This window comes from Bradyrhizobium sp. SZCCHNRI3052, from assembly GCF_032484895.1.
Taxonomy (GTDB): domain Bacteria; phylum Pseudomonadota; class Alphaproteobacteria; order Rhizobiales; family Xanthobacteraceae; genus Bradyrhizobium.
The window spans coordinates 282,652-340,322 of record NZ_JAUETW010000005.1; the positions used below are offsets into that span (position 1 = coordinate 282,652).

The window sequence follows — 57,671 nt, forward strand, 5'->3', positions numbered from 1 at the left end:
TATTTTACTTATCTCAGTCCGGCACGCAAGGATGCGCCCGATGTCGGCAATGAAGGAGAAGATCGATGCGCGTCCACCACCTCAACACCGGCACGATGTGTCCACGCGGCGGTCGGCTGGTGAGCGGCAGCGGCGGCCTGTTCGCGCGCGCCCGCCTCGTCTGCCACTGCCTGCTGATCGAAAGCGATGACGGCCTGGTCCTGGTCGACACCGGCATCGGCACCGGTGACATCGCCGCGCCCGCACGATTGGGGGCACGCTGGGTGAGGCAGGCCGCGCCGCTTCTCGATGCGTCGGAGACGGCGCTGCAGCAGGTAAAGGCATTGGGCTTCTCGCCCGACGACGTCAGGCACATCCTGCTCACGCATCTCGACCGGGACCACGCCGGCGGCATCGGCGATTTCCCGAAGGCCAAGGTGCACGTTCATCGCGGGGAGCATGCGATGGCCGTCGAGGGGTCTCCGGCGCCGCCGCGCGGTCGCTATATCGCCGGCCAATGGCGGCATCGTCCCGACTGGCAGTTCTACGGCGACGACGGCGAGGACTGGTTCGGCTTTCGCGGTGTCCGCGCTGCCGTGGATCGCAGCGGCGACATCCTGATCGTTCCGCTGCCGGGCCATACCCGCGGCCATTGCGGCGTCGCCGTGCGACGCGGCGACAAATGGCTGCTGCACGCCGGCGATGCCTATTTCTTCCACGGCCAGCTCGACGCCCGCCCACGCATGCCGCTGCTGCTCGGGCTGTTCCAGCGCAAGGGCGATCAGGATCGCACGATGCGTGTCGCCAACCAGGAGCGGCTGCGGCGCTTGAAATGCGACCATGGCGACCGGGTCACGATCGTGAACAGCCACGATCCCGTCGCCTACGAGGCGTGCCGCTGCGGTGATCGGGCCGCAGCGCTCATTCCGGCCTGAGCAGGCGGAACGCCTCCTCGAGCAGATGCGGCGTGTGCTTGCCGGTCGAATCGCGGCAGGCGCGTTCGAAATAATCCGCCAGCGCCGGCCGGAATTTTGGATGCGCCGCCTGATCGATGATGGTGCGGGCGCGCTGTTTGGGCGACAGGCCGCGCAGATCGGCGAGGCCGCGCTCGGTCACCAGAACCTGCACGTCGTGCTCGGTGTGGTCGACATGGGTGACCATCGGCACGATGCAGGAGATCGTCCCATTCTTCGCCGTCGAGGGCGTCATGAAGATCGACAGATAGGCGTTGCGGGCGAAGTCCCCGGAGCCGCCGATGCCGTTCATGATGCTGCTGCCGCGCACGTGGGTCGAGTTGACGTTGCCGTAGATGTCGGCCTCGATCATGCCGTTCATGGCGATGACGCCGAGCCGGCGGATCACCTCGGGGTGGTTGGAGATCTCCTGCGGCCGCAGCACGATGCGGTCGCGCAGGAACTCGATCTCGCGGTTGAATTCGATCGCCGCTTCCGAGCTCAGCGACAATGCCGTCGCGGAGGCGAGATCCATCCGCCCCGAGCGGATCAGGTTCAGCATGCCGTCCTGCAGCACCTCGGTGTAGGCGGTGAGATGCGGGAACGGCCCGTCGTCGAGCCCGGCCATCACGGCGTTCGCGACGTTGCCGACGCCCGATTGCAGCGGCAGCAGATTGCGCGGCAGGCGGCCCTGCTTCACCTCGTGCGCGAAGAACTCCAGGATGTGCCCGGCGATCGCGCCGGAGACGTCGTCGGGGGCGGCGAAGCTCGTGTTGCGGTCGGGCGCGTGGGTCTCGACGACCGCGATGACCTTGTCCGGATTGCAGCGATAGGTGGTCTCGCCGATGCGGTCGCCGGGCGCCACGATCGGGATCGGCTTGCGATGCGGTGGCAGGCGGGTGCCGTAATAGACGTCGTGCATGCCGAGCAGCGCCGGGTTCATCCACGAATTGACCTCGATGATGACGCGGTCCGCCAGATCGAGCCAGGTCTTGTTGTTGCCGATCGAGGTCGATGGGATCAGCCGCCCGTCGGGCAGGATGCCGGCGCATTCGATCACGGCGACGTCGAGATGGCCGAGAAAACCGAACCACACGAACTGTGCGACATGGCTGAGATGCAGATCGATATAGTCGATGCTGCCGGCGTTGATGCGCTGTCGTGTCGCCGGATCGGACTGATAGGGCAGGCGCAGGTCGATGCCATCAGCCCGGGCGAGCGCGCCGTCGAGCTCGGGCGCCGTGCTCGCCCCGGTCCACACGCCGACGCGGAACGGCTCGCCGCGCGCATGCGCGGCTTCGATCCGGCGCGCCAGCGCGAGCGGCACCGCCTTCGGGTAGCCCGACCCGGTGAAGCCGCTCATGCCGACATGGTTGCCGGGCTCGACCAGCGCGGCCGCCGCGTCGGCCGACATGATCTTGGCGCGCAGCGCCTGTGACATCACCTGCGATGAACTCATCGTGCAAACTCCATGCGCGATCGTTCAGACCGCCAAGTCCGCGCTGTTTAAGGTGTGCCCTCGACGGGTAATTTGACAGGGGTCAAGCCGCAACGGCCCGTACGTGCATCACAGCCCTGCAAGGCGCGCGCGCCGCAGCTCCCGGACTTTCGCCGCCCGCGAGCGCTCCGTCAGCATGTTGGCCTTGCTGTAGCGCGGATCGCCGGTGACCTCGTCGCCGACCCAGTCGGGAAGGGTCACGACGGTCGTTTCGGTCGGCAGCTCGATCTCGGCGATGACGACGCCTTCGAGCGCGTCGTGGTAGACGTCGACTTCCCAGACGCCGCTTTCGGCCGGCACATAGTGACGCGTCTTCTCGAGGATGCGTCCGTTGCAATGCGCGAACAGCATCGCGGCGTGGTCCGCGGGAATATCGTACTCGAATTCATCTCGGGTCAGGCCGCGGCGGCCGCTCTTCACGCACAGCGTCGTCCGGTTGCCATAGCAGCGAACGCGGACCTTGAGGCCGTCCTGACGCGCGACGAGGCCGTCGCGAAGGCGTTCACTGTGCGTCGCCTGATCCCGCCAAGCATCGGACTTGACGAGAAACTTCCGTTCGATTTCGAGAGGCATGACCTGATGTTGAGCGAAGCGCCGCCGTCCTCATACGTCATAGCAGCGGCGCGCGACAACGACTATGCCACCAAGGATGAAGAGAGTGTTGTCGAATTCATCCAGGACGTCGTATTGACTTATCGTTTGCCGCGCGGCTTCTCGGCCTTGGCCGGTGCCTCGGTCTGTACGCCGCAGCTTGCCGCTGCAAGGGAGGCCTGCGCCTGCGGCATGAGGCCCGGCTCGGCGGCAAGGGCCTTCAGCACGATCAACCCGGTCGTGGTCGGCGAATCGATGATCAGCCGGTCGGCGGCCGTGATCTCCTCGTCCTCGGGCAGGTCTTCGTGCTGAGCCTCGGTCATCAGGTTGAGCTCGATCACGCGCTTGCCGGCGGAGCGGTCGTTGATGGCGTAGTAGGCGATCTCGTTGCGCGTGTAGAACGACACGGACGTATAGGCCTGGCTCACCGGGACCGTGAGCTTCAGCGGTCCGTCGGACAGATCGTAGCGGCAGATCGCCATGGCGAACGCCGGATCCATGAACGGCATCGGTGAATTGCCGGGATCGGCCAATGGCAACTGCGTCACGGCGTTCAGCTTGGTCATCGGCGTCAGCCGGGAGTAGGCGTCCTGGGTCGAGATCCGCGGCAGCGCCAGCACGCTGACGAGATGGACCACGCCGCCGAGCAGCACGCCGACCACGACCGTGAACAGCAGCCGGATCATGATGGGCAACCTACTGTCGTGATCGACGGCATCGGTGCGTCGCGCTGCGTGCGGGTCGCGACGCCGACCGGCGTGTCGTAGAGCCGCAGCATCAGCGCGTAGCGCTCGATGCCGCCGGTCGGCAGCCAGTTGCCGGAGCGCGAGCGCGCGGCGACACGAATCTCGAAGGAGCCATCGGCACCTCGTACCAGCTCCTGGCTGGTGAAGCCGTAGCGCTGCAGCGTGTTGGCGACGAGGTGGCCCTTGCGGTCGTAGAGCGTGAGCGTCCAGAACCGGGCGGGTGGCGTGACGCCGCTGACCAGGATGTCGCAGCGCCCGTCGAGCGGCTTCCTCTTGTCGTCCGTGGTGGCGGTGAAGGCCACGCCGTCGCCGGTGCCGATCGGCAATTCGCCATTGCGGGTGATGGTCGCGCGCGCATAGGGGTCGACATCGGCCGTGCCTGTTTTCGGACGCGCCGTCCAGGCGCCGATCGTCAGCGTACCAAACTCGGTGCCGCGGGTCGTCGTCATCCACGTCGCGCCGATGCCGACGCCGGTGGCGATCAGGAGCGTAACCAAGGTGATGAAGAGCAGCCGCACGGGGATCGCTGACGTCAGTTCTTGCGCAGGGCAGGGATGGTCACGCCGTCGGCCGTTGCCGCGGCGTAGTTCTCAGGGAAGGCCAGCGCGCTCGATGAGACCGGCTTGCCGGGCTTGCGCGGATCGGCAGGCGCGGCCTTCTCAGCGAGGCGCGCCGCATCGTCCAGCATCTTCTCGACCTGAACCAGCACCTCGGCGCCGCGGCGGGTCAGGATCGGCGGCGGACCGGGCTTGATCTCCAGGGTCTTCGGCTGGCCGGCCTGTGCCATCGCGGCGGACGCCGACTGCGGCAGCTTTTCGCCCATGCCGACGCCGGGCAGCTCCTTGACCTCGACGCCCTGATGCGCGGCGACCATGATGTCATGCCACGTCTGCGCCGGCAGCGAGCCGCCGGTCATACGGTTGGTCGGCGAATAGTCGTCATTGCCGTACCAGACCGCGCAGGTGAAGTTGCCGGTGTAGCCGACGAACCAGGCGTCCCGATAGGCGTTGGTGGTGCCGGTCTTGCCGGCGGTCGGAATGCCGTCGAGTGCGGCGCGGCGTGCGGTGCCTTCGCTGACCACGTGGCTCATCATGCCCGCCATGTCGGCAGCAACCGAGGCCGGGATTGCCTGCTTCGGCTTCGGCCCGTCACGGTCCCAGCGCCAGACCAGGTCGCCGGCGCCGGTGCGGACCTCCAGCACGGAATGCGGCGTCACCGCCTTGCCCTTGTTCGGGAAGGTCGCATAGGCGACCGCATGCTCCAGCACCGTGACCTCGTCGGAGCCGATCGGCATCGACGGCGTGTCGGGCAGCGGCGCCTTGAGCCCGAAGCGCCGCGCGACCTCGATGATCTTGGCACGGCCGGCCTTCGGACCCTCCTTGCCGCCGAGCGCGATCGACAGCTTGACCGGGACGACGTTGATCGAGCGGGTGATCGCCTGCGTCAGCGTCACCGAGCCGGAATAGGAATGGCCATAATTCTGCGGGCACCAGTTGCCGATGCAGACCGGGCCGTCGACCACGATCGAGGTCGGCTTGAAGCCGTTCAGCAGCGCGGTGGTGTAGACGTAAGGCTTGAACGACGATCCCGGCTGCCGGTAGGCGTCGACTGCGCGGTTGAACTGGCTGGCACCATAGTCGCGGCCGCCGACCATGGCGCGGATGCCGCCGTCGAGGTCGGAGACGACGGTTGCCGCCTGGGTCGCGTGATAGTCGCGGCCGAACTGGCGCAACTGGTTCTCGATCGCCTCGTCGGCCGCATGCTGCACCGTCATGTCGATCGAGGTCCGCACCACGAAGACGCGCTCGGTGTAGGACTTCGGGAACGTGTCGACCAGCTTGCGCATCTCGTCGAAGGCGTAGTCGAGGAAGTAGTTCGGCGAGCTTTCGTCGCGGCGGTCGACCGCGAAGGCCGGGTTGCGGCGGGCGCCGAACACCTGGCCTTCGGTCATGAACCCGGCATCGACCAGATTGTCGAGCACGACGTTGGCGCGGGCGCGGGCGGCCGGCAGGTTGATGTGGGGGGCGAACTTGGTCGGCGCCTTGAACAGCCCGGCCAGCATCGCGGCTTCGGCGAGGTTGATGTCGCGCACCGACTTGTTGAAATAGAAGTGTGCCGCGCCGTCGACGCCGAAGGTGCCGCCGCCCATATAGGCGCGGTCGAGATAGAGCTTGAGGATCTCGTTCTTGGTCAGCCGGGTTTCCAGCCAGATCGCCAGGAACGCCTCATTGACCTTGCGCTCGATGGTGCGCTCGTTGGACAGGAACAGGTTCTTGGCGAGCTGCTGGCTGATCGAGGAGCCGCCCTGGCGGACGCCGCCGGCCTGGGCGTTGGTGACGAGGGCGCGCGCCGTGCCGGCAATGTCGATGCCGAAATGGTCGTAGAAGCGGCGGTCCTCGGTGGCGAGCGTCGCCTTGATCAGATTGTCCGGGAAGTCCTCCAGCGGAATCGAATCGTTGTGCTTGATGCCGCGGCTGCCGATCGGGTTGCCGTAGCGGTCGAGGAAGGTGACGGCGAGGTCGGACTTCTTCAGCCAGTCCTCATCGGCAGTTTCGCGGAAGGCGGGGATCGCGAGCGCCAGCATCAGCACCAAACCGCCGAGCCCGATCGTGGCCGCCTCCGAGAACGGCTCGACGAACACCCAGCGCTTCCAGCCGCCGACATAGAAGCGGTCCATGAACGCCGAATAGCGCTCATACAGCTCGCGGGTGCCGCGCAGGGAGGAGAACAGCGCCGAATCGAAGCGGGCGTCGAGATCCAGGCGGAAATTGTTGATCCGCTTCTTCCAATCGTCTGGAATGATCTGCCGCACGGGAACCCTGGTCGTTTCGAAAGCGTGTCAGCTGGCTTCGAAAGCACTCAGCAAGTGGGGCTGGGGGCCATCGAAGGGTCTTGCGCGATTGTTGCGGCAAACCCATGGCACTGCATAGTCAGCCGCCCGAACCCGAGCACCTGACCCCAAGCCGCGTTGCCGGCGCCGCCGCCGGAGTGACTCAATCATCTATCTAGCCGAGCGGGGGTCACAAACCAATGGTTCCGCTCACAATTTGATACACAAAGCTAACGTGCCGCCGTAATCGGCAAAGCCCCTTGCGCGGCTTGGGGCCGGGCAACTAGATGGCGACCACCTCACGCCCTCTTTGAGAATCGCCCGATGACCGCACCGCTCAAACGTCCCTCGGGCCAGGAGGGAATGTTCTGGAAAACCAAGATCTTGGAAGAGATGTCCGAGGTGGAATGGGAGAGCCTCTGCGATGGCTGCGGGCGCTGCTGCCTGGAGAAGCTGGAAGACGAGGATACCGGCGACATCTACTTCACCCACATTTCCTGCAAGCTCTTGGATGCCGGGCTATGTGCCTGCAAGGACTACCCGAATCGTTCCGAACAGGTGTCGGATTGCGTTCGCCTGACACCTGAGAACGTCCGCACGCTGACCTGGCTGCCACCGAGCTGCGGCTACCGCCTCGTGGCTGAGGGGCGCGATCTCTACTGGTGGCATCCCCTGATCTCGGGCGATCCTCAGACGGTCCATGAAGCCGGCGTCTCGGTGCGCGGCCGGGTCGAGGGCACCGAGGACGACGTTCCGGACGACCAGCTCGAGAACCACATCGTGCAGTGGCCGGTGCTGCTGCCGAAGCGGGCCAAGTTGAAGCGACGGCCGAAATAGCGCGATCACCTCGCACCCGCAGCAAGTCACGATGATGCGACCGTTCCCGTGCTGTCGGAATGCACCCATGCACCCGACCCGCTGCCGCACGGGAAAATTATGCCTTAAGTAGTTCGCCAGTCAGCGAATCCGCGCGGCGTCGTCGCGCCCGGGCACGGCATTCATCCCATGAACAAGTTTGATCGGCAGACGCATTACCCTGCCGCGTCCCAATCCCTGCCCGAAGAGATCGCCGCCGAGCTGCCGGCCATTCCGCCGCAGGTTCAGGCGATCGAGGATGCGCCGTCGCTTGCGCCGCCGGTACCGCTGACCCAGGCCGAGGTGCGCACCATCCTGATGAGCCTGCTGCTGACGATGTTCCTGGCCGCGCTCGACCAGACCATCGTGGCGACCGCGCTGCCGACCATCGGCCGCGAGTTTCAGGACGTCACCAATCTCTCCTGGGTGATCACCGCCTACCTGCTGGCGTCGACCGCGGTGGCGCCGGTGTTCGGCACGCTCTGCGACATCTATGGCCGCCGCTCGATGATCATCACCGCGCTCAGCCTGTTCGTGGTCGGCTCGGTGGTCTGCGCGCTGGCGCCGAACATGCCGGTGCTGATCCTCGCCCGCGGCCTGCAGGGGCTGGGTGGCGGCGGCATCATGCCGGTGGTCCAGACCGTGATCTCCGACGTCGTCAGCCCGCGCGAGCGCGGCCAGTATCAGGCCTATTTCAGCGGGGTCTGGCTGCTCGCCGGCCTGCTCGGGCCGGTGATCGGCGGCTTCTTCGCCGACCATCTGCACTGGTCGATGATCTTCTGGATCAATGTCCCGCTCGCGATCGCGGCGCTCGCATTGCTGCTGCCCAAGATGGGCCGGCTGCCGGTCTATCACCGGCTGCGCAAGGTCGACTGGGCCGGCGGCCTGCTGCTGATGGCCTCGGCCGTCGTGTTCATGCTCGTGCTGACCTGGGGTGGCCACAAGCTGGCCTGGCTGTCGCCGACCCTGCTGGCGATGATCGGCAGCGCGGTGGCGCTCGGCTTGGCCTTCGTCTGGCACGCCAAGCGGGCCGATGAGCCGTTCCTGCCGCTGTCGCTGATGGGCGGAACGGTGGTGCCCTACGGCATGCTGGCGAGCGGCTGCGCACTCGGCGCCCTGATCGGGCTCACGGTCCATCTGCCGCTCTATTACGAGCTGGTCTATCATTTGACCCCGAGCCAGGCCGGTCTCGGCCTGATTCCGATCGCGGCGATCTCGACCCTCGGCGCCGCGGTTGCCGGCCGCACCATGGCCCGGGTCAAGCACTACAAGCGCGTCGCCATCGTGGGCACGATCATCGGCACCATTGCCGCCGCGGTCATGACGGTGACGACGCCGTCGCTGTGGGGGCTGATGGTGCTGCTGTCGATCTACGGCATCGGGCTCGGCACCGCGTTCCCGATCTCGGTGGTGTCGCTGCAGAACGCGGTGGACCGCTCCCAGATCGGCACCATCACCGGCGCGATGAACTTCTTCCGTTCGATGATGTCCTCGTTCACGGTTGCGGCCTTCAGCGCCATCCTGCTGATGGCGCTGGGCGCCGACATTTCGCTGGCCGAGGGCGCCCATGGCGCGGTCAGCGGCATCGCGGAAGCCGACATGATCCATGCCTTCCGCTTCGTCTATGCCGCGGCCACCGCGATGCTGGCCTGCGCCTCCGTTTGCATGATGCTGATGGAGGAACGGCCGCTGGCCGGCCCGTCACGCAGCGAGGCCGTCGAACTCGCCGAGTAGGAAAGCAGGGTGGGCACGGCGCCATCACCATCGCGCGTGACGAGAGGGCAAGTCAGCGCCTTTGCACACCCGACGATTCGCTTAGATCATGATGCGATTCCACGGAATCGCATCATGATCCACTTTTCCGGATCATGCTCCAGTTGGCGCCGCTACTCGCGTGGTTGCACGATCTCGACGTTGTCCTGCCCGCGGGAGCCGTCGTCGGCGGATGACTTGACCAGACCAGCCTCGACGCGGCGGGCGAATTCCGTGGTCCCGCCGCTTGCGAGCTCCTTGGCCTGCGCGACCCATTGCTCGCGCTCGATCCGTCCTGCGAACGCCAGATACGAGCCGACCCATTTGGCGTGCTCGGCGGTCCAGGCCGCGATCTGCGCGAAATGCCAGATGCCGAGGCCGTGCAGCCGCGCCTCGTTCTGCTTGCCGATGCCCTTGATCAGCTTGAGATCGTCGGCCTGGCCGCCGCGCGGCGCGACGAGCCCGAGCGGGCGGGCGCCGCCATGGACGTCCTCGTTCTCGACGGGCGGCCTCAGCGCCGGCAGGTGGGCCAGGAGGTAGCTCGCCTCGTCCTCGCTCAGCGGCGCGTCGGCATGTTCGTCGATGGTGATCGCGCCGGACTTCACCGCGCTGGAATGCGCGGTGTCGAGGCCGGCCGCGAGCAGCTTGGCCTGCGCGATCCAGTGCTCGCGCTCGATCCGGCCGGGAAAGGCCATGTGATGGCCGACCCAGCTCGCATGGTCAGGCGACCACGCCGCGATCTGGCTGAAATGATGCACGCCGATGTCATTGAGGACGCGCTCGTTCTTGGGCCCGATGCCCTTGATCAGCTTGAGATCGTCAGCGGCGCCCTCGGGGGCGGGCAGGGCCGGCGGTCTGTCGTCGGCCGAGGCCGGGCTCTCCGGGGCCGATGATGCGGCGACCTCGGCGGCAAGCCGTTCCGCCTCGGCGTCGGCGGCAAGGCGATCGGCTTCCGCGCGTGCGGCCGCTTCGGCGGCGAGGCGATCGGCCTCGGCTTTCGCGGTCGCTTCGGCCGCGAGACGCCAGGCTTCCGCCTCGGCTTTCGCAACGGCCTCTGCCGCAAGACGGTCTGCTTCGGCTTTCGCCGCTGCTTCGGCGGCCAAGCGTTCGGCTTCGGCCTTTTCAGCCGCTTCCGCCGCAACACGATCGGCCTCTGCTTTCGCGGCTGCTTCCGCAGCGAGGCGGTCGGCTTCGGCTTTCGCGGCGGCCTCCGCAGCACGGCGCTCGGACTCGGCGTTCGCCGCCGCCTCGGCAGCGAGACGTTCGGCTTCGGCCTTCGCTGCGGCTTCGGCCGCCAGGCGATCAGCCTCGGCCCTTGCCGCGGCTTCCGCGGCGAGCCGCTCAGCCTCGGCCTTTGCGGCCGTTTCGGCGGCGAGACGCTCGGCCTCCGCCCGTGCAGCGGCTTCGGCCGCAACACGTTCGGCTTCAGCTTTCGCGGCAGCTTCAGTGGCAAGGCGATCGGCCTCGACGCTGGCTGCGGCTTGCGCAGCCGGCGATGGGCTGTCCGCCCAAGGACGAGCCGCCGCGGTTGCGCCAGCGAACGCGACGCTGCTTCCAGGCCCGCCCGGCGACATCGCACTGGTGTCACCCAACCCGACATATTCCCTGAGCTGTCCGCCGATCAGGCAGCCGAGCAGATAGGCGCCGACCATCAGCAGGCCGACCTCGAGCCACAGGCCGGCACGTCCGGGCAGCACGGTCAGCAGCGCCATCAGGATCCCGATGACGAGAGCGAGCGTCGCCGGCAGCAGCCAGCTTCTCAGCCAGTCCGGCCGTGGCTCGTCCGACCAGGTGCGCCAGCCGACAAAGCCGCCGATGCCGACGGCGAGGATGATCCAGAACGGAAATGTCGCAAGGTCGTACATCATGATGTCAGCGCCTCACTTGACGACGAATTCGATGCGGCGGTTCTGCGCGCGGCCTTCGGCCGTGTCGTTGGAGGCGACCGGCTTGGTCTGGCCGTAGCCCTCCGAGGTCATGCGCGAGGTGTCGATGCCGGCGTCGCCGATATAGCCGACCACCGCCGCCGCCCGGCGCTTGGAGAGGTCCATGTTGTCAGCTTCGTCGCCGACATTGTCGGTGTGGCCTTCGATCGCGATCTCGGCATCCTTGCAGCGCTGCGCAACCTCGATCAGGTGATCGAGCAGCGCCAGCGAGGCGCGGCTCAGCTCGGCGCTGCCGGTGCTGAAGCGGATGCGGCCCTTGGCGAGCAGCCCGTTGAACGCCGGCTGGCACTCCGCGACCGCGAGTGGCGGGCTTTCCGGCTTGACGCCGATCTTGACGTCGTCGAGCTTGAAGCCGCTGCCGACCGCCTCGGCGAGCTCCTTGCGGACCTGCTCGGCCGACTTGTCGTAGATGGCGAGCCCGTCGACCGTGATCGCCGCGTCCTTTGCCGTCAGCGCGCCGGACCACAGCCGCGCCAGCGCCGGGAACGTCGCCTTCAGCGACTGCACGTAATCCTTTGGCGCACCGTCGCCGATCTTCAGACCGTCCTCGACCGTCTCGGTGATGAAGGTCGTTGTGGCGGCGTCGACGAGATCGCGGCGCGCGGCGTCATCAGGGACATAGCCGCTCAGCCTGACACGGCCGTCCTGCTTCTGCAGTCCGAACGCGTAAGGCGAGACCGGGCCGTCGCGGACGTCGATGGACGCGAGCGCAAACGGCGCGGGCAGGGCGGCGGCCAGTTGCTCGCGCACGGCTGCGCCGGTGACGTTGGCGAGTCCGACGCCCCTGAGCGAGACCTGGGTGTCGTTGATCTCGGCGCGCCCCTGCGACAGCCCGGCGAGCTGCTGCAGCAGGCTCGCGCTCGCTTTGGCAAGGTCGCCATCCGGGGCGCCGCGGGCGATGCCGATCTGGCTCTTGATCGGCTTGCCGTCGAACTGTCCACTGGCGGAGCCCAGCATCGCATCGCGGGCCGCTCCGCTCGGCGCGAGACCTGTGAGGCTCAAGCTGGTGCCGTCGAACTCCGCCGACCAGCGATAGGGCTTGATTTCCGGCGGCAGAATCTCGGCTTTCGCCAAGCTCAGCCCGGTCGGCAGCTTGCCGATCCCGGCCATCGTTTCATCGTAGGCGGCGGTGGAGGGGGCCTCGCCCGAAATCGCGTAGGTGGCGTCGGAGATGACGACGCGGCCCGTGCTCAGCCTGGTAAGCTCCGCCAGCGCATAGGACGTGTAGGCGCCAAAATCGCCAGCAGGCGCGCCACGCGCGATCTGCATGTGATGCATCACCGACGCGCCGGGCCAGGCCTTGATCGCGGCGGCCTCGAGCGCGCGCCTGATATCGTCATTCGGAACGACGCCGGACATCACCAGCGTGTTGTCCTCGCGAACCGCGCTCCAGATGAACGGCTTTGCCTCCGGCGGCAGGATCGCCACCTTGTCGAGCACGGCGCCGCCCGGCAGCTGCCGCGTCGCCGCGACGGCAGCCTCATAGACGTCCGATGAGGCGGCGGCACCTGCGATCGAATAAGCCTTGTCCGCGAGCGCGAACGTGCCGCCATTGAGCTTGGCGGCCTGGACCGATCCATGGCTCGCGATGGCCGCGAAGTCGGCCGGAGCTCCCAGCGCATAGGAGAGGCGATCGACCACTTCACCACCGGACGAACGGACGGCATTGAGCACGGCATTCCGAACGGCGGGCGTCGGCACCGCGCCTTCGAGCACGAGCTGGCCGCCGTTTCGCGTGGCGCGGAGGGCATAGGGCTTCGGTGTCGGCAGCTTGTCGTAGGTGCCTTCGACGAGCCGGACGCCGCTGACCGATGCGGCGTCCTCCAGTTTCGTCGACTGATCGGGACTGAACTCCGGCCCTGCGATGCGAACGTCGCGGCCCGCGACCGTGACCTTGAGGGCCGCGGCTGTGTCGGGGACGGCGGCCGCGACGGCGGCGCGTGCCCGCGGCCCAATGTCGTCCTCGACATCAGCCGTCTTGAAGCTCACGGCCGCGAGCCAGAGCACGGCAACAGCGATCAGTCCCGCCCACCATTTCGATGGTTGATGCATGTGAGAGCCCCTCGTTTCCCCACCTGCGCCCGGTTCACCCGGATCGTTCCGTTGTCATGAACCACGTGTCGAGCCTATCAGAACAGCACTCGGAGACCAGCCGTCGGCACGTTGTGTGTTTCAATATGCACAAGCTGCGAGAGCGTCGCCGTCTGCGAGCTTCGCACCGCACCTGATGGTCCCTCAAGGTGCGATCAAAGTGTGACCGTTCGACGACGAACATCGCAGGCGCGCGGCCTTCGCGGCTACGCCGCTCGCATCACTCTTCCAGCGCCCGGCGCAGGCGGCGGATGATGACGCCGCGGGCACGATCGTCGGCGGCTTGCTCGATCCGCTCGTGGATGTCGAGCAGCAGGCCCGACATGTCGTTGTGCCAGTCCAGCCGGGTGACCGCCTCCGGCGCCAGCCGCCGCCGGCGCGCGACGTCGAGCGGCGTCGGCACCGCGCTCGTCAGCTCGTAGACGTCGTCGAGCAGGGGGGAGAACACTTTCGCGGTCGGCACGATCCGCTCGGCGACGCGCGCTGCCAGCGCCGCGATCGCGGCATCCTCGCCGTGGGACAGAAAAAGGCCGCGCGCGATCGGGCGGCGGGCCGCGATCCAGCGGGCGATCTCGGCGCCGTCGGCGTGGCCGGAATAGTCGTCGATCATGCGGATGCGGGCCGCGACCTTGATCTCCTCGCCCTGGATGCGCACCGCCTTGACGCCGTCCTGCAGGAAGCGCCCCAGCGTGCCGGTGGCCTGATAGCCGACCAGCAGCACGGTGGCGCGGTTGTTCCACAGCCAGCGCTTGAGATGATGGCGGATGCGACCGGCATCGCACATGCCGCTGGCGGCGATGACGATGTGAAATCCGGTCAGCTTGGCGATCGCCTTGCTTTCATCGACCGTCTCGGTGAAGCGCAGATGCGGCGACGACAACAGACGGCCGACATCGCTGCCGCCGTCGAGGCTCTCGGTGTGCGCGCGAAACACCTCGGTGGCGTGGATCGCCAGCGGCGAGTCCAGGAACACCGGCGCGGCCGGAATCTCGCCGCGCTCCATCAGGCCGACCAGATCGACGATCAGCTCCTGCGTCCGCTCGACCGCGAAGGCCGGGATCAATAGCGCGCCCTTGGCCGCCGCCGCGTCGCGCACCTCGCCGGCCAGACGGCCGCGGCGCAGCTCCGGCGTGGTCGGCTCGCGAATCCGGTCGCCATAGGTCGCCTCCGAGATCACGTAGTCGAATCCCTCGGGCGCTTTCGGATCGGGCTGCAAGAGCTTGGCGTCGGGCCCGACATCGCCGGAGGCAAGCAACCGCAGCGGTCCGCCATCGGCGCCTTGTCCTGCGAATTCGATCTCGATCGAGGCGGAGCCCAGCAGATGCCCGGCATTCCAGTAGCGGGCGCGAATGCCTGGAATGATCTCGGTCCAGGTCTCGTAGGGGACGGCTTGGAAGTATTGCAGGGCGGCGATGGCGTCGTCCTGGGTGTAGATCGGGCTGACCTCGCCGCGGCCGCGCGCGATGTTGCGGCGGTTCAGCGCCAGCACCTCCTGCTCCTGGATGTTGCCGGCATCGGGCAGCATCCATGAGCAGAGATCGATGGTGCCGCGCGTGGCGAAGATCTTGCCGTCGAAGCCCATGCGCACCAGCTTCGGCAGCAGGCCGCTATGGTCGATATGCGCATGCGTCAGCAGCACGGCGTCGATGTCGGCGGGACGGAATGGGAAGTCGCCGTAGTTGAGCTCCTTCAGCGTCTTCTGGCCCTGGAACAGGCCGCAATCGATCAGGAACTGGCTCTTGCCGCTCCGCACCAGATAGCAGGACCCGGTGACGGTATGCGCGGCACCGCAGAAGCGAACGGTCACACTCATGCGGCGGTCTCCCGAGGACGATGGATCGATGCTCGACGACGGTTCATCACGAACGACCATTCGCGCCGTCGGCGAAGCCATAGCCGTGGTTGGCGGCGGCTGCGGCTGCGGCCAGATCATGCTCCGACGGATCGCAGGTGAACACGCGATAGAGTGGCTCACCCTGGTCGACACGATCGCCGATCTTCTTGAACAGCATGATCCCGGAGCCCTTGTTCACCGGCGCGCCGGCGGTACGCGCCAGGCGATTGAGCCGCAGGCAATCGATCGCGGACACGACACCGTCGCGCTCCGCCTTGACGTCGAAGGCGAGATCGCCGAGCTCGCTGCGGCATTCCGGCGGGCCCTGCGCATCGATGATCTTCAGCATCTGCTTGAGCGCCGCGCCGCTGTCGAGCAGCTCGCGCGCCCTGTTATAGCCGGCGCCGCCGCGCAGCTTCGGATCATATTCGAGCAGATGCGCGGCGAGCCGCAGCGACTTCTCGCGCAGGTCCGCAGGCGCCGACGGCTCGTTGCCCAGCACCGCCATCACGTCGCGCGCCTCCAGCACCGGACCGATGCCGTTGCCGATCGGCTGGCGGCCGTCGGTCGTGATCACCTCGACCTTGAGCCCGAAACGGTCGCCGACGAATTCGAACAGCTTGCGCAGGCGCATCGCCTCCGCGCCGCTGGTGAGCTTGGCGGTCGGCCCGACCGGCAGGTCGAGCAGCAGATGCGTCGAGCCGGCGGCCAGCTTCTTCGACAGGATCGAGGCGACCATCTGCTCGCGGGTGTCGAGGCTGAGCGGGCGCTCGACCGAGATCAGGACGTCGTCGGCCGGCGACAGATTGACGTGGCCGCCCCAGATCACGCAGCCATTGCAGGCCGCGACGATCGACTTCATCTCGTCGGCGCCGACATTCACCCGCGCCAGCACCTCCATCGTATCGGCGGTGCCGGCTGGCGAGGTGATCGCGCGCGAGGAGGTTTTTGGAATGGTCAGTCCGTGGGCGGCGACGATCGGCACCACCACCATCGAGGTGCGGTTGCCGGGTATGCCGCCGATGCAGTGCTTGTCGACCACCACCGGCTCGGGCCATTTCAATTGCGTGCCGGCATTGGCCATCGCGCGCGTCAGCGCCAGCAGCTCGCCGGAGCTCATGAAGCTGGCTGAGCCGATCAGGAAAGCCGCGATCTCCATGTCGGAGTAGCGGTAGTGGGTGAGGTCCTCGATCACGGCAGCGATCGCCTGGTCGCTCAAGGTCTCGCCCCGGATCTTGGCGCGCACCGCTTCCATGCTCTCGGGCGGGGTCGCTGGCGACACCGTCGCCCGCGTGCCGGCCGGCTCGGCGAAGCGCCGCATCGCCGGCTCCGACAGGCCGATCTCGTCGGGGCCGACCAGTGCGTCGTCGTCCGTGATCAGAAGGGTCGCCAGCAGCGTCCGCGAGTTGCAGCGCAGCTCGACGCGGCTGAAGCCGCGGAACACCTCGGGCCGCAACGCCTTCGAGCGGCGGGAGATCACGACCACGTTCTCGCGGCCGGTGTCGAGCGCGACGCTGCGGATCTTGAGCTGGGGACGGGCGGAATCTGTTGTGCTCATGGCGATCAGGATAACCTTTAAGGCGGTCCACGCCATCGCCGTTGACCCAGATCATGACGTGGCATCTGGCGGATAAGCCGAATTTTTTCTGAATGTGTCGGACGAGGATTCAGCGGCTCGGCTTTGCCGCCAACCGGCCGGGGGCCGCGGACTGAGAATAAAGCGAAGCAAGTTCAGTTGCTTGCACTCCGGTTCGGATCTCGGAGGTCGGGCGAGGGCGGGCCTGCGATGGAATGCCGGCTCCGAATCTGGGCCGCGCAGGTACCTCATCGGGTTAACCGATTGTTCAAGCCGATGACGGAGGGTTTCCGGCGGGGCGTCCATCCCGGCCTCGGCGCGCCCTTCCGGCGCGTCAGATGATCGAGCCCGACCGGAGAGGTAGATGCGGCAGTTGATTGCGAGCTTCCTGAAGAATCAGGCTGGCGCGACCTCGATCGAATACGCCATCATTGCCGGCGGATTGAGCATCGTGATCCTGGCGGCCGTCAACGGCCTGGGCTCGGGACTGAGCAGCAAGTTCACCGCGATCAACACCTCGATCAAGTAGCCGGCCGGTCACGCCGCTGCGCGATCATCGCCGTCAGACAAGTCACAGGCGTCGTGATCCGCACGACGCCTGCCGCATTTCGCCCCATCCCTCGCGACGCGCCGCCTGTCTCCACGAACGAAGCTTCCGGCGGGGGCATCGCCGGAAGCTCGTCGAGCAGTCAGAGGTTCAACAGCCCAGCTTCAAAAGTTGCGCTGGGCGCGCAGCAGCATGCTCACCGTGTCCTGGTCCTTGAGCTGGTAGATCGCGGCCGGCTTTGCCGTGCTCGTGACGGCCGGAGCAATCGCCGTGCCCGAATATTTCTGGTCGAGGTGGCTGTAGGTCACGTCGGCCGAGAAGGTGAGGCCCTTGACCGGCGTCCATCGGGTGATGAGGCCGATCTGTCCGAGATTGAAGTCGGGATTGCAGGTCGAGCCCGCGGTCAGCATCCCGGTGGCGGCGATGCCGGCACAGATGAGGCTCGATCCCGTCTGGCCATAGCGCACCTGGGCATAGGCGCCATACAGCGCCGTATTCCAGCGCGGATCCCAATTGTGGGTGAAGGCGCCGCGCATGCCCCAGGTCTGCACGGTCGACAGGCCCGTGCCGGTGCCGAACACCGCGTCGCCGACGCCGGCGAAGCCGATGCTCTGATAGGCGCCGGCTACGCCCGTGCTGCCATACATCGAATAGGTCGTGTTGGCGAGGCTCTGGAAGTTGTAGCGGCTCGCGCCGTCGGTGTAGACCGCCTGCAGGTTGACGACGTCGCCTGGACCGGTCGGGATGTTCTTGATCGACAGCGCCAGTTGCGCGGCCCAGCCCCACTTGTCGGAGGGATGACCCGAGGTCTCGGACGCGCCGTAATAGGCGGCATGATTGTCATGCGCGGCGAACGACGCCTGGAAGATGCCCCACGCCTGGTCGACGCGAACCATGCCGATGATGTCGGGAGACACCGTCCCGCCGAAGCTGCTCGAGCCATAATTGCCGCCGAGCACGCCGGCCGCGGTGATGCCCGAGGTGTTCCAGATGTTGGTGGTGAAGAACTGCGTCTGGTCTTCCAGCGAGACCGCGGCGGTGATGCCCTGGCCGAAATCGGCGGTGTAGGTGAACTGGTTGACGCCGTTGTTGGAGCCGCTGCCGCCGACCAGGCCGTCGAAATTGTTGCCAGGATAGTTGGTCCAGGGCGCGTCGAAGGTCGACACGGCCTTGCCCATCGTGAATCCGGCGAACTGGATGAAGGCGTAGTAGACGCCGACGATGCCGCCCGAGATGGCGTCGCCGGTGTAGGACGTCGCGCCGGCGCCCGCACCGCCATAGGAGCCCGAGGTCCAGTTCAGCACGGTCTCGAAATAGGTACGCACCACGCCATATTCGGTCGCGGTGCGCGTATCGATGTTCAGATCCTGGCGCGAACGGGTCTGATAGCGGTTGCTCAGGCGGTTATCGGCGCCGGCCTGGCCTGAATAGGCGCCACCATAGTTGCTGTTGGTCCACAGCGCGGTCTCGGCGCGCAGATAGCCGCCGAGCTTGATGCAGGTGTCGGTACCGGGAATGTAGTAGAAGCCCGTGCCGTACAGCGAGCACACCTTCACATATTCGACGGCTTTGGCCTTCAGTGGAAGATCCGCAGCCTGCGCCGCCGCGGCGGACAATATCACTGCTCCCGTTCCGAGTAGCAGGCCCCTCAACGTCTTCATTTCCCGTTTCTCCGGTTGATGGCGATGCACACGGCCCCCCGCGTGTCGCCCCTGGCTTCGCCAGATTGCCGCTCCCACACCTCTGATTCCGACGACGGCTCGATCAGCGCGGCCGGCGGAATGGTTGAATGAAGTGTGCATGAGCCAATTTCAATTTGATGAATGCGCTCTGCTTTGTTCGAAGCCCACTCGATCGTCGTTAACACGCTGCTCGCACGCACCAGCATCGACGCAGTCACGCCGCGGTTTTGGCCTCGCGGTGTCGATTTGTTAATGGTGATAATCGTGAATAGGTTAGATGGGAATCCCGAACAATCCCGGTGCACATCGCAAGCTGCGTACATCATGGCGCGTTCGCAGCGCCGCTGCCGACGCGCGATTGACCTCTCCAGCCTCGCAACGCGATCTCAGCGACGGTTGGGCTCGACGTGAATCGACGTTCGATGTGACGTCGCTGCTACCAACCCGCGTGCGTCGTAATCCGCCGCGCGCGACATTGCGTCCAGCGTGACGCCGCTGCGCCAGCGCTTGACGAAGTCGAGAAAGACCTGCAGCGGCATCGGCGGTTGCCGGCGGCTCGGATGGTACAGGAACAGTCCGGGCGTCGCGTAGCGCCAGCCGGGCAGCAGCCGCATTAGCCGTCCGTCGGCCAGATGCGTCTCGATCATCGGCTCGACGAGATACGCGACGCCGATGCCGTCGAGCGCGGCATTCAGCGCCAGATCGAAGTCGTTGACGATAAGGGAGCCGTCCACGGCAATCTCGGTGCGCTCGCCGCCCTTTTCGAAGATCCAGGGCTGCAGCGTATCGTCGGCAGGGACCCGATGTCGGATGCAATTATGGGCCTGGAGATCCTCGGGCACGGCCGGCGCGGGATGCGCCGCGAGATAGCCGGGGGCGGCAACCGCAACGAAGCTGCACTCGTCGAAGACGCGGATGACCTTCATGTCGCGCTCCACCCGGTGGCCGGATCTGATGCCGGCATCAAAGCGATTGCGCACGATGTCACTGTTGGTGTCGTCGACAGCCAGTTCGATATGGATGTCCGGGTATTCGGCCAGGAATGACCTGATCAGCGGCCCGAGCCCTCTCACGGCGAACACACGGGATACGGTCAGGCGCAGGGTACCCATCGGCTTGTCGCGGAACGCGTTGATGCTCTCGATGGCCTGGTCGACCCGTTCGAGAATCGGCTGGATCTCCGCCAGCAGGCGCTCGCCGGCCTCGGTGAGGGCCACGCTGCGCGTCGTCCGGTTGAACAGCCTGACGTCCAGCCGCTCCTCGAGGCTCTTGATGGTCTGGCTGATGGTCGGCAAGGAGCAGCCGAGATGAGCGGCCGCCTTGGTGAAGCTCAACGAATCCGCGACGGCTGCGAAAGCGGAGAGCTCGGACAGCTGAACCCGTGCCATCGCTAGGCGTACTGCGCCCGGCGTTGGTCCGCATCGTGCTGAAACATCCACATCCCCCTGATACGCCGCGTCGTGCGGCTGAGACGACTTCGCCAGCGTCGTCCCGACCGATCAGGCACATCAATCTTCCATCAGGAAGCCTACGCCCGGATCACCATCCCGCGCCGCAGAGCTAGGTGCGACGTGATCATTCCGCAAGCATCGAAGTGATGTCGAAACGATCACAAATCCGCGCCTGATCGCCGGACCACCATCGCAGGATCGACTTACCTGACCTAGGCAGATATTTTTTCCACCAATTGGGGGGGGATCGATGCAGTGTCCTTGGTGGATGACCCGCAACACCACGCGCGATGGCGTGCCCACGGCAACAGCTGGAACTCGCGAGAGTCGCGGTCGAGCGACCATTATGCACAGGACCCGTGCGCCGCGCGAAGGTTCGGAGGTCGTTCGCCGTATCGAGGCCTCAACTGGCCTTGCGTGAGCGTGCGGTGGTTCGTGCCGGCTTCTCCGACTTCTTCGGCTCCTCGGCCTTCTTCGGCTCGTCCTTGGCCTTCTTGCCGCTGATCGGCAGCAGCATCTCGCGCTGGCCTTCGACGCGCTTCTTCGGCTTCTTGGCCTTGGCCTTCGGCGCGGGGGCGCCAGCGGCGGGCGCCTTGTCACCCTCGCTGGCAAGGCTGCGCTTCAGGGCGTCCATCAGGTTGATGACGTTGCCGCTCGACTTCGGTGCAGCCTTGGCGGCGATGGTCACGCCGCTGCGCTTCTTGTTGATGAGCTCGATCAGCGCGGCCTCGTAGTGATCCTCGAAGTTCTCCGGCTGGAAGTCGGCCGATTTCTTCTCGACGATGTGCTTGGCGAGATCCAGCATGTCGCTGGTGATCTTCACATCCTGGATGTCGTCGAAATATTCTTCCTCGTTGCGCACCTCGTAAGGGTAGCGCAGCAGCGTTCCCATCAGGCCCTTGCCGAGCGGCTCCAGCGCGATGATGTGCTCGCGATTGGTGAGCACGACCCGGCCGATCGCGACCTTGTCCATGCTGCGGATGGTCTCGCGAATGACCGCGAAGGCGTCGTGGCCGACCTTGCCGTCGGGGACGAGATAATAGGGACGGATCAGATAGCGGCTGTCGATGTCGGTGCGCGGCACGAACTCGTCGATCTCGATCGTGTGCGTCGATTCCAGCGCGATGTCCTCGAGCTCGTCCTTGGTGACCTCGATGTAGGTGTCGGTGTCGACCTTGTAGCCCTTGACGATGTCGTCATTGGCGACTTCCTCGCCGGTCTCGGCATCGACCCTGCTGTATTTGATGCGGTGGCCGGTCTTGCGGTTGATCTGGTTGAAGGAGACCTTCTCGGACTCCGACGTCGCCGGATAGAGCGCGACCGGACAGGTCACGAGCGACAGGCGCAGAAAACCCTTCCAATTGGCGCGCGGGGCCATGACCTACTCCACTTAACTCCGAACTAACGGCTTGCTCCGAACCGGACTGCTGCGGGCGTCGTTCTCGCGGCAGCCGCGAGGATAACACCCGAGGCTGCGGATTCAACAAGCTGGCCGGCAGATTCTCGGATCGGCGTTAACCCGTCGCAGGGGGCGCCGCCCGGAACATCATCTGGCTGCCGACGTTGCCAACGGGAGTGCGTGACAGAGCGCTTCACCGCTCGGAATGCGAATAACGAATAACAGTGAGCTGAGGGCACCATGGCAGCCAGACGACCGACGCAGATCGTCGAGACCCCCACCGAAGCGCGGCAGGGCGAGCCTGGACCGTCCGTCCTGGCGATCCTGGCCATCTCCACCGGACTGGCGCTGCTCGTCCTTGGCCTGATCTGGTTCGTGTTCTTCCGCACCTGACGCGAGGACCGTTCGATCCGCTCCATTGCGTGGCCGGGTAACGTCCGTCCGCGTCCCTCAGATCCGCGTTCGAGCCCCGCCATCCGTGCGGCGGGTCTTCTCATGCCCGTCTTTCAGAGCTTATATCCGCCCCAATTCTGTCGGCCCCTGCCGGCGGTCCCGATCGAGATGACCAAAAAGTAACCTGGTCGCTCGGGTTCCGTTCATGCACGGTTCACGGCCTTCCGGTTCATCTTGAGGGCGGAAATCGTGCAGTTCAGCTTTGGAGGCAAGCGTGCGTCTGCTCGTTGTCGAGGACGATCCGGATCTCAACCGTCAGCTCACCACGGCCCTGAGCGACGCCGGCTACGTCGTGGACCGTGCGTTCGATGGGGAGGAAGGGCACTATCTGGGCGACAGCGAGCCCTACGACGCTGTCGTGCTGGACATCGGCCTGCCCAAGATGGACGGCATTTCGGTGCTGGAGGCGTGGCGGCGCAATGGCCGGGCGATGCCGGTCTTGATTCTCACCGCGCGCGACCGCTGGAGCGACAAGGTCCAGGGCTTCGACGCCGGTGCCGACGACTACGTGGCCAAGCCCTTCCACCTGGAAGAGGTTCTGGCGCGCATCCGCGCGCTGCTGCGCCGCTCGGCCGGCCACGCCCAGAGCGAGCTGACCTGCGGGCCGGTCACCCTCGACACCCGCACTGGCAAGGTCAGCGTGTCGGGCAACCCCGTCAAGATGACCTCACACGAATACCGCCTGCTGTCCTATCTGATGCATCATTCCGGCCGCGTCGTCTCGCGCAGCGAGCTGGTCGAGCATCTCTACGACCAGGACTTCGACCGCGACTCGAACACGATCGAGGTGTTCGTCGGCCGCATCAGGAAGAAGCTCGACTGCGACGTCATCCAGACCGTGCGCGGCCTCGGCTACCTGCTGACCCCGCCGCCCGCCGCAGGCGCCTGATCCGTTTCCTGAGCCAGCCATTCGAGGTGGCCGGGCGCCGGCCGTTTCGCTAGTTTGCGGTCATGCGCCAGAGTTCACTTGCCACCCGGTTGTTCCTGTCCGCGACCGCGTGGCTCGTGGTCATTCTCGCCATTACCGGCATCGTGCTGTCCTCGGTGTATCGCAACGCGACCGAGCGCGCCTTCGACCGACGGCTCAACCTCTATCTGCGCACCCTGATCGCCGAGGTCGCCACCCCCGACGATCCACCGGACCGCCAATTCCAGTCCTTGGGCGAGCCGCTGTTCGAGCTGCCGCTGTCCGGCTGGTACTGGCAGATCACCCGTACCGACGCCGAGAAGCCGGAGGTACGGGCCTCGCGCTCGCTGTGGGACAAGAAGCTGCCCAAGCTGGAGGAGCAGGGGGTCGAGCTCACGGCGGCCGGGATCCGGATCGGCTATGTCGAGGGGCCGGAGAACCAGGACCTGCGCATGGTCGAGCGCCCGGTGGATCTCGGCTCCGACGGCAAGTTCCTGGTCAGCGTCGCCGGCGATGCCTCGGAGATCTTCGACGAGACCCGCAGCTTCGACTACTACCTCGGCGGCACCTTCACCGCGCTCGGGATCGTGCTGCTGCTCACGACCATCTTCCAGGTCCGCTATGGCCTCGCGCCGCTGAAACGCATCTCCGAATCGATCGCCGACATCCGGTCCGGGCGCGCCGAGCGGCTGGAAGGGGAGTTTCCGGTGGAGATCGCGCCGCTGGCCCGCGAGACCAATGCCCTCATCGACGCCAATCGCGAGATCGTCGAGCGGGCGCGCACGCATGTCGGCAATCTCGCCCATGCCATCAAGACGCCGCTCTCGGTCATCGTGAACGAAGCGGCGACCCATGCGGCGGACCCCTTCGCGGCCAAGGTGATGGAGCAGGCGGACGTCATGCGCGACCAGGTCGCCCACCACCTCGAGCGGGCGCGGATCGCCGCGCGCGTCACCATCGTGTCCACCGTGACGGAGGTGACGCCGGCCATCGAGGCGCTGCGCCGCACCATGGAAAAGATCTACCGCGACCGCAGCATCGTGGTCGAGGCGACCGCCGATCCCGCCGCGCGGTTTCGCGGCGAGCGCCAGGATCTCGAGGAGATGGTCGGCAATCTGGTCGACAATGCCTGCAAATGGGCGGCTTCGCGGGTCTCGGTCGAGCTCACCGTGGAGCCGCCGGCCCAGTCCGGGGCCTCGCCGATGCTGCGGATCGTGGTCGATGACGATGGCCGCGGCCTTTCGGCGGCCGAGCGCGCCCAGGTGCTGCGGCGCGGCCAGCGGCTGGACGAATCCAAGCCGGGGTCGGGGCTCGGGCTGTCGATCGTCACCGATCTGGCCGCGCTCTATGGCGGCCGCCTGACCCTGGGCGATGCCCCGACCGGGGGACTGCGGGCGGAGCTGAGACTTCCCGGCGTTTGACGGGGCGGCGAATTTCGCCATCCTAAAGGTGTTCTTAATACCGCGGACGCTATGGTTCGGGCAGGGGTGCGCGATGTGCGCTCTCGCCGTGGAAATTTGCACGCCGGCGCATGGGTCAGACAGCTCACGAGCGGTTAAGGGAATATCTCGGGCAGCTGCCGCCGAACGCGCAGTCGCTCCTGATGCGCGAATTCGAGCGCGCCATCGAGCGCGGCCAGGACGTCGCCGTGGCGACCCTGGTGCTCGAACAGCTGCGCAAGGTGGTGCGGCCCGTCGCGCCGCCGGCTCCCGCTCCAGCAGCCGACCCGGCGCGGCCCCAACCCGCCATCGAGGTCGCCCGTCCGCAAGGCCGCGACGAGCGCCGCCAGAGCGGCGATGGCCCGCGTCGGCTGTTCCGGCCGCTCGACCCGTTCCTCACCGATTCCACCGGTCCTCTCCGTCCCGGCCAGATCCGCCGTGCCTCGCTGCTGCCGGTCTGGCAGTGGCTCGGTCGCGAAGGCGCGCCGGAGCGCTACGCCGAATTCGAGGCCGCGATGTCGGTCTCCGGCGACAGTTCGCGCGAGGTCGAGATGGCCGCACGCAAGCTGCAGCGCGCCGCCGCCGAGGCGCTGATGAACCTCGTCGGCCCCAACGCGACCGGCGACCGCCAGCGCGCGCTGGCCCGCATCGGCGCCCCCAGCGTGATCGAGGATCTGCTGCCGATCGCGCTGGTGCTGCAGAACCGCGAGGCGCTCGACGGCCTCAACGGCCGGCTGCCCGGCATCATCCGCGTGCTCGGCGATTCGCAGATCGCCTCCGTCACCGAAGCCATCAACGTGCCGTCGCTGCAGACGCCCTCGATGCTGCCGTTCGCACTGTCGCTGGTGATGCAGCGGCTCGCCGCGCCCTGGCAGATCATCCGTCTCGCCACCAAGATCGCCGCCTCCGACGACGAGATCAGGGTCGCCGCGACCCCGTTCGGCGTCGCCGTCACCATCGCGCTCAACGATCTCGCCGGTCTCGCCTCGGTGCTGCGCGCCGACATCCGGCGCGGTCATTTCTCCGATCTCGGCGATACGCTGAAGACGCTGCATGACGGCGTTCGCGGCCTGCGCACCGAGCTCGACCTGCGCTCGGAATCGAACTGGGGCAAGCAGCTCACCGCGATCCGCGCCGACATCTCCAATGCCCTGCAATCGGAGATCGACAGCGTGCCTGGCCGCGTCCGCCGCATCCTGCGCCAGCGCGCCGACAAGGACATTCCGGCCGGCGCCGGCGTCGATGGCAGCGAGGTCGAGGAGGTGGCTGCACTGATCGAGTTCGTCGCCGTCTGCCGCAACTATGCCAGCGAGCTCGCGATCAACGAGGTGACGCTGCGGACCTATTCCGATCTGCAGCAATATGTCGAGAAGGCCACCGAAGCGCTGGTGCAGTCGCTGCGCTCGGGCGACGCGCGGGCGCGCGCCTATCGGCAGTCGCAGGTGTCGGCGGCGATCCGCTTCTGTCACGTCCTGTTCGGCAACGACTACGCCCAATTGATGAGCAGGTCGGCCGAGAACGCGATGAACGGCGAGCGAAAATCCTCGCGCGCCGGTTGAGATTTTCTGCTAGTCTGTCGACGTTTTTGATTTTGCAATTTCAGGTTGACCTCGCCCCGGGGCCACGCATAGGTTCCGCCAAGTTCCATCCATTTTCATCAAGACCATGATTTCCGTCATCAACTTCGTCGAGGTCGAGAACCGCGTCGTCCGCGCGACCTATCGCAACCTCATGATCAAGGCCAAGGTCGTGCTCGTCGACAAGACGAGCGGGGCGCCACTTCCCGATCCCGTCACCACCATCGCCTCTCCGGTCCCGGTCGGGTCGCTGCGGATCAGGCTCACCGACCATGTCCGGCCGGGCACCTATTTCCTTATGGCCCTGAACGGGCACGGCAGCTATCTCGCCAAGAGCGCTGAGTTCGAGGTCCCCTAATTACGTAATCCTCCTGAGTTTTTTGGCGCGGACGGCTGCGCTACCACGGCGGCAAATGTGAATTGCCGCCGGGAACGGTGCTGGTTAAAAGCGGCGCGAGGCGCGCCTGCCGGTGGGCGCTGACTGGAACTCTGTCTGATGACTCTCTGGTTCGTGTTCGCCGTGATGACGGCCGCGGCGATCTTCGCCGTCCTGCTGCCGCTCGGCCTGGGCGCGCGGGCCGCGTCTGGCGGTCGCGAGGTCGTCGTCTACAAGGATCAGCTGGCCGAGATCGAGCGCGATGTCGAAACCGGGCTGATCGGCAAGGTCGAGGCGGAAGCCGCGCGGGTCGAGATCGGCCGCCGCCTGCTGGCTGCCGCCGACCAGGAGGGCGAGGCTGCGGGGAAGCCGAGCCTCGGCCTGCGCCGCGCGGCGGCCGTGCTGGCGCTGATCGGGGTGCCGATCGTGGCGCTCGCGGTCTACCTGCCGCTCGGCTCGCCGCAACTGCCGGATTTCCCGCTCACCGCACGCGCGGCGCCGCCCAACGGGACGCAGCCGCTGGAAACGCTGGTGGCGCAGGTCGAGCACCACCTGCAGAAGAACCCGACCGACGGCCGCGGCTGGACCGTGCTCGCCCCGGTGCTGGCGCGGCTCGGCCGCACCGATGACGCGATTCGGGCCTATCGCAACATGATCACCTATGCCGGCGACGGCGCGGCCAAGCGCGCCGATCTCGGCGAGATGATCACGGCCGCCGCTGGCGGCGTCGTCACTGCCGAGGCCAAGGCGGAGTTCGAGCGGGCTCACGCGCTCGAGGCCGACGAGCCGAAGTCGAACTACTATCTCGGTCTCGCCGCCGAGCAGGACGGCCGCAAGGACGATGCGGCCAACATCTGGCGGGCGATGCTGGGCAAGGCGCCGGCGGATGCGCCGTGGCGGCCGCTGGTGACGGCGGCGCTCGGCCGGGTCGGCGGCGGCGAGGTGCCGGCGCTGCCGAGCGAGGCGATGGCCGCGGCCAAGAGCATGAGCGACGGTGACCGCGAGACGATGATCCGCGGCATGGTCGACCGGCTGGCGGCGCGGCTGAAGCAGAATGGCGACGACGTCGAGGGCTGGTTGCGCCTGGTGCGCGCCTATGTCGTGATGGGCGATCTCGACAAGGCCAAGGGGGCGTTGTCGGATGCGCGGCAGGCGGTGTCCGGCGATGCCGAGCGGTTGCGGCAGCTCAACGAGGGCGTGAAGACTTTCGGCTTGGATGGATGAGCGGCGCTTCCGCCGCCAACGGGATCAAGGGATGACACGCAAGCAGAGGCGTTTGACGATCATCGGCGGGGCGCTGTTCGTGCTCGCGGTCGCCGCAGGGCTGGTGCTCAACGCGCTGCGCGACTCCATCGTGTTCTTCTCGACCCCGACCATGGTCGCAGAGAAGCATATCGGCCCGGGCAAGCGCTTCCGGCTCGGCGGCCTGGTGCAGCCGGGCTCGCTGAAGCGCGGCGACGATCTCGCCGTCAGCTTCGAGGTCGCCGATGGCGGCGCCAAGCTGCCGGTCGCCTACAAGGGCATCCTGCCGGATCTGTTCCGCGAAGGGCAGGGCGTCGTCGCCGAGGGCGCGCTCGATGCCGACGGCGTGTTCAAGGCCGATACCGTGCTCGCCAAGCACGACGAGACCTACATGCCGAAGGAAGTGGCCGATGCCCTGAAGAAGCAGGGCCATTGGAAGGACGATTACGGCAAGCCGAAAGGCGGCGCCAAACCGGGCCCGGTGTCGATGCGCGAGGGCACTGACAAGAGCGCGGCAGGAGCGACGCAGTGATTGCAGAGAGCGGACATTACGCCCTGGTGCTGGCGCTTGCGCTGGCGCTGATTCAGTCCACCGTGCCGATGCTCGGCGCGTATCAGCGTGACGTCGCCCTGATGAATGTCGGCCGCTCGGCCGCGCTGGCGCAATTGCTGTTCGCCGGTCTCTCCTTCATCGCGCTGATCACGTTGCACGTGACCTCGGATTTCTCCGTCGCCAACGTGTTCGAGAACTCGCACTCGATGAAGCCGCTGCTCTACAAGATCACCGGCGTGTGGGGCAACCACGAAGGCTCGATGCTGCTGTGGGTGTCGATCCTGGCGCTGTTCGGCGCCATGGTCGCGGCCTTCGGCAACAACCTGCCGCTGTCCTTGCGCGCCCGCGTGCTCGCGGTGCAGGCCTGGGTGGCGACCGCGTTCTATCTGTTCATCCTGACCACATCGAATCCGTTCGCGCGCCTCGCCAACCCGCCGATCGAGGGCCGCGATCTCAATCCGGTGCTGCAGGACATCGGCCTCGCCGTGCATCCGCCGATGCTCTATCTCGGCTATGTCGGCTTCTCGATCTCGTTCTCGTTCGCAATCGCAGCCCTGCTCGAAGGCCGCATCGATGCCGCCTGGGCGCGCTGGGTGCGGCCGTGGACCCTGATGGCCTGGATCTTCCTGACGCTCGGCATCGCCATGGGCTCGTACTGGGCCTATTACGAGCTCGGCTGGGGCGGCTGGTGGTTCTGGGACCCGGTCGAGAACGCCTCGCTGATGCCCTGGCTCGCCGGCACCGCGCTGCTGCACTCCGCTGTCGTCATGGAGAAGCGCAACGCGCTCAAGGTCTGGACCATCCTGCTGTCGATCCTGACCTTCTCGCTGTCCCTGCTCGGCACCTTCCTGGTGCGCTCCGGCGTCATCACCTCGGTGCACGCCTTCGCCAGCGATCCGACGCGCGGCGTGTTCATCCTCGGCATCCTCGTGCTGTTCATCGGCGGCAGCCTGACGCTGTTCGCCGGCCGCGCCACCGCGCTGAAGCAGGGCGGGCTGTTCGCGCCGATCTCGCGCGAAGGCGCGCTGGTCTTGAACAATCTGCTGCTCACCGTGTCCTGCGCCACCGTGCTGTTCGGCACGCTATACCCGGTGATCATGGAGGCGCTCGACTTCAAGCTCTCGGTCGGCGCGCCGTTCTACAACATCACCTTCGGCCCCTTGTTCGCGCTGTTGCTGCTGATGGTGCCGTTCGGCCCGATGCTGGCGTGGAAGCGCGGCGACCTCGTCGCGGCGGCCCAACGGCTGCTCGCGGCCGGCGTCACGGCGCTGGTGACGATCGCGATCGTCTGGGCCTGGGCGCGCGGCGGCAGCGCGCTGGCGCCGCTCGGCATCGGTCTCGGCGTGTTCGTCATCACCGGCTCGGTCGTCGATCTGGTCGAGCGCAGCGGCGTGGCCCGCGTGCCGTTCAAGACCGCGCTGCACCGGACGGCCGGCCTGCCGCGCTCGGTGTGGGGCACGGCGTTCGCGCATGCCGGCCTTGGCGTCGCGCTGCTCGGCATCGTCTGCGAGACCACCTGGAACAGCGAGCTGATCAGCACGCTGCGTCCGGGCGACGTCCGCAATCTCGCCGGCTACCAGATCAAGTTCGACGGCATGAGCCAGCGCCAGGGCCCGAATTTCAGCGAGGTCGTCAGCACCTTCGTCATCAGCGAGGACGGCAGGCAGCTCAGCGTCCTGACGCCTAGCAAGCGCAGCTTCGCCACCCGCGGCATGTCGACGACGGAAGCCGCGCTGATGACCCGCGGCGTCAGCCAGCTCTACGTCTCGCTCGGCGATGCCACCGCCGACGGCGGGCTGGCCGTGCGCATCTATCACAAGCCGCTGGTGCTCTTGATCTGGTTCGGTCCGGTGCTGATGGCGTTCGGCGGCCTGCTGTCGCTGTCCGACCGGCGCCTGCGCGTCGGCGCGCCGCGGCCGGCGCGCGCCGCGCGCGCTGCAGCCGGCGGAGTAGGGCGGATGCGACGCAGTCTCGGCTTCCTCGCGCTCGCGCTGCTGCTGCTTGCCGCACCGGTCGCGCATGCCGTGCAGCCCGACGAGGTCATGTCGGACACCGCCAAGGAGCAGCGCGCCCGCGCGCTGTCGCGCGAGCTGCGCTGCATGGTCTGCCAGAACCAGTCGATCGACGATTCCGATGCGCCGCTGGCGCGCGACCTGCGCCTGCTGGTGCGCGAGCGTCTCGCCGCCGGTGATAGTGACAATCAGGTGCTGGATTTCCTGGTCGCGCGCTACGGCCAGTTCGTGCTGCTGAAGCCGCGGTTCGAGCGCCAGACCCTCCTGCTGTGGCTGCTGCCGCCGGTGCTGCTGCTCGGCGGTGGCCTGGCGCTGTGGTGGCAGGTCCGCCGCCGCGGCCAGCACGGCGCGGAGGCCACGCCGAAGCTGACGGCCGAGGAGGAGGCGCGCCTCGCCGCGCTGATGGCCGCCGAGCAGCCGCCGGCGACGTGATGATCCGCTAACGTCACGATCCCCTGCCAGTTAGTTACTCCGTCATGCCCGGGCTTGACCCGGGCATCCACGTGGATCCCAGAGTGCCGGACGACGTGGATGGCCGGGTCAAGCCCGGCCATGACGACGGAGAGAGGCGGGCTGAAAGCGCGCGTGGTGCGAAGGCCGGCTGTCGCGAGTAAGAAGCGTGCGCAGCAAATGAGAACGCGCCGTCGATCCGCAAAACCCCCGTGCTTTCCCGTGCTCCGCACCTACCCGCGCTTTCAGCTTATTTTACCTTTGTCTGGAAGTGTGCGTTGACATTCCGTCTGACGTACCCGGGCAAAGCCGATGTTCTCCAACAGCAATCTGACGATCCGCTTCCTCGTGGGAGGCGTCGTCGCCTCTCTCCTCATGCTGTTGGCGATCGGCGGCGGCACCGGCTTCATCGCGGTGCTCTATCTCAACAACCAGATCACCAGCCTGTCGTCGGACTTCGCCAATCTCAGCGGTCCCGCCCGTGATCATGCGATGCTGATCTATCAGCAGGCGCAGTCGGCGTTCTCCTACTTCCTGATGGCCTGCGCGGCCATCGCCGTGTTCGCCAGCGCCGTCTGCCTGATGACCTATGCCGCCGTGCAGAACGGCATCCTGCGCCCGCTCGCCGCGATGGTCTCGGCCATGCGCGACGTCGCCGACCAGAAATACGACACGTCGATTCCCGGCCTCGGCCTCAGCAACGAGATCGGCCAGCTCGCGGGCGCGCTCGAGGTGTTCAAGACCAACGGCATCGAGCGCCAGCGCCTCACCGCGCGCGAATTGCAGGAGGCGCAGCGCCAGGGCGAGCGCTCGCGCTTTCTCGACGGCCGCATCCATTCCTTCAACGACCTCGTCGCAAGCGTCGTCAGCAGCGTGGCGTCCTCGGCCATCCGGCTGAAGAGCAATGCCGAGACCCTGTCGCGCGCCGCCAACGACACCTCGGCCAAGGCGAATGCGGTCGAGGCCGCCGCCAACCACGCCAATCGCAGCGTCCAGACCGTGGCCGGCTCGACCGAGGAGATGACGAGCTCGATCGGCACCATCAGCCGCCGCGTCTCCGACGCCACCCAGCGCGCCGAGGGCGCGGCCTCGCAGGCCGAGAAGAGCAAGAACACCATCCACGCGCTGTCGGACGCCGCCGAGAAGATCGGCGCCGTCGTCCAGCTCGTGCAGGCGATCGCCTCGCAGACCAATTTGCTGGCGCTGAACGCCACCATCGAGGCCGCCCGCGCCGGCGAGGCCGGCCGGGGCTTCTCGGTCGTCGCCTCGGAGGTGAAGAACCTTGCCAACCAGACCAGCAAGGCGACCGACGAGATCTCGGCCCACGTCGCCAGCATCCAGGGCATCACCGCCGAGACCCGCGGCGCCATCGACGGCATCTCGACCACGCTCAGCGAGATCAGCGCCATCATGTCCGGCATCGAGGTCGACACCTCGCAGCAGCGCAACGCCACCCAGGACATCTCCCGCAGCGTCCAGGAAGCCGCCCGCGGCACCCTCGACGTCTCCAACCACATCGCCCAGATCAGCTCCACCTCCGCCGAAACCGGCCGCCTCGCCACCGACGCCCGCGACGCCGCCGGCGAGCTGTCGCAACAGGCCGAGACGCTGAAGCGCGAGGTCGATGCGTTCATCGTGAGCGTGAAGGCAAGTTGATCGGGCGGCTAGCGCCGCGCGACAACAGCCAGCCATCATCTCCGCCGTCATTCCGGGGCATTCGCGGCACGCGAATGAGCCCGGAATCCATAACCACGAGCGGTTGTGGTGGCGACGGGCCGTTTCGGCGTATTGCTCCACCAACTGCGAGTCGTGGCTATGGATTCCGGGCTCGCGCTCACGCGCGCCCCGGAATGACGGCGGCGAGAGCGTCGTCCCCGCCATGACGCGAAGCCGTCGCCCAGCCCTCCGCTGTCGTCCCTGCGAACGCAGGGACCCATAGCCACAGGGAGATGCTGTTGTGCGGGATGTCGGACCAGTCTTGTTTCACGACAACCGCCGCGGAGTGCGTTCATCGTGAGCGTCAAGGCGAGCTGATCAGCCGGCCAGCGCCGCACGACAACAGCCAGCCATCGTCTCCGCCGTCATTCCGGGGCATTCGCGGCACGCGAATGAGCCCGGAATCCATAACCACGAGCGGTCAAGATGGCGACGGGCTGTCGCTACATCTCGCTCCAACATCGACAGCCGTGGTTATGGATTCCGGGCTCGCGCTGTCGCGCGCCCCGGAATGACGGCGGAGAGAGCGTCGTCTCCCACCATCACGCGAAGCCGTCACCCAGTTCTCCGCTGTCGTCCCTGCGAACGCAGGGACCCATAACCACAGGGAGATGCTGTTGTGCGGGATGTCGGACCAGTCTTGTTTCACGACAACCGCCGCGGAGTATGGGTCCCTGCGTTCGCAGGGACGACATCGGAGTTGGTGGAGGCCGCTCGCGTCACACCGGCAGCTGCGAGCCGCGGCCGTCTAACCCGCTATTAGTAAATATCCCCCATCGTGCATACAGCACAGCTATGAGTCGCCGGACAGGCGGCCGATGCTGCGGGGCAGGCGCGTAGCGACGTCAGTTCGCCCGCCTGCCGCTCTTGGGGGAGCGGACGAGGACATGATGAGCTTGAAGATCAGGGGGCGTCTCTACGCCGGCTTTGCGGCGCTCATCGTCGCCGGCGCTGTGATGGCGGCCGTGGCGGTGTGGAATCTGTGGGCGGTGCGCGACCAGGTCGCGAGCATGTCGGCGCTGTCGGACGCGACCGCGCGCATCCTGCAGATCTCCAACCATTTGCAGGCGATCCAGCGCGCCAACCTGCGCTACATCCACGACGCCAACGAGCCGGCGCTCAAGGAGGCCGCCGAGCGCGAGGCGGCGGCGACCGCGCTGCTGCAGGCGGCCACCGCCGGTTGGCTGTCGGCGGAGCAGCGCAAGCTCTATGGCGATCTCACCGGCGAGATCGCGCAGATGAAGACCCAGCGCGATCAGTTGCAGGATGCGGTCAAGCAGATGAAGACCGGCCGCGCCGCGCTGCTGCCGGGCGGCGAGGACCTCGCCGCCAAGGCCGCCAAGCTGTCGATCGCCGCGCGCATCAGCAAGGAGCCGGAGGTCATGACCGCGGTCGCGGACATCGACGCCCGCCTGCAGCTCGTCCGCATCGCGACCTGGCGCTTCCTGGCGCTGCGCGACACCAAGTCCGCCTCCGCCTTCCGCGCCGGCGTCGACAATGTCGAGCAGCGGCTCGCCACGCTGGAGGGCGCGTCGCCGCCGGCGGGCGTGCTGGCCGCGATCGCGCCGGTGAGGGCCTCGCTGGAGCTGAACAAGACCGCGTTCGAGGCCACCGCCGCCGCCGCGCTGAAGTCCGAGGACATCTACGCCACCGCGATCGAGCCGCTGATCGCCCGGAGCATCGACACGCTCAAGGCCGCCGAGGCCGGCGTGAATGCCGACTATCACGCTTCTCGCGCGCGCGCCGAGGGCGCCATCGACAGCACCATCTCGCTGCAGATGCTGGTCGGCGCCGCCGCCATCCTGTTCGGCTGCCTCGTCGCGGTCCTGATCGCGCGCAGCATCGTCGGCCCGCTGGCGTCGATGACGCGGGCGATGGGGCGGCTCGCGAGCGGCGACGTCGCCGTCGAAATTCCCGGCCGCGGCGCCAGCGACGAGATCGGCGCCATGGCGACGGCGATCCAGGTGTTCAAGGACAACATGGCCGAGACCGAGCGGCTGCGCGCCGAGCATGCGGACGCCGAGGCGCGCCGCGAGCACGAGCGCCGGGACGACATGGCGAAGCTCGCCCGCCAGTTCGAGCAGGCGGTCGGCGAGATCGTCGATGCGGTGTCGCACGCCTCTAGCGAGCTCGAAGCCTCTGCCGGGACGCTGACCAGCACGGCCGCGCGCGGCCAGGACCTGTCGGCCGACGTCGCCGCCGCCTCGCAGGAGGCCTCGTCCAACGTGCAGACGGTGGCCTCCGCCGCCGAGCAGCTGTCGTCCTCGGTCAGCGAGATCTCCCGCCAAGTGCAGGAATCCGCGCGCATCGCCAGCGAGGCCGTGGCGCAGGCCAACCGCACCAATGAGCGCGTCGGCACCCTGTCGAAGGCCGCGACCCGCATCGGCGACGTGCTCGAGCTGATCAGTAGCATCGCCGGCCAGACCAATTTGCTGGCGCTCAACGCCACCATCGAGGCGGCGCGCGCGGGCGAAGCCGGCCGCGGCTTCGCGGTCGTCGCGGCCGAAGTCAAGGCGCTGGCCGAGCAGACCGCCAAGGCCACCGGCGAGATCGCCCAGCAGGTCTCCGGCATCCAGGCCGCCACCGCGGAGTCGGTCGGCTCGATCAAGGAGATCGGCAGCACCATCGGCCGCCTGTCGGAGATCGCAGCGGCCGTCTCCGCCGCCGTCGAAGAGCAGGGCGCCGCGACGCAAGAAATCTCCCGCAACGTCCAGCACGCCGCCAACGGCACCCAGCGCGTCTCCCGCAACATCGACGACGTGCAGCGGGGAGCGTCGGAGACGGGGTCTGCGTCGTCGCAGGTGCTGTCGGCGGCACGGTCGCTGTCGGCGGAGAGCGGGCGGCTGAAGCGCGAGGTGAGCAGGTTCCTTGGGTCGTTGCAGGTGGCGTGATGGGAGCACGGTGTGTAGCTCCGGCGTCGGACGAGTAGGGCGGATTAGCGCAGCGTAATCCGCCATCGCCACCCGACCACTAACGCGGCGGCTTACGTCTTCGGCTAAGCCGCCCTTCGGATCGTCGATGGGCGAGCCGTCACCAAGCGCTCCGCTGTCGTCCCGGACAAGCGTGCGCAGCACGCGCCGATCCGGGACCCATAACCACAGGAAGATGTCGTTGGCGAGATGTGGGACCAGTCGTTCTAAGCAAGGACCGCCGCGGATTATGGGTCCCCGCGTTCGCGGGGACGACGGTGGAGTTTGTGGCGGCTGCTCGCGTCACACCTGCGGCTGAAAATACATGGCGCGATCCGGGAACACACGAGCTTCAGAGATAAACCTTGGTGTCGCAACGTTCGTCCGGCTGTGCTTGCTCCTGATCATGCTGGCCAAGCCGATCGGAGAAGCGACAAAATAAACCGGACGTCGATGAAGTAAACGTGCTGATTTCCACCGCGTATCATTATTCCAGCAAGTCCTACGAAGTAGGAATTCCTGTCTCGTGCGATATGATAGATGGGGCCGCCACTCAAGCCGTCTTGAGAAAAAGGCGTCTTGCCTGTGATCTTTATACGATGCACATGCCGGGCATGGCTCGCTCCGATGTAGTTTCCGGTGGTGACTACCTGTTTTAGATGTACATGCGGGATCTCGTAGTCAACGCTTCGGTACTCCGTAGGATAACCAAACAGGTAGAATTGAGTGTCGGAATTTCCGTTCCACGCATCGCTCTCCTGGATTGGAAAGAATGCCGATTCAAGATTTGGAGATTGATAGTTTTCAGGCACGAACTCCATTGCCTGTAGATCGTTGAAATCTTCGTCAATACTGCTGCTATCGGTGCTTACGAAAAGAAGGCGCGATCCCGACACAAGTATCTTTCCGTCCTCGATTGGGATCGTGACATCATCAGGTGCGTAATCTTTCGTTTGGTGGCGACACCATAAAAGAAAGTACTTGTCGTGCCATCGAACTGCCGTTGCGGAGCCTAGAAAACAATATGGGAACTGCTCGTGGCCAGTGAGACAGAAAGTTTGCTTGGTGTACCTCGCCAGCACCGTTTCAGTGTTGCGAGCAGGCACCCATAGTCTTCCCACACGTACAGCAGAAGCTCCGACCCATAATGTGAGATTGCGTATCACTGTTGGGGCGCTCGCTTCGCGGCGTCGTCAAGCTGATTGGAGATGCCTGACAGCAATGCAATGACTGGCGAATTGAATCGCAAGCTAGAGTATCAGAGTTCATTCGGAGCGGGGTGTTGCCTGAAGTTGCAATCCCGAAAATTTATAGGGATTACGGCTGATCGTTTCCCGAATTTCGTTGCGGCCCTTCCTATTAGCCAAATCGTGGGGTCGTAAAATGGGTGGCTTTATTCCGAAAATCAAAAATCCTCTTGCGTTCTCCCCCAAATCACCCGTATCTTCCACCGCGTTCCGTACCGCTGATGGAGCGTATCGCGATCGTCACGGACGCGGGTTGCGGAATGCGATGGACGCGGGCTGCCGCAGCGGGGCTTTGGCCTCGCCGACGAACGGCGGATCACGGATGTGAAATCGTGTGGTCCTGGTCGCCCGATGCTGCGGCCAAGCCGGTGGTGATGATCCGCCGGTGACGGGGGCAAGACAGCCGGTCCCCGGGGAGATCACGTATAACCGTTAACACCATCGCACAGGGAGGGCCGGGCGTGTTCGGCCAGACCTGTGGTACCTGCCGCCTGCATTTTTTTCCGCAGGCGGGCCACGGGCGCGGCCAGCGCCCGGCCTTCCCTGTGCCCCTCGCTGCGAGGGTGCGAGTTCAAGGGCATGACTCGGGCGCGGGATGCGTCGCGAGGATGAAGATGCGTATCTCCAAGGGCTGTTTGATCGTGTGGATCGAGATCTCTCCGCGTCATTGCGAGCGCAGTGTTCAGCCCGGGGACATAGCTGACGGGTGTTCGGGGAGATGGTTGACACTTCAAAATCGGCTCGATTCGTCAAGCAGAGAGGCGAGCGATGCCGTGGCGAGAGGTGTCTGTCATGGACCAGCGACGAGAGTTTGTGATGCTTGCCAAGCAGGAAGGGGCGAACCGGCGGGAGCTGTGTCGGCGGTTCGGCATCAGCCCTCAGACGGGCTACAAATGGATCCAGCGGCATGACGCTGGGGACACGGCGCTGGCGGATCGGTCGCGGCGGCCTCATCGAAGTCCGGAGCGCACCGCGGCTGCGACCGAGCAGCAGATTGTCGCATTGCGCGATGCTCACCCGGCCTGGGGCGCGCGCAAGCTCGCACGGTGTCTTGAGCGTGATGGTCAAGCTGTCCCGGCGATATCTACCGTGCACACCATCCTGCGCCGCTACGATCGAGTGGTCGAGCCTGCAGGCGCGCCCGGACAGCCCTACACGCGGTTCGAGAAGGATGCGCCCAATCAGCTGTGGCAGATGGACTTCAAGGGGCACAGTGCGCTGGAGAACGGTGTGTCCTGTGATCCGCTGACAGCGTTGGACGATCACTCCCGCTTCTCGTTGTGCCTGGCGGCTTGTGACAACGAGCGCGGCTCTACGGTCAAAGGACATTTGGAGACGACGTTCCGCCGTTATGGACTGCCGGATGCGATGTTCGTCGACAATGGTGGCCCCTGGGGATTTACCCTCGAAGACCCCTGGACCGCGTTGACGGTCTGGCTTCTGAAGCTCGGCGTTCGAACGATCCACAGCCGGCCCTACCATCCTCAGAGCCGCGGCAAGAACGAACGCTTCCACCGTAGTCTGAAGGCCGAGGTGTTTGCCTTCAGGCGCTACCGTGATCTTCCCGATGTCCAGCGGGCACTCGACGGATGGCGCTCCATCTACAATCTCGACCGGCCGCACGAGGCCTTGAACTTCGACGTGCCGGCAAGCCGCTATCAACCGAGCCAACGTGCGATGCCAGACCGGCTTCCGATCGTCGAATACGACGAGGGTGAGAGCATCCGTTCCGTGTCGAGCACGAAGGCCTACGTCAGTTTCGAGGGGCGGCTCTGGAAAGTCCCGCAAGCCTTCCGAGGTGAGCGGCTGGCTATCCGGCCACTCAGTGCCGACGGAAAGTTCGGAATTTTCTTTGCCGCACATCAGATCGCAGCGATTGATCTGCGCGACCCCAAAACTGTCAACTATGTCCCCGAACAGGTGTAATCTATGTCTCCGGGCTGAACAGCAGCGAAGCAATCCAGAGTCGGGTTCGCAGCCCTGGATTGCTTCGCTGCGCTCGCAATGACGGAGATTGGGGTGGGAGCTTGCGCGACATTGAATGCGCGGGTGATCCCGCATGTCGCTTCGCTCATGCGGGCTACGGGCGGTCGCAGTCGGAAATGGGATGGGCGGATGAGCGCAAGCGTCATCCGCTGACGTCGCCGGGCCGGTGGGCGGGGTGGCGGGTTACGCCTGCGGCCAACCCGCCCCACGGGGGTTACGACTTTGGTTGGAACGGCCAAAATGATGGCCGCTACGGGGCGGCCGGGACGCTGGCAAGCCCCTGGTCTCGCAAGGCTTTTCCGCCTCGCTCCACCATCTGCGCCATTCCGCCGCAGTGTTCGTGTCCATCCATTACAGAAGTTTAACGCCGCAGCCAGCACGCCGTAAGGCGGCAGCCCCCATCTTCACTGGCGAACGGGGCGCACAGCCCGGGACCCAAGTTTTAGACCTTGACCAAAATCGCTTGCGGAGAAAACCGTATGACTGACCGTCCGACCGACCTGTCCTCCCTTCCGTCCTATCGCCAGCCCCGGCGCGGGCTGTTCTCGGCGCGCAAGTTCGCGCTGATGGCCTCCGTGGTCGCGGGCCTCGGCGTCGCCGCCTATGGCCTGTCGCCGCAGGGGGCGCCGGTCGATCTGTTCTCGACCTCGGCGCACGCGCAGGTCGCCAACGAGGTCAGCAAGGTCGCGCGCCCGGTCGGCTTCGCCGACATCGTGGAGCGGGTGAAGCCGTCGGTGATTTCGGTCAAGGTCAACATCGCCGAGAAGGTCGCCAAGGACGACAGCGACGACGATACGCCGTTCCAGCCGGGCTCGCCGATGGAGCGCTTCTTCCGCCGCTTCGGTGGTGAGAACGGCATTCCCGGCATGCCGGGCCGCGGCGGCCGCGGTGGCGGTCGCGCCGTGACCGGGCAGGGCTCCGGCTTCTTCATCTCCGCCGACGGCTATGCCGTGACGAACAACCACGTGGTCGACGGCGCCAACAAGGTCGAGGTGACGACCGACGACGGCAAGACCTACAGCGCCAAGGTGATCGGCACCGACCCGCGCACGGATCTGGCGCTGATCAAGGTCGAGGGCAGCACGAACTTCCCGTTCGCCAAGCTCGCCGACGGCAAGCCGCGCATCGGCGACTGGGTGCTGGCGGTCGGCAACCCGTTCGGCCTCGGCGGCACGGTGACGGCCGGCATCGTCTCGGCGGTCGGCCGCGACATCGGCAACGGCCCGTATGACGATTTCATCCAGATCGACGCGCCCGTGAACAAGGGCAACTCCGGCGGTCCGGCGTTCGATGTCGACGGCAATGTCGTCGGCGTCAACACCGCGATCTACTCGCCCTCCGGCGGCAGCGTCGGCATCGCGTTCTCGATCCCCGCCTCGACGGTGAAGAGCGTGGTGGCGCAGCTCAAGGACAACGGCTCGGTCAGCCGCGGCTGGATCGGCGTGCAGATCCAGCCGGTGACGCAGGACATCGCCGACAGCCTCGGCATGAAGAAGGCCGAGGGCGCGCTGGTCGCCGAGCCCCAGGCCAACGGTCCGGCGGCGAAGGCGGGCATCCAGTCCGGCGACGTCATCACCGCGGTCAACGGCGAGCCGGTGAAGGACGCGCGTGAGCTCGCCCGCACCATCGGCGGCATCGCGCCGGGCGCCTCGGTCAAGCTCAACGTCCTGCACAAGGGCGAGGACAAGACCATCAACCTGACGCTCGGCAAGCTGCCGAACACGATCGAGGCCAAGGCCGACACCGGCGGCGACAATGCGAGCCCGACCCGCGGCGCCGACGTGCCGAAGCTCGGCATGACCGTGGCGCCCGCGTCGAGCGTCGCCGGTGCCGGCAAGGACGGCGTCGTCGTCACCGAGGTCGACCCGAAGAGCGCGGCGGCCGATCGCGGCTTCAAGGAAGGCGACGTCATCCTGGAGGTCGCGGGCAAGTCGGTGACCTCCGCCGGTGACGTGCGCGAAGCGATCAACGCCGCCAAGGCCGACAACAAGAACAGCGTGCTGATGCGTGTGAAGAGCGGCGGGCAGTCGCGCTTCGTCGCGGTGCCGCTGGCCAAGGGCTGAGCGAGGGCCAAGGCCCTTACGAGATTAGGCCCTTACGAGATGGGAGACCGCCGGCATGTGCCCCCGCGCCGGTGGCTCTTCCTGGGGGCGGGCTTAAAGTTCCGCTCCCGCAAACCTTCCGTTGGACAACGCCCCCCTCCGTCGGAAGGAACTCGGGCGGTGAGGTCCCCCAGCCTCACCGCCCACTTTGCTGCCGATCAACCCCGGGCCCATGCCGCCTTGCACGGAAACGGCGGCCGGTCCATGTAGATGGACATCGAACCGTGACCGCCGCCCCCGTTTCCGCAATGCGCCTCCTGATCATCGAAGACGACCGCGAGTCCGCCGACTATCTGGTCAAGGCGTTCCGCGAGGTCGGACATGTCGCAGACCTCGCCAGCGACGGCGAGGAGGGGCTCGCCATGGCCGACGGCGGGGATTACGACGTGCTGGTGGTCGACCGCATGCTGCCCAAGCGCGACGGCCTGTCGCTGATCGGCGCGCTGCGCGACAAGGGCAACCGGACGCCCGTGCTCATTCTGTCGGCGCTCGGCCAGGTCGATGACCGCATCAAGGGCCTGCGCGCCGGCGGCGACGATTATCTGCCGAAGCCCTATGCCTTCGCCGAGCTGCTCGCCCGCGTCGAGGTGCTGTCGCGCCGCCATGGCGGCCCGGCCGAGGAGACGACCTACAAGGTCGGCGATCTCGAGCTCGACCGGCTGTCGCACCGGGTCGCGCGTGGCAAGGACGAGCTGACGCTGCAGCCGCGCGAGTTCCGCCTGCTCGAATATCTCATGAAGCATGCCGGGCAGGTGGTGACGCGCACGATGCTCCTGGAGAACGTCTGGGATTATCATTTCGATCCGCAGACCAACGTGATCGACGTCCACATCTCGCGGCTGCGCTCCAAGATCGACAAGGGGTTCGACCGCCCGCTGCTCCACACCATCCGCGGCGCGGGGTACATGATCCGTGACGGCCTTCGGTAAGCTGATCCGCACCACGGCGTTCCGGCTGACGCTGGTCTATCTGCTGTTGTTTGCGCTGTTCGCCGCCTCGCTGCTCGGCTATTTCGCCTGGAACACCCGCCGGCTCATCACCGAGCAGATCTCGACCACGGTCACCTCCGAGATCAGCGAGATGACTGACATCTTCGCCCGCTGGGGCCTGCGCGGAATCGTCGGCGCGATCGAGAGCCGCGCGCTGCGGCCGGGCGCCAATCTCTATCTCATCACCACGCCGACCGGGCAGGCGATCGCCGGCAATGTCGGCTCGCTGGCGCCGGGCGTGATGGGCTCGTCCGGCTGGTCGGAGACGTTCTACCGGCGGCTCGACGACAGCACCGAGCACAGCCATCGCGCGCTGGTCTATGTCACGCAGCTCTCCAGCGGTTTTCGGCTTTTGATCGGCCGCGATCTCGAGGAGCGCCGCCGCCTGTTCGGCATCGTCGCCAAGGCGGCGCAATGGTCGGTGCTGGTGGTGGTGGTGCTCGGCATCGGCGGCGGCATCTTCGTCGCGCGGCGCGTGCTGCACCGGATCGATGCCATGACCGGCACCACGCGGCGGATCATGGATGGCGATCTCTCCGGCCGTCTGCCGGTCGGGCGCAGCGGCGACGAGCTCGATCGCCTGGCCGAAAATCTCAACGCGATGCTGGAGCGCATCGAGGCGCTGATGACCGGCCTCAAGGAGGTCTCCGACAACATCGCGCATGATCTCAAGACGCCGCTGACGCGGTTGCGCAACCGCGCCGAGGAGGCGCTGGCGAAGTCGCGCTCCGAGGACGAATATCGCGCCGCGCTGGAGCGCACGATCGAGGAATCCGACGGCCTGATCCGCACCTTCAACGCGCTCTTGATGATCGCGCGGGCGGAGTCCGGGCAGGCGCGCGGCGACATGGTCGAGTTCGATGCGGCCGAGGTCGCCGGCGGCATCCACGAATTGTACGAGCCGCTGGCCGAGGACAATGAGATGACCTTGCGGGTCAAGGCCGCGGCGGCGCCGGTGCATGGCAATCGCGAGCTGATCAGCCAGGCGCTCGCCAATCTCGTCGAGAACGCGATCAAATACGGCAAGCCGGCGGCGCTGCCGCTCGATGCCTCCGCCGCCGCTGATAGCCGCGAAATCCTGATCGAGGCGCGGCGCGAGGGCGGACAGGTGCTGCTCAGCGTGACCGATCATGGCGAGGGCATTCCCGAGGCCGAGCGCAAGCGCGCCGTCGAGCGTTTCGTGCGGCTGGAGGCGAGCCGCACTTTGCCCGGTTCCGGCCTCGGTCTCAGCTTGGCGTCCGCCGTCGCGACCCTGCATGGCGGCGAGCTCCGGCTCGCCGATGCCAGGCCGGGGCTGATCGCGACGCTGGTGCTGCCGGCTGGTGCCGGCGTGCCCGCGAAGCTTGCGGCGCCGGCGCAGGATGTGCCACAGAAGGCCGCATGATCTCATCCGCGCCGGGAAACGCGGACGGGCAGACGCTGGCCGAACGTTTCGTTGCCGGCCCACATGTCCGTGCGCCCGACAAAGCCGAACAGCGCCTCCACGAGTGGCTCGCCGAGCTCGAGCCGTCCTTGGCCGCCTCGCTCCACCAGCTGCTCGCCGACGGCTGGCCGCGAACCATCCTGCTCGGGATTGCCGAGTGCTCGCCCTATCTGTTCGATCTCGTCCGCGCCGACGGCCATCGCCTGGACCGTCTTTTGCGCAGCGAGCCGCAGGCGCATCTCGCCGAGCTGATCGCCCGCACCGGCCGCGAGGTGTTTGCCGCTTCCAGCGAAGCCGAGGTGATGAGCCTGCTGCGCCGGCTGAAATCCGAGGCGGCGCTCTTGATCGCGCTGTGCGACATCGGCGGCGTGTGGCCGGTGATGCAGGTGACGGCGGGGCTGACCGACGTCGCGGTGTCCTCGGTGCAGATGGCGCTGCGGTATCTGCTGCGCCTGGAGACGGTGCGCGGCCGGCTCGCGCCCGTCGATGCCGACGATCCGGAGCAGGGCAGCGGCCTGTTCGTGCTCGCGATGGGCAAGATGGGGGCGGGCGAGCTCAACTATTCGAGCGACATCGACCTGATCGTGTTCTTCGATCCCGAGATCAACTCGCTGGCGCGCGACATCGAGCCGCAGCCGTTCTTCGTCCGCGTGACGCAAGCGATGGCGCGGCTGCTGCAGAGCCGCACCGCGGACGGCTATGTGTTCCGCGTCGATCTCCGGCTGCGGCCGGATCCGGCCTCGACGCAGGTGGCGATGTCGACCGAGGCAGCGCTGCATTACTACGAGCGCGAGGGCCGCACCTGGGAACGCGCCGCGATGATCAAGGCGCGGGTCTGTGCCGGCGACGTCGTCGCGGGCGAGGCGATGCTGGCGGAGCTGTCGCCGTTCGTATGGCGCAAGCATCTCGACTTCCAGGCGCTGACCGACGTCCACGACATGAAGCGGCAGATGCAGGTCTATCGCGGCCACAGCGAGATCGCGGTCGAAGGCCACAACGTCAAGGTCGGGCGCGGCGGCATCCGTGAGATCGAGTTCTTTGCCCAGACCCAGCAGTTGATCGCCGGCGGCCGTCATCCCGAGCTGCGCGTCCGTCCGACTTTGCAGGCGCTCGACGTGCTCACCGCCAGCAAGTGGATCACGGAGCAGGCGCGCGACGAGCTCACCACGGCTTATGAGTTCCTGCGCAGGGTCGAGCACCGGCTGCAGATGATGGCGGACGAGCAGATCCACAGCCTGCCCGACGATGTCGAGGGCGTGAGCCGCTTCGCATGCTTCTTCGGCTACGACAGCCGCGAGCGGTTCGCGACCGATCTGCTGTTCCATCTCGACGTCGTGCAGGGACACTACGCCCGGCTGTTCGAGGGCGATCCCACCGGCACCGTCAGCCTGCCGGCGGTGAACTACGGCGCCGGTCCCGACGAGCCGCGCCTGATGGAGCATCTTGCCGGATTGGGCTTCCGCGATCCGGTGATGGTCGCCAAGACCCTGCAGCAATGGCTGGCGGGCGAGTACCGCGTGTTCCGCACGGATGCGACGCGCACCGCGTTCACCGATTTCCTGCCCGCGCTGATCGATGGCCTCGCGCATGCCGACGAGCCGGATCGCGCCGTCGTGGCCTTCGACCGCTTCCTGCAGGCGCTGCAACTCGGCGGCCGCCTGATCACCCTGCTCGGGCAGAACCGCGACCTCGTGGCGCTCGTCGCGCTCGTGCTCGGGGCGGCGCCCCGGCTCGGCGACATGCTGGCGCGGCAGCCGCGGCTGATGGACGGCCTGATCGATCCGCGCTTCTTCGGCGCGATTCCCGACCGGCGCGAATTGTCAGAGCGGCTGGCGTCGACGCTAAAGGATGCCGGGACCTATGAGGAGTTTCTCGATCGTCTCAGGCTGTTCGGTCAGGAGAGCCTGTTCCTAATCGGCACGCGCATCCTCTCCGGCACGGTGTCGGCGCAGCAGGCCGGCACCGCGTTCGCCGACGTCGCCGAGGGCATCGTGCACACCGTGCATGATCTCGTGACGGAGCGCTTCGCCGCCCAGCACGGCCGCATCAAGGGCCAGGAGACCGCGATCGTCGCGATGGGGCGGCTCGGCGCGCGCGAAATGACGGCTTCGTCCGATCTCGACCTGATCCTGCTCTACGACTTCGACGGCGATGCGCCGGATTCCGACGGCGAGCGCTCGCTGCAGGGCGCGCACTACTTCGCGCGCTTCACCCAGCGGCTGATCTCGGCCTTCACCTCGCGCACCAATTACGGCGTGCTCTACGACATCGACATGCGGCTGCGGCCGTCGGGCCGCGCCGGCCCGCTGGCCTCGCACATCGACTCCTTTGCGCATTACCAGGAGCAGGAGGCGTGGACCTGGGAGCACATGGCGCTGACGCGGGCACGGGTGATCTCGGCGTCGCCGGCGTTTCGGGCCCGGATCGAGGAGATCATCCAGGCCGCGCTGCAGCGTCCGCGCGACAGGACCGCGATCGCGCGCGACGTCGCCGACATGCGCCGCGCGATCGCGGCCGAGAAGGGCGAGGCCGATCTGTGGGACCTCAAGCACGCCGCCGGCGGCATGGTCGACATCGACTTCGTCGCGCAATATCTGCAGCTCGTCCACGCCGCGACGACGCCGGAGATTCTCGATGTCAGCACGCTTGCAGTGCTCGACAATGCCGAGCGGCTCGGCGTGCTGCCGCGCGCTGAAGCCGTGATCCTGCGTCAGGCCGCGCGGCTGTATCACGATCTGACGCAGATCGTGCGGCTGTGCGTCAGCGACAAGTTCAAGCCGGATCAGGCCGGCGAGGACCTGCTGCGGGTGATGGCCCGGGCGGGCGACGCGCCGGATTTCTCGGCGCTCGAGGCGCGGCTGCGCGAAACGCAGACCGAAGTGCGGCGCGTGTTCACCGCACTCGTGGAGGGATGACCCGACCAGCCGCGCGGTAGGACGGCCGGCCGCCTATGCCTTTTCCTTGGCGACCGCGGCATCTTTCAGCCGGCCGATCGCTTCCTTCACCGCCGGGTCGAGGCCGGCGCCGCCGGCGTCGTGGTGCGCATAGATCGTCTTGAGCATGCGCGGATCCCAGAACTTCTTGATGTGCTCGGCGACGCCGGCGACCTCCTTCTCCTGTCCCTGGCTCTGGAAGAACTTGCCGATCTGGTTGGCCATGTAGACGAGGCGCTCGGAGGGGTTATGCGACATGGGTGTTGTCCGTCTGTGTTGATCGCGCGCCGGTCTCGGCGCTCGCGACGATCCGTTCGGGATGGGTGAAGATTTCGAAGCCGTCGTTGCGGGCCACCGCAATCAGCGTGATGCCGGCGGCCTCGGCCATGCGAATGGCGAGCGCGGTCGGGGCGGAGACCGCGACCATGATGGGTGCGCCCATGGCAGCAGCCTTCTGCACCAGTTCGACCGAGACGCGGCTCGTCAGGATCACGATGCCCTCGCTCGCCGCACAGCGCGTTTGCGCGAGGTGGCCAGCGAGCTTGTCGAGCGCGTTGTGGCGGCCGACATCCTCGCGCAAGCCGACGATGCCGCGCGCGGGAGTCCAGAACGCCGCGGCATGCACCGCGCGAGTCTCGTGGTTGAGCTTCTGCAGCGGCTCGATGGCCTCAAGCGCCGCCATGACGTCGCGCGGAGCGAAACGCCGGCCGTCCGGGACATGCGCCGCCGGCCGCACCGCTTCGCTGATCGAATCGATGCCGCACAGGCCGCAGCCGGTGGGGCCGGCGATGTTGCGGCGGCGCTCGGCCAAGCGTTCGGCCTGCGCGTCGGGCAGCCACATCCTGAGCTCGATGCCGTCATCCAGCTCGACGACGTCGAGCGAGATGATGTCGTCGCGGCTCGTGACGAGACCTTCGTTCAGGCTGAAGCCGATGGCGAAGTCGCGGAGGTCTTGCGGCGTCGCCATCATGACGGCCTGGGTGCCGCCATTGTAGGTCAGTGCGACCGCGGTCTCCTCCGGCACGCGGCGGTGGCCCTCGGTGAGGGCTCCGTCGCGCCAGACCAGACGATCCGCGATGCGCACTGCATCGGTCATGCTACTCCGCTGCCTCCACGACCGGGGCGATGCGGCGCGAGTTGCGGGCCTGCTCGTCATAGGCTTTCTGCCAGTCCGACGGTCCGTTGGACTGCGACACCTGCACTGCCGTGACCTTGTACTCCGGACAGTTGGTGGCCCAGTCCGAATAGTCCGTGGTGATGACGTTGGCCTGGGTCAGCGGATGGTGGAAGGTGGTGTAGACCACGCCGGGGGCGACGCGCTCGGAGATCAGCGCGTGCAGCGTGGTCTCGCCGGCGCGGCTGGTCAGCCGCACCCAGTCGCCGTCGCGGATGCCGCGCTGCTCGGCATCGTGCGGATGGATCTCCAGCACGTCCTCGCCATGCCACACCACGTTCTCGGTGCGCCGCGTCTGGGCGCCGACATTGTACTGCGACAGGATGCGGCCCGTGGTGAGCAGGAGCGGGAAGCGCGGGCCGGTGCGCTCGTCGGTCGCGACATACTCCGTGACCACGAACTTGCCCTTGCCGCGGACGAAGCCGTCGACATGCATGATCGGCGAACCCTCGGGATTCTTCTCGTTGCAGGGCCACTGCACCGAGCCCATCTCCTCGAGCTTCTGGTAGGAGACGCCGGCGAAGGTCGGCGTCAGCGCCGCGATCTCGTCCATGATCTCGGACGGGTGGTTGTACTTCATCTCGAAGCCCATCGCCTTGGCGAGACCGATCGTCACCTCCCAGTCGGCCATGCCGTTGAGCGGGGTCATCACCTTGCGCACCCGCTGGATGCGGCGCTCGGCGTTGGTGAAGGTGCCGTCCTTCTCGAGGAAGGTCGAGCCCGGCAGGAACACGTGGGCGTAGTTGGCGGTCTCGTTCAGGAACAGGTCCTGCACGATGACGCATTCCATCGACGACAGCGCCTGCACCACATGCGTGGTGTTGGGATCCGACTGCAGGATGTCCTCGCCCTGCACGTAGAGGCCCATGAAGGTGCCTTCGATCGCGGAGTCGAACATGTTCGGGATGCGCAGGCCCGGCTCAGGGTTGAGCTTGACGTTCCACATCGCCTCGAACTGGTCGCGCACCGCGTCGCCCGAGATGTGGCGGTAGCCCGGCAGCTCATGCGGGAACGAGCCCATGTCGCACGAGCCCTGCACGTTGTTCTGGCCGCGCAGCGGGTTCACGCCGACGCCGCGGCGGCCAATATTGCCGGTCGCCATCGCGAGGTTGGCGATCGCGATCACCGTGGTCGAGCCCTGGCTGTGCTCGGTCACGCCGAGGCCGTAATAGATCGCGCCGTTGCCGCCCTTGGCGTAGAGCCGGGCCGCGCCGCGGATCGCTTCCGGGTCCACGCCGGAAATGCTGGCGATCGCCTCGGGGCTGTTCTTCTCCAGCGCGACGAACTCGGCCCAGTCCTGGAACTCGCTCCAGTCGCAGCGCTCGCGCACGAAGGTCTCGTTGACGAGGCCTTCGGTGACGATCACATGGGCCAGCGCAGTCAGGATCGCGACATTGGTGCCGGGCAGCAGCGGCAGATGATAGTCGGCCTTGACGTGCGCCGACTTCACGAGGTCGATCTTGCGCGGATCGACGACGATCAGCTTGGCGCCCTGGCGCAGCCGCTTCTTCATGCGCGAGCCGAACACCGGATGCGCATCGGTCGGGTTGGCGCCGATCACCATGATGACGTCGCTGTCCTCGACCGAGTCGAAGTCCTGCGTGCCGGCGGAGGTGCCGAAGGTGGTGGCAAGGCCGTAGCCGGTCGGCGAGTGGCAGACGCGGGCGCAGGTGTCGACATTGTTGTTGCCGAAGCCGGCGCGGATCAGCTTCTGCACCAGATAGGTTTCTTCGTTGGTGCAGCGGGACGAGGTGATGCCGCCGATCGAGTCGCGGCCGTATTTGGCCTGGATGCCGCGCAGCTTGTCGGCGGCGAACTTGAAGGCCTCGTCATAGGAGACCTCGCGCCAGGGCTGGTCGATGGTCTCGCGGATCATCGGCTTGAGGATGCGTTCCTTGTGGGTCGCATAGCCATAGGCGAAGCGGCCCTTGACGCAGGAATGGCCGCGATTGGCCTTGCCATCCTTGTACGGCACCATGCGCACGACTTCCTCGCCGCGCATCTCCGCCTTGAAGGCGCAGCCGACGCCGCAATAGGCGCAGGTGGTGACCGCCGAATGCTCCGGCTGGCCGATCTCGATCACGCTCTTCTCGGTCAGGGTCGCGGTCGGGCAGGCCTGTACGCAAGCGCCGCACGACACGCATTCCGAACCGAGGAAGCTCTCGCTCATGCCCGGCGACACCCGGCTGTCGAAGCCGCGGCCGGAGATGGTCAGCGCGAACGTGCCTTGCACTTCCTCGCAGGCGCGGACGCAGCGCGAGCAGACGATGCACTTGGAGGGATCGTAGGTGAAATACGGGTTCGACTCGTCCTTCGGCAGCCAGGCCGGATTGGCTTCGCCGCAGGCGTCGGCGAACACGTGGTTGTCGCCCTGATAGCCGTAGCGCACGTCGCGCAGGCCGACGGCGCCGGCCATGTCCTGCAGCTCGCAATCGCCATTGGCAGCGCAGGTCAGACAGTCGAGCGGATGGTCGGAGATGTAGAGCTCCATCACGCCCTTGCGCAGCTTCTTCAGCCGCTCGGTCTGGGTGTGAACGACGAGGCCCGCGGCCACCGGCGTGGTGCAGGAGGCCGGGGTGCCGGCGCGGCCTTCGACCTCGACGAGGCAGAGGCGACACGAGCCGAACGCGTCGACCATGTCGGTCGCGCACAGCTTCGGGATCTGCGTTCCGGCCTCCATGGCCGCGCGCATGATCGAGGTGCCCTCGGGAACGGTGATGCTCTGGCCGTCGATGGTGAGCGTGACCATCTTTTCGGACTTGGAGAGCGGTGTGCCGTAATCGGTTTCGTGGATGAGCGACATGGTCGGTGTCCTTGTTCCCGATATCTTATTCCGCAGCCTGCAAGCGCGGCTGCTGGGGGCCGAAATCTTCGCGGAAGTGCTTCAGCGCCGAGAGCACAGGGTAGGGCGTGAAGCCGCCGAGTGCACAGAGCGATCCGAGCTTCATAGTGCCGCAGAGGTCTTCGACCAGGGCGATGTTCTCGGCGACGCGCTCGCCGCGGCGGATCTTGTCGATGGTCTCGGCGCCGCGCGTCGAGCCGATACGGCACGGCGTGCACTTGCCGCAGGATTCGATGGCGCAGAACTCCATCGCGAAGCGGGCCTGCTTCGACATGTCGACGCTGTCGTCGAACACGACGATGCCGCCATGGCCGATCAGGCCGTCCTTGGCGGCGAACGCCTCGTAGTCGAACGGCGTGTCGAACAGGGCGCGGGGGAAGTAGGCGCCGAGCGGGCCTCCGACCTGCACCGCACGGACCGGGCGGCCGGTGAAGGTGCCGCCGCCGATGTCGTCGACCAGCTCGCCCAGCGTGATGCCGAACGCGGTCTCGAACAGGCCGCCGAACTTGACGTTGCCGGCGATCTGGATCGGCATCGTGCCGCGCGAGCGGCCCATGCCGAAATCGGCATAGGCCTTGGCGCCCTCGTCGAGGATGAAGGGGATGGCGGCGAACGACAACAGGTTGTTGACGACGGTCGGCTTGCCGAACAGGCCATGATGGGCGGGCAGCGGCGGCTTGGCGCGGACGATGCCGCGCTTGCCCTCGAGGCTCTCCATCAGCGCGGTCTCTTCGCCGCAGACATAGGCGCCGGCGCCGGTACGCACCTCCAGCTCGAACGTGGCGTTGGAGCCCGCGATCTTGTCGCCGAGCAGGCCGGCCTTCCTGGCGATGTCGATCGCCTTGGTCATGGTCGCGATCGCGTGCGGATATTCCGAGCGCGTGTAGATGTAGCCCTTGGTGGCGCCCACCGCGATGCCGCAGATGGTCATGCCTTCGATCAGGACGAAGGGATCGCCTTCCATCAGCATGCGGTCGGCGAAGGTGCCGCTGTCGCCCTCGTCGGCGTTGCAGATGACGTATTTGCGGTCGGCCGCGGTCTGCGCCACCGTCTTCCATTTGATGCCGGTCGGGAAGCCTGCGCCGCCGCGGCCGCGCAGACCCGAGGTCGTGACCTCGGCGATCACAGCATCGGGCGTCAGCGTCAGGGCGCGGGTCAGGCCCTTGTAGCCGCCATGGGCGCGGTAGTCGTCGAGCGACAGCGGATCGATGATGCCGCAGCGGGCGAAGGTGAGGCGGGTCTGCCGCTTCAGCCACGGGATCTCCTCGGTCAGGCCGAGCGAGAGCTTGTGCGGCTTGTCGGCGACGATCGCATCGAGCAGGGACGGCACGTCGTCTGCCGTCACCGGTCCGAAGCCGAACCGGCCCTGCGCCGTCTCCAGTTCGACCAGCGGCTCGAGCCAGTACAACCCACGCGAGCCGTTGCGGACGATTTCGATATCGACATTGCGCTCCAGCGCGGCCTTGTGCAGCGCCTGCGCCACCTCATCGGCGCCGACGGCGAGCGCGCCGGCATCACACGGGACAAAAAGACGCACGCTCATCGCTGGGCCTCCGAGACGAGAGCATCGATCCGGGCTTCGTCGAGCCGGCCGACCAGGCGACCATCGAGCATGGCCGACGGCGCGGTTGCGCACAGGCCGAGACAGTAGATCGGCTCGAGCGTGACGCGCTCATCGGCCGTGGTGTTGCCGATGGAGATGCCGAGCTTCGCTTCGGCACGCGCCGCGAGCGCATCGCCGCCGGCGGCCTGGCAGGCCTCGGCGCGGCACAGCTTCAGCACGTGACGACCGGCCTTCTTGGCCCGGAAATCATGGTAGAACGTGAACACGCCGTAAACCTCGGCGCGCGAGAGGTTCAGAGCGGATGCGATCATCGGAATGGCATCCTCCGGCACGTGGCCGAACGTCTCCTGCAACGCATGGAGGATGGGCAAGGTTGCTCCCTCCATCCCGCTATGTTGGGCGATGATTTCGGCGCCGCGCGCCGCCTCCCACGTCTCGTACACCGGCGTCATCCTGATCCCGATTCTGCGTTGCAAGCGTTTCGCACATCCAAATTGGAATTGCTCAAGATATCAATAAAGCAGTCCCGTGCTGCGATAGCGAAACGCAATCGTGAGATAGCTACAAGTTGACGAAAAACGGGCGCTCGCGCGACCGGCTTGCGGCCGCGTTTTACCGTGTCCGGGCCCGCCGCGCCGTGATAGGTTTCTCCGTGGCCCGCACCGCCGAAAACGTGCGGAACTGGGCCCTTCAACCGCTGGAAGGCCGACCTCTTGATTGACAAGCTCGAACTGCTGCTGGCGCTGGCCAAGGAGCGTCATTTCGGCCGCGCGGCCGAGGCCTGCGGCGTGACCCAGCCGACGATGTCGACCAGCATCAAGCAGCTCGAGGAGATCCTCGGCGTCATGCTGGTGCAGCGCGGTTCCAGGTTCCAGGGCTTTACGCCGGAGGGTGAGCGCACGCTCGACTGGGCGCGCCGCATCGTCGGCGACTTCCGCGCGATGCGCCAGGAGATCAACGGGCTCAAGGACAAGCTATCGGGCGAGATCCGGATCGCGGCGGTGCCGACGGTGCTCGGCATGGTGGCGTCGCTGACGACGCCGTTCCGCGCCAAGCATCCGGAGGTCCGGTTCCGCATCATGTCGTGCACGTCGGCCGACGTGCTGGGGCTGCTGGAGAACCTGGAGGTCGATGCCGGGCTGACCTACATCGAGAACGAGCCGATCGGCCGCGTCCGCACCATCCCGCTCTACAACGAGAGCTACCGGCTGCTGACCGCGCCCGACGCGATGTTCGGCGATCGCGATCAGGTGACCTGGCAGGAGGTCGGGCAGGTGCCGCTGTGCCTCCTGACCCCGGACATGCAGAACCGCCGCATCATCGACCGCGCTCTGAAGGCCGCCGGCAACGAGGTGACGCCGACGCTGACGTCGAACTCGCTGCTGGTGCTGTACACCCATGTCAAGACCGGCCGCTGGGCCAGCGTGATGCCGGCCAAGCTCGCCGAAACGCTCGGCCTCGCCGACAAGGTGCGCTCGATCCCGATCGTCGATCCCGTCATCAACTACCAGATCGGCCTGGTCATCCCGCAGCGTGACCCGATGACCCCGCTGATCGCGGCGCTGGTCCAGATCGCCCGCGAGGTCGCGCCCAGCCTGCAGGCGTGAGGCGCGCGTCCGCGGAGTTGCCGCTGGCGCAGTCACTCGCCACCGGCGGTGAACGACGGCGTTGTCTTGCTTCGCTGCGCTCGCAACCACGGCGCTCAGCGGAGCAGTTCAAGCTGCTGCGGCAGAGACGGTCCACGTCGCGAGCGCATGCTTCGAAGCGGCGTCAGATCGATGGCCCAGCGTATCGGGTGGTCGTGTGCGCGGTTGAGGCCCTCCCGAAATTCAGGATGCGACTTTCCCGGTCTTGGACATCCGATGCCGCGCCGTGAGATACGACGATACGTTTCGACTTGACCGAGAGGGAAGCCATGACGGAGCCGGCCATGCCAGCCGACCAATTCTGGTCGATCATCGCGCAAACGCTTGCCGGCGCCGGCGGCGATCCTGACGCGCAGAGCGATCTGCTCGCCTTGACGCTATGCGAACTGTCCCTGGAGCAGACCATCGGCTTCGAGGTCGCGTTTCGCCGCTATCTGAACGAGGCCTATACCTGGGACCTCTGGGGCGCCGCCTATGTCGTACATGGCGGCTGCTCGGATGATGGTTTCGAGTACTTCCGGCGCTGGCTCGTCACGCGCGGCCGGGAGGTCTATGAGGCCGCCATGGCCGGTCCGGACAGCCTCGCCGAGTTCAATGGAGCGCCAGGACCGGACGGCGTCTGGGAATTCGAGGAGATCTACTACGTCGCCAACCGGGTGTTTCGGGAGCGCGGCGGACAAGGCGATGTCCGCGACCACTCCGAGCCGGAGGCCGGCCTGGGTGGACCGGGGCCGTCCGGCGATCCGTTCGAGGAGGACGACGAGCATCTGGCTCGGCGCTATCCGAAGCTGTGGCAGCGGTTCGGGCAAAGCCCACTGGTCTGAAAGTCTCCTCGTGAGGAGATGCGGTGCCTTCGTCGGGATGCAGGGACCTTTGATGGCGCCCCGGTCATGCATGACACACGAGCTTCACCGCGTAATGCGCGGCTTCGCCGTCATAGCGGCTGAGCAGCTTCCGCGCCGCGGGCGGTACCACCGCCGCGTCATGCGCCGGACCCGCGAAGCGAACCACCGCCGCCTGGTCGGCGAAGGTCATGATCGTCACGAATTCGACCTCGGCCTCCAGCGGCCTGCGCAGCAGCTCGATGCCTAGAAATCCTTCGATTGCCCGATCCACGATGGCTGGAAAGATCGTCGACCGCAGCAGCTCCTCATAGGCATCGGCCTCCGCCGCCCCGGTCCAGCCGCGCCATATCCGCTTCAGCATCGCGATGCTCCCTTGGGGACGATGATGGTCACCGAACCCTTGCACGGACGTCGAGCGCCGGACTTGGTGAAAGTTGCGGTCCGCGCTGCGAGCCCGCGGAGCAGGAGCGTCCGCTCAGTAGGTCGCAGATTGCTCCCGCATCACTGTCTCCTCCTGCCGGATGCGCAAGACGAGCGGCATGGCGTAGATGATCAGGCCGATCACCAGTTCGGGGAGGATGTTGAGCAAGCAGTTGGGGTGGCGGACGATCCGGAACAGCGGATGGGTCACCAAACCGACCCTGAACGCGCTCAAGCAGCGACCGAGATGCTCGCCGTGGCCTTATACGCGTCGCGGGGCAGGGTGACGCGGACGACGGTGCCGCATTCGAGGCGCGAGCGCAGCCGCATCGAGCCGCCGTGCAACTGGGCCAGCGAGCGGGCGATGGCGAGGCCGAGGCCGGAGCCGTGATAGGTCTTGGTCATCTGGCTCTCGACCTGCTCGAACGGGCGGCCGAGGCGCGCCAGCGACTGCGCAGGGATGCCGATGCCGGTGTCGGCGATGATGAGCACGACCTTGTCCTCGAACACGCGACTCCGCATTGTGACACGGCCGCCTTCGGGGGTGAACTTCACCGCGTTCGACAGCAGGTTGACCATGATCTGCTTGGTGGCGCGACGGTCGGCGACGACCGGGATGCTGCCTCCGATGTCGGCGTCGAGCACGAGGCTCTTGTCCAAGGCGCGACCGGAGACGACGCGCAGCGATTCCGCCAGCGTCTTGGCGAGGTCGAGCGGCTCCATGTCGAGCTTCATGCGGCCGGCCTCGATCTTCGACATGTCGAGGATGTCGTTGATCACCTCGAGCAGATATTGACCCGAGGTCAGGATGTCGTGGCAGTACTCCTGGTACTTCTCCGAGCCGAGCGAGCCGAACATGCCGCTGCCCATGATCTCGGAGAAGCCGATGATGGCGTTGAGCGGCGTGCGCAGCTCGTGGCTCATATTGGCGAGGAATTTCGACTTGGTCTGGTTGGCTTCCTCGGCGCGCGTCTTCTCCTGCGAGTACTTCTCGGCGAGGTCGGCGAGCTCGATCGCCTGGCGCTCCAGCGCGCTCTGCGAGCGCTGCAGGTCGATCACGGTGGCGCGCAGGCGCAGGTCGTTGTCGATGAGCTTCTGCTCATGCTCCTTGATGCGAGTGATGTCGGTGCCGACCGAGACGTAGCCGCCGTCCTTGGTGCGGCGCTCGCTGATGTGCAGCCAGCTGCCGTCGTCGAGCTGGGCCTCGAAGGTGCGCCCGCCCGGCGCCTGCTGGCTGTGGTCGTGCAGCCGGGTGCGGATCTCCGGCATCTTGCCGACCTCGATGACGGTCTCATAGGAGGTGCCGGGGGTCACCGCGGAGTCCGGCAGCTTGTGCAGCTTCTGGAAGTGCGAGTTGCACAGCACCAGCCGGTTGTTGGCGTCCCACAGCACGAAGGCTTCCGAGATCGTCTCGATCGCGTCGCGCAGGCGCAAGTCGGCCTCGACGGTCTTCTCGACCAGGCTCTTCTGCTCGGTGACGTCGACCGCGATGCCGATCAGGTGCAGGCCGGAATCGGAGGTGCCCTGGCTGAGCTCGCAGCGCACCCGGAGCCAGATCCAGTGGCCCTCGGTGTGGCGCATCCGGAAGCTCTGGTCGATCTGATGGATGTCGCCGGCGACGAGCTGGTCGGCGATCTCGAACAGGTCGATGTCGTCCGAGTTCACCAGCGCGTTGACCTCGCCGAAGGTGAGGAGGTCGGTGCGGTTTTCCAGGCCGAGCATCGCGAACATCGAGTTCGACCAGAAGATGCGCCCGCGCGACAGGTCCCAGTCCCACAGCCCGCAGCGGCCGCGATTGAGCGCGGTGTCGATGCGGCCGCGCACGGCGTCGTTGATCAGGTCGCCCTCGCGGGCGCGGGTCGACTGCCAGTGGAAGGCGAAGCCCAGGATCAGCACGACGAAGCCCGTCGTCGCCGACAGGGTCACAGAGAGCGCGGCGTCCGAGCCCCAGATCGGCTCGAGCTTCTCCTGGATCACGACGACGCGGCCGGGCAGCGCCTTGATCAACTGCGACACCGCGAAGGCCGGACGGCCGTTCGGCAAGGTGATCTCGGTGACCGCGCCCTGCAGCCCGGGCGTGGCCAAGAGCTGCGCGGTCGAGATCAGATCGAGGATACGGTCGTTCTCGCCGAGCGCGGCGTCGACCGGAACCCGGGCCAGGATGCGGTGGTCGGCGCCGGTGACGATCACGTGGCGGCCGGGCGCTGCGCCCCAGGCGGGGATCAGGTCGGGCAGCAGGCTCTGCAGGTGCTCGATATGGGCGATGCGGTCCGGGCGCATCGCCAGATTGCCGATGCGATCGGCGAGCAAGTCGGAGATCGCGGCCAGGTCGCGCTTGGTCGCGCCGCGCTTCTGACGGCTCTGGTCGAGCACCTGGACGAAGGCGCCGAGGCAGATGGTGACGAGAAAGGCGATGATCAAAGTAGGGACAGCACGACGCAATACCGGCTCAGCAGTCAGCAGCCTTTGATAGGCCGGTTTCGCGATCGATTGCGCCAACCCCTTGATGGAATCAGAAGATTGGACGCACGCGTTCGCGGCATGCGCACGCGTCATGCTGTAGACCCCCGAAACTTCTTGGATACCCGAATTTCGAAAGAGCCCCAGCCGCTTCCGAATCAAGTTGATTTGAATCCAGATTTCTCGGGCTGTCGAGAGTCAACGATTTGGCAAAAGCTAATAAATCTTATCCAATGCGGATTTGCCATGGCGAAAAGCCGGCAGAGTGAGTCCGAAGCGGGAACGCAGCATGACGTCTTGGCTTCAGCCGTGCGGCGGCTCGGCATGACTGATGACGCGCTTGACGCTCGGGAAGGCGCGACGCACCCCGCGCTCGATGTGGTCGACATTGTCGTGCACCTTCAGCACGCTCATCGACGGCGCGGCGCGGCAGTGGAAGTTGACGATCTCGCCGGCCTCGGTGTTGCGGACGCGGACATTGTGCACGTCGTACATGTCGGTCTCGGCGGCGAGACGCTGCAGGGCGGCGGCGATCTCGGCGATCCGCTGCACCGGCGCGTCGACGCCGAACGGCAGCTCTGGCTCGAGCGGCTCGATATGGGTGTCGACCTCGACGTCGGCGCCGAATTCGTCGCGGATGCTGCGTTCCAGCTCGTGCGCGATCGCATGCGCCGCG

General features: G+C 66.7%; 44 protein-coding genes and 1 pseudogene (1 of these 45 running past the window's edge). 22 read left to right on the forward strand and 23 right to left on the reverse strand.

Going from position 1 to position 57,671, the window contains the following annotated elements:
* Positions 1-65 precede the first annotated feature (65 nt).
* Entirely contained in the window at positions 66-914 is an 849-nt protein-coding gene (locus tag QW887_RS17140) for an MBL fold metallo-hydrolase (protein ID WP_316194725.1), read from the forward strand.
* On the opposite strand, the gene QW887_RS17145 is transcribed toward QW887_RS17140, so the two are convergent.
* From QW887_RS17145 to QW887_RS17165, 5 genes are all read right to left on the reverse strand, one after another.
* Positions 901-2,391, reverse strand: a complete 1,491-nt coding sequence (locus tag QW887_RS17145; RefSeq protein WP_315716125.1) for an acetyl-CoA hydrolase/transferase family protein — start codon at positions 2,389-2,391, stop codon at positions 901-903. The genes QW887_RS17140 and QW887_RS17145 overlap by 14 nt on opposite strands.
* A 108-nt stretch (positions 2,392-2,499) precedes the next feature.
* Positions 2,500-3,003 (reverse strand): CYTH domain-containing protein, encoded by a 504-nt coding sequence (locus QW887_RS17150; RefSeq protein WP_315716126.1) that lies wholly within the window; start codon positions 3,001-3,003, stop codon positions 2,500-2,502.
* A 119-nt stretch (positions 3,004-3,122) separates the two neighbouring features.
* A complete protein-coding gene (locus tag QW887_RS17155) occupies positions 3,123-3,707 on the reverse strand; it encodes a DUF1254 domain-containing protein (RefSeq protein WP_315716127.1) in 585 nt (194 codons plus the stop codon).
* Positions 3,704-4,285 carry a DUF1214 domain-containing protein gene (locus QW887_RS17160; protein ID WP_315716128.1) on the reverse strand — a complete coding sequence of 194 codons (582 nt, stop codon included), beginning with the start codon at positions 4,283-4,285 and terminating at the stop codon, positions 3,704-3,706. The genes QW887_RS17155 and QW887_RS17160 overlap by 4 nt, the downstream gene beginning before the upstream one ends.
* A 14-nt stretch (positions 4,286-4,299) precedes the next feature.
* Positions 4,300-6,579 carry a PBP1A family penicillin-binding protein gene (locus QW887_RS17165; RefSeq protein ID WP_315753067.1) on the reverse strand — a complete coding sequence of 760 codons (2,280 nt, stop codon included), beginning with the start codon at positions 6,577-6,579 and terminating at the stop codon, positions 4,300-4,302.
* A gap of 342 nt (positions 6,580-6,921) precedes the next feature.
* On the opposite strand from QW887_RS17165, the gene QW887_RS17170 reads away from it, so the two are divergent.
* Both QW887_RS17170 and QW887_RS17175 read left to right on the forward strand, forming a co-directional pair.
* Positions 6,922-7,434 (forward strand): YcgN family cysteine cluster protein, encoded by a 513-nt coding sequence (locus tag QW887_RS17170; protein WP_315716130.1) that lies wholly within the window; start codon positions 6,922-6,924, stop codon positions 7,432-7,434.
* A gap of 168 nt (positions 7,435-7,602) precedes the next feature.
* Entirely contained in the window at positions 7,603-9,186 is a 1,584-nt protein-coding gene (locus QW887_RS17175; RefSeq protein WP_315716131.1) for an MDR family MFS transporter, read from the forward strand.
* Positions 9,187-9,338: 152 nt separating this feature from the next.
* Here the strand turns inward: QW887_RS17175 and QW887_RS17180 are convergent, their stop codons facing one another.
* The 4 genes from QW887_RS17180 to QW887_RS17195 form a co-directional block, all read right to left on the reverse strand.
* Complete coding sequence (locus QW887_RS17180; RefSeq protein WP_316194726.1) at positions 9,339-11,072, reverse strand: cell envelope biogenesis protein TolA; 1,734 nt, start codon at positions 11,070-11,072, stop codon at positions 9,339-9,341.
* Between the two features lie 12 nt (positions 11,073-11,084).
* Entirely contained in the window at positions 11,085-13,202 is a 2,118-nt protein-coding gene (locus QW887_RS17185; protein WP_316194727.1) for an OmpA family protein, read from the reverse strand.
* Between the two features lie 259 nt (positions 13,203-13,461).
* Positions 13,462-15,054 (reverse strand): MBL fold metallo-hydrolase, encoded by a 1,593-nt coding sequence (locus tag QW887_RS17190; RefSeq protein WP_316194728.1) that lies wholly within the window; start codon positions 15,052-15,054, stop codon positions 13,462-13,464.
* A 46-nt stretch (positions 15,055-15,100) separates the two neighbouring features.
* A complete protein-coding gene (locus QW887_RS17195) occupies positions 15,101-16,633 on the reverse strand; it encodes a thymidine phosphorylase family protein (RefSeq protein WP_315753061.1) in 1,533 nt (510 codons plus the stop codon).
* A 382-nt stretch (positions 16,634-17,015) separates the two neighbouring features.
* Between QW887_RS17195 and QW887_RS17200 the strand changes: the two genes are divergently transcribed.
* Positions 17,016-17,180, forward strand: coding sequence for a Flp family type IVb pilin (locus QW887_RS17200; RefSeq protein ID WP_315716136.1), 165 nt, complete (start codon positions 17,016-17,018; stop codon positions 17,178-17,180).
* Between the two features lie 182 nt (positions 17,181-17,362).
* Here the strand turns inward: QW887_RS17200 and QW887_RS17205 are convergent, their stop codons facing one another.
* The 4 genes from QW887_RS17205 to QW887_RS17220 all read right to left on the reverse strand — a co-directional run bounded on the left by QW887_RS17205 (position 17,363) and on the right by QW887_RS17220 (position 21,709).
* Complete coding sequence (locus QW887_RS17205; RefSeq protein WP_315753059.1) at positions 17,363-18,859, reverse strand: porin; 1,497 nt, start codon at positions 18,857-18,859, stop codon at positions 17,363-17,365.
* Positions 18,856-19,206 carry a hypothetical protein gene (locus tag QW887_RS17210; protein ID WP_315753058.1) on the reverse strand — a complete coding sequence of 117 codons (351 nt, stop codon included), beginning with the start codon at positions 19,204-19,206 and terminating at the stop codon, positions 18,856-18,858. The genes QW887_RS17205 and QW887_RS17210 overlap by 4 nt, the downstream gene beginning before the upstream one ends.
* A 60-nt stretch (positions 19,207-19,266) precedes the next feature.
* Entirely contained in the window at positions 19,267-20,268 is a 1,002-nt protein-coding gene (locus QW887_RS17215) for a LysR family transcriptional regulator (protein WP_316194729.1), read from the reverse strand.
* A 466-nt stretch (positions 20,269-20,734) separates the two neighbouring features.
* Positions 20,735-21,709, reverse strand: coding sequence for a Ku protein (locus QW887_RS17220; RefSeq protein WP_315753055.1), 975 nt, complete (start codon positions 21,707-21,709; stop codon positions 20,735-20,737).
* Between the two features lie 261 nt (positions 21,710-21,970).
* On the opposite strand from QW887_RS17220, the gene QW887_RS17225 reads away from it, so the two are divergent.
* From QW887_RS17225 to QW887_RS17275, 11 genes and pseudogenes are all read left to right on the forward strand, one after another.
* Positions 21,971-22,123: a hypothetical protein gene (locus QW887_RS17225; RefSeq protein WP_315756472.1), complete on the forward strand. Its 153-nt coding sequence runs from the start codon at positions 21,971-21,973 to the stop codon at positions 22,121-22,123.
* Positions 22,124-22,397: 274 nt separating this feature from the next.
* On the forward strand, positions 22,398-23,072 hold the full coding sequence (locus QW887_RS17230; RefSeq protein ID WP_006614547.1) for a response regulator transcription factor: 675 nt from the start codon (positions 22,398-22,400) through the stop codon (positions 23,070-23,072).
* 62 nt (positions 23,073-23,134) lie between these two features.
* The gene (locus QW887_RS17235) at positions 23,135-24,511 is read left to right on the forward strand and encodes a sensor histidine kinase (RefSeq protein WP_316175909.1); all 1,377 of its coding nucleotides are present in this window, start codon (positions 23,135-23,137) and stop codon (positions 24,509-24,511) included.
* Between the two features lie 110 nt (positions 24,512-24,621).
* Entirely contained in the window at positions 24,622-26,088 is a 1,467-nt protein-coding gene (locus QW887_RS17240) for a hypothetical protein (protein WP_315716144.1), read from the forward strand.
* A 106-nt stretch (positions 26,089-26,194) separates the two neighbouring features.
* Positions 26,195-26,464: a hypothetical protein gene (locus QW887_RS17245; protein WP_315716145.1), complete on the forward strand. Its 270-nt coding sequence runs from the start codon at positions 26,195-26,197 to the stop codon at positions 26,462-26,464.
* A gap of 138 nt (positions 26,465-26,602) precedes the next feature.
* Positions 26,603-27,706 carry a c-type cytochrome biogenesis protein CcmI gene (gene ccmI, locus QW887_RS17250; protein ID WP_316194730.1) on the forward strand — a complete coding sequence of 368 codons (1,104 nt, stop codon included), beginning with the start codon at positions 26,603-26,605 and terminating at the stop codon, positions 27,704-27,706.
* A 31-nt stretch (positions 27,707-27,737) separates the two neighbouring features.
* On the forward strand, positions 27,738-28,256 hold the full coding sequence (gene ccmE / locus QW887_RS17255) for a cytochrome c maturation protein CcmE (protein WP_315753052.1): 519 nt from the start codon (positions 27,738-27,740) through the stop codon (positions 28,254-28,256).
* Positions 28,253-30,230, forward strand: a pseudogene (locus QW887_RS17260) (heme lyase CcmF/NrfE family subunit). Before ccmE ends, QW887_RS17260 begins: the two are co-directional and overlap by 4 nt.
* A gap of 5 nt (positions 30,231-30,235) precedes the next feature.
* On the forward strand, positions 30,236-30,721 hold the full coding sequence (locus QW887_RS17265) for a cytochrome c-type biogenesis protein (protein ID WP_316194731.1): 486 nt from the start codon (positions 30,236-30,238) through the stop codon (positions 30,719-30,721).
* A 330-nt stretch (positions 30,722-31,051) separates the two neighbouring features.
* Complete coding sequence (locus tag QW887_RS17270) at positions 31,052-32,395, forward strand: HAMP domain-containing methyl-accepting chemotaxis protein (protein ID WP_316194732.1); 1,344 nt, start codon at positions 31,052-31,054, stop codon at positions 32,393-32,395.
* Between the two features lie 947 nt (positions 32,396-33,342).
* Positions 33,343-35,346, forward strand: a complete 2,004-nt coding sequence (locus tag QW887_RS17275) for a methyl-accepting chemotaxis protein (protein WP_316167010.1) — start codon at positions 33,343-33,345, stop codon at positions 35,344-35,346.
* Positions 35,347-35,768: 422 nt separating this feature from the next.
* Here QW887_RS17275 and QW887_RS17280 read toward each other — a convergent pair whose 3' ends face one another.
* Positions 35,769-36,470 (reverse strand): hypothetical protein, encoded by a 702-nt coding sequence (locus QW887_RS17280; protein WP_315828277.1) that lies wholly within the window; start codon positions 36,468-36,470, stop codon positions 35,769-35,771.
* 909 nt (positions 36,471-37,379) lie between these two features.
* Between QW887_RS17280 and QW887_RS17285 the strand changes: the two genes are divergently transcribed.
* The 5 genes from QW887_RS17285 to QW887_RS17305 all read left to right on the forward strand — a co-directional run bounded on the left by QW887_RS17285 (position 37,380) and on the right by QW887_RS17305 (position 46,026).
* Positions 37,380-38,537 carry an IS481 family transposase gene (locus QW887_RS17285; protein WP_316194733.1) on the forward strand — a complete coding sequence of 386 codons (1,158 nt, stop codon included), beginning with the start codon at positions 37,380-37,382 and terminating at the stop codon, positions 38,535-38,537.
* A 539-nt stretch (positions 38,538-39,076) separates the two neighbouring features.
* Positions 39,077-40,660 carry a Do family serine endopeptidase gene (locus QW887_RS17290; RefSeq protein WP_316194734.1) on the forward strand — a complete coding sequence of 528 codons (1,584 nt, stop codon included), beginning with the start codon at positions 39,077-39,079 and terminating at the stop codon, positions 40,658-40,660.
* A gap of 287 nt (positions 40,661-40,947) precedes the next feature.
* Positions 40,948-41,628 carry a response regulator transcription factor gene (locus QW887_RS17295; RefSeq protein ID WP_316194763.1) on the forward strand — a complete coding sequence of 227 codons (681 nt, stop codon included), beginning with the start codon at positions 40,948-40,950 and terminating at the stop codon, positions 41,626-41,628.
* Entirely contained in the window at positions 41,612-43,072 is a 1,461-nt protein-coding gene (locus tag QW887_RS17300) for a sensor histidine kinase (RefSeq protein WP_316194735.1), read from the forward strand. The genes QW887_RS17295 and QW887_RS17300 overlap by 17 nt, the downstream gene beginning before the upstream one ends.
* Positions 43,069-46,026, forward strand: a complete 2,958-nt coding sequence (locus QW887_RS17305; protein WP_316194736.1) for a bifunctional [glutamine synthetase] adenylyltransferase/[glutamine synthetase]-adenylyl-L-tyrosine phosphorylase — start codon at positions 43,069-43,071, stop codon at positions 46,024-46,026. Before QW887_RS17300 ends, QW887_RS17305 begins: the two co-directional genes overlap by 4 nt.
* Positions 46,027-46,059: 33 nt before the next feature.
* Here the strand turns inward: QW887_RS17305 and QW887_RS17310 are convergent, their stop codons facing one another.
* The 5 genes from QW887_RS17310 to QW887_RS17330 are packed head-to-tail and all read right to left on the reverse strand — an operon-like array spanning position 46,060 to position 52,076.
* On the reverse strand, positions 46,060-46,302 hold the full coding sequence (locus QW887_RS17310; RefSeq protein WP_315716156.1) for a formate dehydrogenase subunit delta: 243 nt from the start codon (positions 46,300-46,302) through the stop codon (positions 46,060-46,062).
* On the reverse strand, positions 46,292-47,140 hold the full coding sequence (gene fdhD, locus QW887_RS17315) for a formate dehydrogenase accessory sulfurtransferase FdhD (RefSeq protein ID WP_315768114.1): 849 nt from the start codon (positions 47,138-47,140) through the stop codon (positions 46,292-46,294). The genes QW887_RS17310 and fdhD overlap by 11 nt, the downstream gene beginning before the upstream one ends.
* A 1-nt stretch (position 47,141) precedes the next feature.
* A complete protein-coding gene (gene fdhF / locus QW887_RS17320) occupies positions 47,142-50,021 on the reverse strand; it encodes a formate dehydrogenase subunit alpha (protein WP_315768112.1) in 2,880 nt (959 codons plus the stop codon).
* 25 nt (positions 50,022-50,046) lie between these two features.
* Positions 50,047-51,603 carry an NADH-quinone oxidoreductase subunit NuoF gene (locus QW887_RS17325; RefSeq protein ID WP_316184527.1) on the reverse strand — a complete coding sequence of 519 codons (1,557 nt, stop codon included), beginning with the start codon at positions 51,601-51,603 and terminating at the stop codon, positions 50,047-50,049.
* Positions 51,600-52,076: a formate dehydrogenase subunit gamma gene (locus QW887_RS17330; protein ID WP_316171189.1), complete on the reverse strand. Its 477-nt coding sequence runs from the start codon at positions 52,074-52,076 to the stop codon at positions 51,600-51,602. Before QW887_RS17330 ends, QW887_RS17325 begins: the two co-directional genes overlap by 4 nt.
* A 261-nt stretch (positions 52,077-52,337) precedes the next feature.
* On the opposite strand from QW887_RS17330, the gene QW887_RS17335 reads away from it, so the two are divergent.
* Positions 52,338-53,231: a LysR family transcriptional regulator gene (locus QW887_RS17335; RefSeq protein WP_315716160.1), complete on the forward strand. Its 894-nt coding sequence runs from the start codon at positions 52,338-52,340 to the stop codon at positions 53,229-53,231.
* 323 nt (positions 53,232-53,554) lie between these two features.
* Positions 53,555-54,094 carry a DUF4240 domain-containing protein gene (locus QW887_RS17340; RefSeq protein WP_316175920.1) on the forward strand — a complete coding sequence of 180 codons (540 nt, stop codon included), beginning with the start codon at positions 53,555-53,557 and terminating at the stop codon, positions 54,092-54,094.
* Positions 54,095-54,158: 64 nt separating this feature from the next.
* Here the strand turns inward: QW887_RS17340 and QW887_RS17345 are convergent, their stop codons facing one another.
* From QW887_RS17345 to QW887_RS17360, 4 genes are all read right to left on the reverse strand, one after another.
* On the reverse strand, positions 54,159-54,476 hold the full coding sequence (locus QW887_RS17345; protein ID WP_316175921.1) for an antibiotic biosynthesis monooxygenase: 318 nt from the start codon (positions 54,474-54,476) through the stop codon (positions 54,159-54,161).
* Between the two features lie 114 nt (positions 54,477-54,590).
* Positions 54,591-54,746 carry a hypothetical protein gene (locus QW887_RS17350; protein WP_316175922.1) on the reverse strand — a complete coding sequence of 52 codons (156 nt, stop codon included), beginning with the start codon at positions 54,744-54,746 and terminating at the stop codon, positions 54,591-54,593.
* A gap of 20 nt (positions 54,747-54,766) precedes the next feature.
* On the reverse strand, positions 54,767-57,091 hold the full coding sequence (locus QW887_RS17355) for a PAS domain-containing sensor histidine kinase (protein ID WP_316175923.1): 2,325 nt from the start codon (positions 57,089-57,091) through the stop codon (positions 54,767-54,769).
* A 207-nt stretch (positions 57,092-57,298) separates the two neighbouring features.
* Positions 57,299-57,671, reverse strand: the 3' portion of a protein-coding gene (locus tag QW887_RS17360) for a cation diffusion facilitator family transporter (protein ID WP_316175924.1). 1,016 nt of this gene lie beyond the right edge of the window; only the last 373 of its 1,389 coding nucleotides appear in the window; its start codon lies beyond the right edge, outside the window — the gene reads right to left on this strand; its stop codon occupies positions 57,299-57,301.

What these genes read in the sequence shown, in the direction of transcription:
- QW887_RS17235 (WP_316175909.1), top strand. Translation starts at nt 23,135, where the DNA reads ATGCGCCAGAGTTCACTTGCCACCCGGTTGTTCCTGTCCGCGACCGCG.
- QW887_RS17170 (WP_315716130.1), top strand. Translation starts at nt 6,922, where the DNA reads ATGACCGCACCGCTCAAACGTCCCTCGGGCCAGGAGGGAATGTTCTGG.
- QW887_RS17155 (WP_315716127.1), bottom strand. Translation starts at nt 3,707, where the DNA reads ATGATCCGGCTGCTGTTCACGGTCGTGGTCGGCGTGCTGCTCGGCGGC.
- QW887_RS17340 (WP_316175920.1), top strand. Translation starts at nt 53,555, where the DNA reads ATGCCAGCCGACCAATTCTGGTCGATCATCGCGCAAACGCTTGCCGGC.
- QW887_RS17185 (WP_316194727.1), bottom strand. Translation starts at nt 13,202, where the DNA reads ATGCATCAACCATCGAAATGGTGGGCGGGACTGATCGCTGTTGCCGTG.
- QW887_RS17240 (WP_315716144.1), top strand. Translation starts at nt 24,622, where the DNA reads ATGGGTCAGACAGCTCACGAGCGGTTAAGGGAATATCTCGGGCAGCTG.
- fdhF (WP_315768112.1), bottom strand. Translation starts at nt 50,021, where the DNA reads ATGTCGCTCATCCACGAAACCGATTACGGCACACCGCTCTCCAAGTCC.
- ccmI (WP_316194730.1), top strand. Translation starts at nt 26,603, where the DNA reads ATGACTCTCTGGTTCGTGTTCGCCGTGATGACGGCCGCGGCGATCTTC.
- QW887_RS17140 (WP_316194725.1), top strand. Translation starts at nt 66, where the DNA reads ATGCGCGTCCACCACCTCAACACCGGCACGATGTGTCCACGCGGCGGT.
- QW887_RS17205 (WP_315753059.1), bottom strand. Translation starts at nt 18,859, where the DNA reads ATGAAGACGTTGAGGGGCCTGCTACTCGGAACGGGAGCAGTGATATTG.
- QW887_RS17190 (WP_316194728.1), bottom strand. Translation starts at nt 15,054, where the DNA reads ATGAGTGTGACCGTTCGCTTCTGCGGTGCCGCGCATACCGTCACCGGG.
- QW887_RS17200 (WP_315716136.1), top strand. Translation starts at nt 17,016, where the DNA reads ATGCGGCAGTTGATTGCGAGCTTCCTGAAGAATCAGGCTGGCGCGACC.
- QW887_RS17180 (WP_316194726.1), bottom strand. Translation starts at nt 11,072, where the DNA reads ATGATGTACGACCTTGCGACATTTCCGTTCTGGATCATCCTCGCCGTC.
- QW887_RS17275 (WP_316167010.1), top strand. Translation starts at nt 33,343, where the DNA reads ATGATGAGCTTGAAGATCAGGGGGCGTCTCTACGCCGGCTTTGCGGCG.
- QW887_RS17150 (WP_315716126.1), bottom strand. Translation starts at nt 3,003, where the DNA reads ATGCCTCTCGAAATCGAACGGAAGTTTCTCGTCAAGTCCGATGCTTGG.
- QW887_RS17345 (WP_316175921.1), bottom strand. Translation starts at nt 54,476, where the DNA reads ATGCTGAAGCGGATATGGCGCGGCTGGACCGGGGCGGCGGAGGCCGAT.
- QW887_RS17325 (WP_316184527.1), bottom strand. Translation starts at nt 51,603, where the DNA reads ATGAGCGTGCGTCTTTTTGTCCCGTGTGATGCCGGCGCGCTCGCCGTC.
- QW887_RS17265 (WP_316194731.1), top strand. Translation starts at nt 30,236, where the DNA reads ATGCGACGCAGTCTCGGCTTCCTCGCGCTCGCGCTGCTGCTGCTTGCC.
- QW887_RS17175 (WP_315716131.1), top strand. Translation starts at nt 7,603, where the DNA reads ATGAACAAGTTTGATCGGCAGACGCATTACCCTGCCGCGTCCCAATCC.
- QW887_RS17330 (WP_316171189.1), bottom strand. Translation starts at nt 52,076, where the DNA reads ATGACGCCGGTGTACGAGACGTGGGAGGCGGCGCGCGGCGCCGAAATC.
- QW887_RS17145 (WP_315716125.1), bottom strand. Translation starts at nt 2,391, where the DNA reads ATGAGTTCATCGCAGGTGATGTCACAGGCGCTGCGCGCCAAGATCATG.
- QW887_RS17220 (WP_315753055.1), bottom strand. Translation starts at nt 21,709, where the DNA reads ATGGCCCCGCGCGCCAATTGGAAGGGTTTTCTGCGCCTGTCGCTCGTG.
- QW887_RS17310 (WP_315716156.1), bottom strand. Translation starts at nt 46,302, where the DNA reads ATGTCGCATAACCCCTCCGAGCGCCTCGTCTACATGGCCAACCAGATC.
- QW887_RS17245 (WP_315716145.1), top strand. Translation starts at nt 26,195, where the DNA reads ATGATTTCCGTCATCAACTTCGTCGAGGTCGAGAACCGCGTCGTCCGC.
- QW887_RS17210 (WP_315753058.1), bottom strand. Translation starts at nt 19,206, where the DNA reads ATGATGTACGCAGCTTGCGATGTGCACCGGGATTGTTCGGGATTCCCA.
- QW887_RS17305 (WP_316194736.1), top strand. Translation starts at nt 43,069, where the DNA reads ATGATCTCATCCGCGCCGGGAAACGCGGACGGGCAGACGCTGGCCGAA.
- ccmE (WP_315753052.1), top strand. Translation starts at nt 27,738, where the DNA reads ATGACACGCAAGCAGAGGCGTTTGACGATCATCGGCGGGGCGCTGTTC.
- QW887_RS17285 (WP_316194733.1), top strand. Translation starts at nt 37,380, where the DNA reads ATGCCGTGGCGAGAGGTGTCTGTCATGGACCAGCGACGAGAGTTTGTG.
- QW887_RS17215 (WP_316194729.1), bottom strand. Translation starts at nt 20,268, where the DNA reads ATGGCACGGGTTCAGCTGTCCGAGCTCTCCGCTTTCGCAGCCGTCGCG.
- QW887_RS17195 (WP_315753061.1), bottom strand. Translation starts at nt 16,633, where the DNA reads ATGAGCACAACAGATTCCGCCCGTCCCCAGCTCAAGATCCGCAGCGTC.
- QW887_RS17225 (WP_315756472.1), top strand. Translation starts at nt 21,971, where the DNA reads ATGGCAGCCAGACGACCGACGCAGATCGTCGAGACCCCCACCGAAGCG.
- fdhD (WP_315768114.1), bottom strand. Translation starts at nt 47,140, where the DNA reads ATGACCGATGCAGTGCGCATCGCGGATCGTCTGGTCTGGCGCGACGGA.
- QW887_RS17270 (WP_316194732.1), top strand. Translation starts at nt 31,052, where the DNA reads ATGTTCTCCAACAGCAATCTGACGATCCGCTTCCTCGTGGGAGGCGTC.
- QW887_RS17290 (WP_316194734.1), top strand. Translation starts at nt 39,077, where the DNA reads ATGACTGACCGTCCGACCGACCTGTCCTCCCTTCCGTCCTATCGCCAG.
- QW887_RS17355 (WP_316175923.1), bottom strand. Translation starts at nt 57,091, where the DNA reads ATGACGCGTGCGCATGCCGCGAACGCGTGCGTCCAATCTTCTGATTCC.
- QW887_RS17295 (WP_316194763.1), top strand. Translation starts at nt 40,948, where the DNA reads ATGCGCCTCCTGATCATCGAAGACGACCGCGAGTCCGCCGACTATCTG.